Source organism: Acetobacteraceae bacterium, assembly GCA_004843165.1.
Classification (GTDB): Bacteria; Pseudomonadota; Alphaproteobacteria; order Acetobacterales; family Acetobacteraceae.
The window spans coordinates 1187231-1244901 of record CP039459.1 but is presented as its reverse complement, the minus strand read 5'-3'; the positions used below and the strand labels follow the sequence as shown (position 1 = coordinate 1244901).

At 43.7% G+C, this 57671-nt stretch carries 53 protein-coding genes and 1 tRNA gene (1 of these 54 cut by a window edge); 17 read left to right on the top strand and 37 right to left on the bottom strand.

The window, feature by feature from the left end:
• Window positions 1-102 carry the final stretch of a hypothetical protein gene (locus FAI41_06095; GenBank protein ID QCE33204.1) on the top strand. 405 nt of this gene lie to the left of the window's left edge, so the window shows 102 of its 507 coding nt (coding positions 406-507); its start codon lies off the left edge, out of view; the stop codon is at window positions 100-102.
• A 53-nt stretch (window positions 103-155) separates the two neighbouring features.
• Here the strand turns inward: FAI41_06095 and FAI41_06090 are convergent, their stop codons facing one another.
• On the bottom strand, window positions 156-869 hold the full coding sequence (locus FAI41_06090; protein QCE33203.1) for a DUF4232 domain-containing protein: 714 nt from the start codon (window positions 867-869) through the stop codon (window positions 156-158).
• 212 nt (window positions 870-1081) lie between these two features.
• Here FAI41_06090 and FAI41_06085 point away from each other — a divergent pair, with 212 nt between their 5' ends.
• Window positions 1082-2461 carry a homoserine dehydrogenase gene (locus tag FAI41_06085; GenBank protein ID QCE33202.1) on the top strand — a complete coding sequence of 460 codons (1380 nt, stop codon included), beginning with the start codon at window positions 1082-1084 and terminating at the stop codon, window positions 2459-2461.
• Here the strand turns inward: FAI41_06085 and FAI41_06080 are convergent.
• From FAI41_06080 to FAI41_06065, 4 genes are read right to left on the bottom strand one after another with little or no spacing between them, the layout of a single operon-like run.
• Entirely contained in the window at window positions 2458-3864 is a 1407-nt protein-coding gene (locus FAI41_06080) for a threonine synthase (protein QCE33201.1), read from the bottom strand. The two genes, FAI41_06085 and FAI41_06080, sit on opposite strands and share 4 nt — an antisense overlap.
• Window positions 3865-3869: 5 nt before the next feature.
• Window positions 3870-4868 carry a homoserine kinase gene (locus FAI41_06075; protein QCE33200.1) on the bottom strand — a complete coding sequence of 333 codons (999 nt, stop codon included), beginning with the start codon at window positions 4866-4868 and terminating at the stop codon, window positions 3870-3872.
• An 8-nt stretch (window positions 4869-4876) separates the two neighbouring features.
• Window positions 4877-5683: a hypothetical protein gene (locus FAI41_06070; protein ID QCE33199.1), complete on the bottom strand. Its 807-nt coding sequence runs from the start codon at window positions 5681-5683 to the stop codon at window positions 4877-4879.
• A 5-nt stretch (window positions 5684-5688) separates the two neighbouring features.
• Entirely contained in the window at window positions 5689-6945 is a 1257-nt protein-coding gene (locus FAI41_06065; GenBank protein ID QCE33198.1) for an MFS transporter, read from the bottom strand.
• Window positions 6946-7138: 193 nt separating this feature from the next.
• Here FAI41_06065 and FAI41_06060 point away from each other — a divergent pair, with 193 nt between their 5' ends.
• The gene (locus tag FAI41_06060; protein QCE33197.1) at window positions 7139-8563 is read left to right on the top strand and encodes a dipeptidase; all 1425 of its coding nucleotides are present in this window, start codon (window positions 7139-7141) and stop codon (window positions 8561-8563) included.
• 72 nt (window positions 8564-8635) lie between these two features.
• On the opposite strand, the gene FAI41_06055 is transcribed toward FAI41_06060, so the two are convergent.
• Window positions 8636-9556 carry a type 1 glutamine amidotransferase domain-containing protein gene (locus FAI41_06055; protein ID QCE33196.1) on the bottom strand — a complete coding sequence of 307 codons (921 nt, stop codon included), beginning with the start codon at window positions 9554-9556 and terminating at the stop codon, window positions 8636-8638.
• Between the two features lie 8 nt (window positions 9557-9564).
• Entirely contained in the window at window positions 9565-10512 is a 948-nt protein-coding gene (locus FAI41_06050) for a type 1 glutamine amidotransferase domain-containing protein (GenBank protein QCE33195.1), read from the bottom strand.
• A gap of 179 nt (window positions 10513-10691) precedes the next feature.
• Here FAI41_06050 and FAI41_06045 point away from each other — a divergent pair, with 179 nt between their 5' ends.
• A complete protein-coding gene (locus FAI41_06045) occupies window positions 10692-11126 on the top strand; it encodes a hypothetical protein (GenBank protein ID QCE33194.1) in 435 nt (144 codons plus the stop codon).
• A gap of 103 nt (window positions 11127-11229) precedes the next feature.
• Here FAI41_06045 and FAI41_06040 read toward each other — a convergent pair whose 3' ends face one another.
• Complete coding sequence (locus tag FAI41_06040) at window positions 11230-11466, bottom strand: hypothetical protein (GenBank protein QCE33193.1); 237 nt, start codon at window positions 11464-11466, stop codon at window positions 11230-11232.
• Window positions 11467-11631: 165 nt separating this feature from the next.
• Here FAI41_06040 and FAI41_06035 point away from each other — a divergent pair, with 165 nt between their 5' ends.
• Entirely contained in the window at window positions 11632-12471 is an 840-nt protein-coding gene (locus FAI41_06035; protein ID QCE33192.1) for a sel1 repeat family protein, read from the top strand.
• Window positions 12472-12571: 100 nt separating this feature from the next.
• On the opposite strand, the gene FAI41_06030 is transcribed toward FAI41_06035, so the two are convergent.
• From FAI41_06030 to FAI41_06015, 4 genes are all read right to left on the bottom strand, one after another.
• On the bottom strand, window positions 12572-13066 hold the full coding sequence (locus FAI41_06030; GenBank protein QCE33191.1) for a hypothetical protein: 495 nt from the start codon (window positions 13064-13066) through the stop codon (window positions 12572-12574).
• A 97-nt stretch (window positions 13067-13163) separates the two neighbouring features.
• On the bottom strand, window positions 13164-15926 hold the full coding sequence (locus FAI41_06025; protein QCE33190.1) for a TonB-dependent receptor: 2763 nt from the start codon (window positions 15924-15926) through the stop codon (window positions 13164-13166).
• Window positions 15927-16063: 137 nt separating this feature from the next.
• Window positions 16064-19045, bottom strand: coding sequence for a TonB-dependent receptor (locus FAI41_06020; GenBank protein QCE33189.1), 2982 nt, complete (start codon window positions 19043-19045; stop codon window positions 16064-16066).
• Window positions 19046-19539: 494 nt separating this feature from the next.
• Window positions 19540-22053, bottom strand: coding sequence for a TonB-dependent receptor (locus tag FAI41_06015; protein QCE33188.1), 2514 nt, complete (start codon window positions 22051-22053; stop codon window positions 19540-19542).
• A 463-nt stretch (window positions 22054-22516) separates the two neighbouring features.
• On the opposite strand from FAI41_06015, the gene FAI41_06010 reads away from it, so the two are divergent.
• Window positions 22517-23527, top strand: a complete 1011-nt coding sequence (locus tag FAI41_06010) for an alcohol dehydrogenase (GenBank protein QCE33187.1) — start codon at window positions 22517-22519, stop codon at window positions 23525-23527.
• 65 nt (window positions 23528-23592) lie between these two features.
• Here the strand turns inward: FAI41_06010 and FAI41_06005 are convergent, their stop codons facing one another.
• Window positions 23593-24204 (bottom strand): hypothetical protein, encoded by a 612-nt coding sequence (locus tag FAI41_06005; GenBank protein QCE33186.1) that lies wholly within the window; start codon window positions 24202-24204, stop codon window positions 23593-23595.
• A 186-nt stretch (window positions 24205-24390) separates the two neighbouring features.
• Between FAI41_06005 and FAI41_06000 the strand changes: the two genes are divergently transcribed.
• Complete coding sequence (locus FAI41_06000) at window positions 24391-25131, top strand: CDP-diacylglycerol diphosphatase (GenBank protein QCE33185.1); 741 nt, start codon at window positions 24391-24393, stop codon at window positions 25129-25131.
• On the opposite strand, the gene FAI41_05995 is transcribed toward FAI41_06000, so the two are convergent.
• The 8 genes from FAI41_05995 to FAI41_05960 all read right to left on the bottom strand — a co-directional run bounded on the left by FAI41_05995 (window position 25128) and on the right by FAI41_05960 (window position 30025).
• Window positions 25128-25892 (bottom strand): DUF421 domain-containing protein, encoded by a 765-nt coding sequence (locus tag FAI41_05995; GenBank protein QCE33184.1) that lies wholly within the window; start codon window positions 25890-25892, stop codon window positions 25128-25130. The genes FAI41_06000 and FAI41_05995 overlap by 4 nt on opposite strands.
• Before the next feature lie 178 nt (window positions 25893-26070).
• On the bottom strand, window positions 26071-26319 hold the full coding sequence (locus tag FAI41_05990; protein ID QCE33183.1) for a helix-turn-helix domain-containing protein: 249 nt from the start codon (window positions 26317-26319) through the stop codon (window positions 26071-26073).
• A gap of 357 nt (window positions 26320-26676) precedes the next feature.
• Window positions 26677-26752 (bottom strand) — tRNA-Phe (locus FAI41_05985).
• A 121-nt stretch (window positions 26753-26873) separates the two neighbouring features.
• Window positions 26874-27068 (bottom strand): DNA gyrase inhibitor YacG, encoded by a 195-nt coding sequence (yacG, locus tag FAI41_05980; protein ID QCE33182.1) that lies wholly within the window; start codon window positions 27066-27068, stop codon window positions 26874-26876.
• Window positions 27069-27370: 302 nt separating this feature from the next.
• On the bottom strand, window positions 27371-28276 hold the full coding sequence (locus tag FAI41_05975; GenBank protein ID QCE33181.1) for a hypothetical protein: 906 nt from the start codon (window positions 28274-28276) through the stop codon (window positions 27371-27373).
• A 67-nt stretch (window positions 28277-28343) separates the two neighbouring features.
• Window positions 28344-29003, bottom strand: a complete 660-nt coding sequence (gene maf, locus FAI41_05970) for a septum formation protein Maf (GenBank protein ID QCE33180.1) — start codon at window positions 29001-29003, stop codon at window positions 28344-28346.
• Between the two features lie 7 nt (window positions 29004-29010).
• Window positions 29011-29229: a translation initiation factor IF-1 gene (infA, locus tag FAI41_05965; protein QCE33179.1), complete on the bottom strand. Its 219-nt coding sequence runs from the start codon at window positions 29227-29229 to the stop codon at window positions 29011-29013.
• 118 nt (window positions 29230-29347) lie between these two features.
• Window positions 29348-30025 (bottom strand): DNA-3-methyladenine glycosylase 2 family protein, encoded by a 678-nt coding sequence (locus FAI41_05960; GenBank protein QCE33178.1) that lies wholly within the window; start codon window positions 30023-30025, stop codon window positions 29348-29350.
• A gap of 231 nt (window positions 30026-30256) precedes the next feature.
• On the opposite strand from FAI41_05960, the gene FAI41_05955 reads away from it, so the two are divergent.
• From FAI41_05955 to FAI41_05945, 3 genes are all read left to right on the top strand, one after another.
• Complete coding sequence (locus FAI41_05955) at window positions 30257-31432, top strand: energy transducer TonB (protein QCE33177.1); 1176 nt, start codon at window positions 30257-30259, stop codon at window positions 31430-31432.
• A 115-nt stretch (window positions 31433-31547) separates the two neighbouring features.
• On the top strand, window positions 31548-32717 hold the full coding sequence (locus tag FAI41_05950; GenBank protein QCE33176.1) for a phosphoserine transaminase: 1170 nt from the start codon (window positions 31548-31550) through the stop codon (window positions 32715-32717).
• Between the two features lie 45 nt (window positions 32718-32762).
• Entirely contained in the window at window positions 32763-34358 is a 1596-nt protein-coding gene (locus FAI41_05945) for a phosphoglycerate dehydrogenase (GenBank protein QCE33175.1), read from the top strand.
• Window positions 34359-34434: 76 nt separating this feature from the next.
• Here FAI41_05945 and FAI41_05940 read toward each other — a convergent pair whose 3' ends face one another.
• The 6 genes from FAI41_05940 to miaA all read right to left on the bottom strand — a co-directional run bounded on the left by FAI41_05940 (window position 34435) and on the right by miaA (window position 39536).
• Window positions 34435-35130, bottom strand: coding sequence for a hypothetical protein (locus tag FAI41_05940; GenBank protein QCE33174.1), 696 nt, complete (start codon window positions 35128-35130; stop codon window positions 34435-34437).
• Window positions 35131-35233: 103 nt separating this feature from the next.
• On the bottom strand, window positions 35234-36184 hold the full coding sequence (locus tag FAI41_05935) for an ROK family protein (GenBank protein QCE33173.1): 951 nt from the start codon (window positions 36182-36184) through the stop codon (window positions 35234-35236).
• A gap of 60 nt (window positions 36185-36244) precedes the next feature.
• On the bottom strand, window positions 36245-36583 hold the full coding sequence (locus FAI41_05930) for an antibiotic biosynthesis monooxygenase (GenBank protein ID QCE33172.1): 339 nt from the start codon (window positions 36581-36583) through the stop codon (window positions 36245-36247).
• Window positions 36570-37517 carry a 3-methyl-2-oxobutanoate hydroxymethyltransferase gene (panB, locus tag FAI41_05925; protein ID QCE33171.1) on the bottom strand — a complete coding sequence of 316 codons (948 nt, stop codon included), beginning with the start codon at window positions 37515-37517 and terminating at the stop codon, window positions 36570-36572. Before panB ends, FAI41_05930 begins: the two co-directional genes overlap by 14 nt.
• 14 nt (window positions 37518-37531) lie before the next feature.
• Window positions 37532-38536, bottom strand: a complete 1005-nt coding sequence (gene ilvC / locus FAI41_05920) for a ketol-acid reductoisomerase (GenBank protein ID QCE33170.1) — start codon at window positions 38534-38536, stop codon at window positions 37532-37534.
• Window positions 38537-38540: 4 nt separating this feature from the next.
• Window positions 38541-39536 carry a tRNA (adenosine(37)-N6)-dimethylallyltransferase MiaA gene (gene miaA / locus FAI41_05915; protein ID QCE33169.1) on the bottom strand — a complete coding sequence of 332 codons (996 nt, stop codon included), beginning with the start codon at window positions 39534-39536 and terminating at the stop codon, window positions 38541-38543.
• 142 nt (window positions 39537-39678) lie between these two features.
• Here miaA and serB point away from each other — a divergent pair, with 142 nt between their 5' ends.
• Genes serB through FAI41_05900 form a run of 3 tightly spaced genes read left to right on the top strand, consistent with a single transcriptional unit; the run spans window position 39679 to window position 41218 of the window.
• Window positions 39679-40557 (top strand): phosphoserine phosphatase SerB, encoded by an 879-nt coding sequence (serB, locus tag FAI41_05910; protein ID QCE33801.1) that lies wholly within the window; start codon window positions 39679-39681, stop codon window positions 40555-40557.
• Window positions 40558-40586: 29 nt separating this feature from the next.
• A complete protein-coding gene (locus FAI41_05905) occupies window positions 40587-40955 on the top strand; it encodes a hypothetical protein (GenBank protein ID QCE33168.1) in 369 nt (122 codons plus the stop codon).
• Window positions 40940-41218 (top strand): hypothetical protein, encoded by a 279-nt coding sequence (locus FAI41_05900; GenBank protein ID QCE33167.1) that lies wholly within the window; start codon window positions 40940-40942, stop codon window positions 41216-41218. Before FAI41_05905 ends, FAI41_05900 begins: the two co-directional genes overlap by 16 nt.
• 25 nt (window positions 41219-41243) lie before the next feature.
• Here the strand turns inward: FAI41_05900 and FAI41_05895 are convergent, their stop codons facing one another.
• On the bottom strand, window positions 41244-41792 hold the full coding sequence (locus tag FAI41_05895) for a DUF721 domain-containing protein (protein ID QCE33166.1): 549 nt from the start codon (window positions 41790-41792) through the stop codon (window positions 41244-41246).
• A gap of 70 nt (window positions 41793-41862) precedes the next feature.
• Between FAI41_05895 and mutY the strand changes: the two genes are divergently transcribed.
• Entirely contained in the window at window positions 41863-42951 is a 1089-nt protein-coding gene (gene mutY, locus FAI41_05890; protein QCE33165.1) for an A/G-specific adenine glycosylase, read from the top strand.
• On the opposite strand, the gene FAI41_05885 is transcribed toward mutY, so the two are convergent.
• From FAI41_05885 to FAI41_05845, 9 genes are all read right to left on the bottom strand, one after another.
• On the bottom strand, window positions 42929-43948 hold the full coding sequence (locus FAI41_05885) for a bile acid:sodium symporter (GenBank protein ID QCE33164.1): 1020 nt from the start codon (window positions 43946-43948) through the stop codon (window positions 42929-42931). The genes mutY and FAI41_05885 overlap by 23 nt on opposite strands.
• Before the next feature lie 32 nt (window positions 43949-43980).
• Window positions 43981-46794, bottom strand: coding sequence for a mechanosensitive ion channel (locus FAI41_05880; GenBank protein ID QCE33163.1), 2814 nt, complete (start codon window positions 46792-46794; stop codon window positions 43981-43983).
• Window positions 46795-46864: 70 nt separating this feature from the next.
• Complete coding sequence (locus FAI41_05875) at window positions 46865-48181, bottom strand: hypothetical protein (protein ID QCE33162.1); 1317 nt, start codon at window positions 48179-48181, stop codon at window positions 46865-46867.
• Between the two features lie 4 nt (window positions 48182-48185).
• Window positions 48186-48635 (bottom strand): biopolymer transporter ExbD, encoded by a 450-nt coding sequence (locus tag FAI41_05870; GenBank protein QCE33161.1) that lies wholly within the window; start codon window positions 48633-48635, stop codon window positions 48186-48188.
• Between the two features lie 13 nt (window positions 48636-48648).
• Window positions 48649-49074: a biopolymer transporter ExbD gene (locus FAI41_05865; protein ID QCE33160.1), complete on the bottom strand. Its 426-nt coding sequence runs from the start codon at window positions 49072-49074 to the stop codon at window positions 48649-48651.
• Window positions 49075-49112: 38 nt separating this feature from the next.
• Complete coding sequence (locus FAI41_05860) at window positions 49113-50117, bottom strand: MotA/TolQ/ExbB proton channel family protein (GenBank protein ID QCE33800.1); 1005 nt, start codon at window positions 50115-50117, stop codon at window positions 49113-49115.
• Window positions 50118-50342: 225 nt separating this feature from the next.
• Window positions 50343-51170: an energy transducer TonB gene (locus tag FAI41_05855; GenBank protein ID QCE33159.1), complete on the bottom strand. Its 828-nt coding sequence runs from the start codon at window positions 51168-51170 to the stop codon at window positions 50343-50345.
• Between the two features lie 97 nt (window positions 51171-51267).
• Window positions 51268-52378, bottom strand: a protein-coding gene (locus tag FAI41_05850) for a peptide chain release factor 2 (protein ID QCE33158.1) whose coding sequence is annotated in 2 segments (ribosomal slippage) — window positions 51268-52308 and window positions 52310-52378 — 1110 coding nt in all. Because the reading frame shifts where the segments join, the coding sequence is not laid out codon by codon here.
• Between the two features lie 94 nt (window positions 52379-52472).
• A complete protein-coding gene (locus FAI41_05845) occupies window positions 52473-55109 on the bottom strand; it encodes a PBP1A family penicillin-binding protein (GenBank protein ID QCE33157.1) in 2637 nt (878 codons plus the stop codon).
• 209 nt (window positions 55110-55318) lie between these two features.
• Here FAI41_05845 and FAI41_05840 point away from each other — a divergent pair, with 209 nt between their 5' ends.
• From FAI41_05840 to FAI41_05830, 3 genes are read left to right on the top strand one after another with little or no spacing between them, the layout of a single operon-like run.
• Window positions 55319-56059: a ribonuclease PH gene (locus FAI41_05840; protein QCE33156.1), complete on the top strand. Its 741-nt coding sequence runs from the start codon at window positions 55319-55321 to the stop codon at window positions 56057-56059.
• A gap of 33 nt (window positions 56060-56092) precedes the next feature.
• A complete protein-coding gene (rdgB, locus tag FAI41_05835; protein ID QCE33155.1) occupies window positions 56093-56722 on the top strand; it encodes an RdgB/HAM1 family non-canonical purine NTP pyrophosphatase in 630 nt (209 codons plus the stop codon).
• Window positions 56722-57396, top strand: a complete 675-nt coding sequence (locus FAI41_05830) for a hypothetical protein (GenBank protein QCE33154.1) — start codon at window positions 56722-56724, stop codon at window positions 57394-57396. The genes rdgB and FAI41_05830 overlap by 1 nt, the downstream gene beginning before the upstream one ends.
• Window positions 57397-57671 lie beyond the last annotated feature (275 nt).

The window sequence follows — 57671 nt, the reverse complement described above, 5'->3', positions numbered from 1 at the left end:
CCCAATATTGATCCCAATGCCGGTAATGGAGGCCTCTCTTCCGCCGCAGCACAGCCCGCAGCAGTAAGTGGCGTTGGAAGTGACCATCCGGGGATGAATTAACAAAAAAGGGCTGCCAAACGGTAGCCCTCTCATGTCCGTAATTTCCTGATCTCTTAGCTGTTAAGATTTGTATTTTTGGCTGGATGGGCGGGCGCCTTTTTCTCTTTTACGACATGCAGATAACCTGTTTCGTAAACAGCACCTTTGACCTTATCACCGCAAATGCGCATTTCAAACGGTACACGCACCTCTTCCCCTTGAATCTTTACCGCCATAAAATACGGCTTATAGCAAATATTTTTGTCAAAAACCTTGCAAGAGACCCAGCGTAAATTTGTTTTTGCTTTTACACCATGCTGTAAAACGACAGGAGCAATCACAGGACCTGGATGGAAGCCCTTTATATTTTGAACCGTAATCGGCAGATGTTTTTTACGATGGCTTAAAAAACTCATCTCCGGGCGAGCTGGAACAGAACAGGTTTTGCTTCCGACATTCATCAGCGTTAATTCAGCGCCATCATGGGACATCCCCGAAAATTCACCATCTCCATGATTAAGCTCAACATTAAGCACCTCAGCCTTACAAGGTGCTATGCGGAAAGCCGAGGTGACTGGAGCCTTAGACGCTTTGTCACCTTTCCATTCCTTTTCAAGCTTTGTCTCTGCGGATTCTAATTTTTGTTGTGCCGCTTGAAGATCTTGTTTGGCATCTGTTGTCAAAACATTTGCATTTGCAACAAAAGGGGACAGGCTAGAGACCAGACCGATCCCCACGCCTGCAAGAATGAAAAAGCCCCGTTTTTTGGACATATTTCTCAACTCCATAGATATTTCAGTCTTTTAAGACTTCAGTGAGTTTTTATTGTTAAAGATTTAAATATAAAGCAACAAGAATAATGTAATTATTAAGTTTTAACTTGTATCTTTATTGCCGCATTTATTTGAACATTTATATATCTTCTTTCTCTTTACCCTTTTGCCTTTATCCGCTTTACTCAGAAAATAAAATACATTTTAAATTAACAGGTGTTATATTCATGTCCTTTTTTCCCAATTCTTCTGCCCTATCCTCATCACCACCTTTACGTCTTGGAATTGCTGGATTAGGCACTGTTGGGACAGGTATGCTCCGCCTGCTCTCTAAAAATGCTGACCTTATCAAAGAACGCACAGGACGTTCCGTTATCGTAACGGCTGTCAGCGCTAAAAATCCCAACAAAGATAGAGGAATTTCTCTTAAAAATCTCAAATGGTATCCAGAAGCCTCGGAACTTGCAGACGATCCTGATATTGATATCATCTTAGAATTAATCGGTGGCCGTGACGGGGTTGCATTGGAGCTTATCCGAAAGGCATTAAACAATAAAATACCTGTCATTACAGCCAATAAGGCCCTCATTGCCTGCCACGCCCAAGAACTTTTTACGCTTTCTGGTCAAACAGGCACCCCCATCCTTTACGAAGCAGCCGTTGCCGGTGCCATTCCAGCTATTCATCTTCTCAGAGATGCCGCGGCCGGGGATGAAATTTTACAAATAGGTGGCATTTTAAACGGTACGTGCAATTATATTCTAACCGAAATGGAAAAAACAGGACGTACTTTTGAAGATGTCCTAAAAGAAGCGCAGGCAAAAGGCTATGCTGAAGCAGATCCCGCAACAGATATTGAAGGGATTGATGCCGGCCATAAATTAGCCATTTTAGCAGGGATTGCTTTTCATCCGATTGAATTTTCTTCTCTTTCTCTTACGGGAATTTCTGAAATAAAGGCAGAGGATCTTCTTTTTGCTAAAAAATTAGGTTACAAAATCCGCCTTCTTGGATTGGCCAGCAATGACAAAAATCAAGGCCAGTTACAAGCCTGGATTCAGCCTTGCCTCATCCCGAACGAAGCCCCTCTTGCACAAATAGAAGGTCCCGGTAATGCCGTGATCCTCAAAGGAAAATTCTCCGGGCCACTCATGATCACGGGTGCTGGTGCCGGCGGGGATGCAACAGCCTCTGCTGTTGCAGCTGATCTCATGAATCTCCTGCAATTATGGCCCGCTCTGCTCACAGAAAGAGAAAATATTGCACAAGATCCTCATCATTTTCACCGTCTTCTTCCCTTTTGGGGTCGTCAAAATCTGAGAAAGCTTCCGCCTGTCAAAAGTATTGAAGCGGCTTCAAGCTGTTTTTATCTGCGCTGTATCGTCACCGAAGGACTTGGTGTGATGGCAACGATTGCCAGTATTTTAAGAGATCATCAAATTTCTTTAAATCAAGTCCTTCAAGAAGGCACCACAAGTGACGGTCGTGTCTATATTGCTCTCATTACGCATGAGACTTCTACCCAACAAATTAAAAAGGCCGCCACAGAAATCCATCGCCTTGATTATATTTCCGTAGCACCTTTGGTGATGAAAGTAGAAAACTAAAACGAGAAGTTTTTAATCTCCTGCCGGATAATTTCAAAATCCGGTGGGAGAATTTTAAAGAACTCCTTTTTTTCCTCCAAACCGACCAGTTGATCCGGCAAAATAGCGCTTTGACGACAGGCTTTTGCCATTGTTTGAGGAAATTTGGCAGGATGCGCTGTTGCGGCACAGATCATTGCCTCGCCTAAAGATTGATATTTTTCACCGGCACTTAGCGCAATAACACTATGCGGGTCTGCCAAATAATGGCTTTCAGCATCATATTTCCGAATAGCCTCAAGCGTCTGAAAATCTGACAATGCCAAAGCCTCAAAATCCTTCCGAATAAAGGCAAAAGCTTGCGGTGGTAATATCATAGAACCTGTTTCTTGGAATGTTTCCATCAGTTTCCGACAATTTTCAGGGTCTTCTTCTAAAGATTCAAATAGAAGACGCTCAAAATTCGAAGAATATTGAATATCCATAGAAGGTGAATAGCTGGGAGAAACAGAATGAACCTTCATTTCCCCTGTCTGAATAAAACGGGTCAAAATATCATTCTGATTGGAGCCAATCACCAGCTTGCTTACCTCAAGCCCCATTTTCTTTGCGACCCAAGCGGCAAAAACATTTCCAAAATTACCTGTTGGCACAGAAAAAGAGACCCTGCGTTCTGGTGCCCCTAAAACAAGCGCTGCTCGAATAAAATACGCTGTTTGGATAGCGATCCTCGCCCAGTTAATAGAATTAACCGCAGAAAGGGCTGTTTCCTCTCGAAATTTCTGATCTTTGAGAAGTTTTTTGACAATATCTTGGCAAATATCAAAATTACCCGGCACCGCAATATTTAAAATATTCTCCGCCGACACTGTTGTCATCTGACGGCGTTGAATATCAGAAGTACGATGATGTGGGTGCAAAACAACAAGCTTAATCCGAGGACGGTTTTGAAAAGCTGCAATCGCAGCAGAACCCGTATCCCCCGAAGTCGCCGCAATCAAAGTAATGTGCTGCTGCTTTTTTTCCAAAACATACGCAAATAATTCTCCCAAGAGCTGCATGGCCATATCTTTAAAAGCCAATGTTGGGCCATGAAAAAGCTCTAAAGAAAATAATGCAGGCTTAACCTCAACCAGCGGCGCTACGGCTTTATGCCGAAACAAACTTGAAGCGCCATAAGCCCGCTCACACATTTGCTCCAGCGCTTGGGGTTCAATCGCAGAACCTGCAAAAAGTTGCATCACCTTCGCACATAATTTCGGAAAAGAATAAGTCCGCCATTGTTGAAAATCTGCCTTCGAAATTTCAGGCCATTTAACCGGCAAATATAAGCCACCGTCAGGTGCCAGCCCTTTGAGAAGAATATCTGAAAAATCTAATGATTTTTCTGGTGAAACCGGACCTCTTGTCGATCTATATCGCATTATCATTAAGACCTAAAAAACATTTCGAAAGGATTATTTTGAGAGAAAAACAAGCGTCTTTTTTCATAAGCAAAAGGATCTTTTGGCTTTACCAAAGCCTCTGTAGGCGTATTGATCCAATCATAAAACCGTGTAAGCAAAAACCGCATTGCTGCTCCCTGACAGAAAAGGGGAAGCACTTTTTTTTCTTCTTCTCTTAAAAGCCGTTCTGACTGATACCCTTTGAGCAAGGCTTCTGCCAAAGCCGGCTGAAAAATAGGATTTTCATCTGCACCAAAACACCAAGCATTTAATAAAATTGCTAAATCCCAAAGTAAAAAATCTGTGCAGGCAAAATAAAAATCAATAATACCTGAAATTTTAACAGAGTCCGTTTCTGCCAAAAACAAAACATTATCAGGAAATAAATCCGCATGAATCTGCCCACGTGGCAGAAGATTTTCCACCGGCCAGTCCCTCAGAATTTCTGTTAGCGCCTTCTCTGTCCGCTGATAAAGAGAGAAAAGCGTTCCCTCTTTTTTCTTTAAGGTTTGAGAAATTTCTTTTAAGAGTTTGTGCCAAGTATGAGAGCCTAGGGGATTAGAACGCTCTTCTTTGATCTGCTGGCCAAGCAGATGAAACTTCCCCATTTCTCTTCCTAAGATTTCGCAAATTTCAGGTGTAATCGGTGTCGGATTATTCTGTCCCTCCAAAAACTTTGAAATCAAAGCAGGACGCTCCTGTAAGCTTCCGATTAATCTTCCTTGCTGAGAGGCGATAATCTTTGGAACAGGGAAATTATTTTTCCAAAGATAATTCACTAACCCTGCGAGCCACGGCAAGTCTTTTGGATCTGTCCGTGATTCAACCAATGTTAAAATAAAACGTCCTTGGGTTGTATTAAGAAAAAAATTGCTGTTTTCAACACCCTCTGAAATAGGCTCAAGAGAACAGACATCACCCAGTGCATAATTTTTTAAAAAATCTGCCGCCTGCTGTGACGTCACAGATGTATAAACAGCCATATCAATACCTATTTCTGCCAAAAGAGAAGTTTATCAAAAAGAGATTTCTTTTGATGCTGGTTCGCAGGATAATCCGGCGCCAAGGCAGAATCTAGCCAATGTTGGTTCACAAAATACTCGACAATAATCGGTGTCACCTCATGAACTGTTTTATCTACATCTGGCATTCTGCTTGCGAAACCCCCTTGAGATAAAGGATTCCATTTAGAAGCAACAGCAATTCCAGGTTTCCAACCATCTACCTTCACATCAAATTTTAAACATTCTTTTAGGGGCATTTGACGCTGATCTAAAAGCATCACTTCCGTTGAAAGCTGGTGCGTTCCAAGCGTCGCCGTCACATAACGGGGGTCCTTTTTTCCACTCTCCAAGCCTAAGAGATTCACTTTCAATGTCAAAAAAGACCTATTCGCATATAAAGAGGCATTCTTTTTAAAATCCTCTATTGCAAGCGTGTTAATGCCATTTTTACGAAGATTCTGTATCAAGACAGCCTGTAAATAATTCCGATTTGACTCTAAATAATCCACCAAAGAATCCTGCTTTTCCACGGCGATCTGCTGCTTTATTTGATCTAAATCCTGTGGCTGCGTGTGGGCTAGAGTCTCTTTTTGATGGCGTTCTTGTGTCTGCTGGACTTCAATGGGCGCAAAAATATTTTGAGAAACATCTACCAGTAAAAGCGTTTGCGCTGTGATAGGCTGTGTATCCTGCTGCATCCAAATATGACCATTCACAATCGAATGTGTCTGCCCAATACACCCCCCTAAAGTTGCGAGTGTAAAACATAACAAAATACGAAACTTACCATTCATAATATTCATCTTTGCCGTTTTAAAAGCATATCTTGATGACGTCCAATAAAGAAAAGCAAAAGGCCTCCCAAACCGCCCAATAATGACAATACAGATCCTGAAAAAAAGATCACTTTAAACCCACCCCAAATCGCCAAATAACCTAAAAGAACAATCCCAATCCCCCGCACCCCATCTCCCAAGGCATTGCAAACACCAATCAAAACACCTCGGCTGGCATCATCCCCTCTTGATAGGGTAATGAGAACAAAGGCTGGGAAAATAAAGGCAAAACCAAAACCACTTAAAAATAATCCGAAACCTGCAAGATAAAAATGAGGAAAAAACGCCACGAAACCCATCCCAATTGCCTCTAGAATCCCGGCAAAAAGCGCTGTTCTTGCCCCTCCCCAAAGATCGGGTAAGTGGCCAAGAAAACTCCGTGCGATCATTAAACCGAAACCAAATAGCGCAAAAGGCAACCATAAAGGGCTCCAGTTATTTTCTGCATAAAGCAACGCCCCATATGCAATTACCAAACCGTGACAAACAGCCCCTAAACCAAAACAAAATCCTGGGAACCAAGCCAAAGCTAAAGCCCCTTGTAAGGCTTTAAAATTCGACTCTTTCGGGACTGCCAAAACATCATCTGATATTTTTTTCTCAGAACGTTCTTTTAGCGCAGATTCCTTTAAACACCATGCCACAATAGAAACCGATAAAGCGGCAATGACGATCCCTGTCATAATCATACCTGATTGCTGAAAAAGATATGTCCCAAGCGGCGCACCTAAAATAAGTCCCCCAAAAACACACATACCGATCCAAGCAATGGCAGAACCAGCCCCCTGAGATTTTTTACCATTTTGCAGGCGTTCATTTTCCTTTTTTTCTGCCTGAACAAGCGAGACGGCACAAGTCATCGCCCCCGTGACGAAAACACTCTGAGAAATGCCTAAAAGCGCACTCCCCATTAAAAGCAAACTGGCAGACAAAAATGGCGCAAGAACATAAAATCCTGCGCCCGTATAAAACATCCCTGCCCCTACAGCGCTCAATGCACCCAGTGCCATTGCAAAATAAGGCCCTTTAACATCGGAAATCCGCCCAGAAGGAAAACGGAAAAGCATCGCTGTAATAAACTGAATACCTGTTATGATACCAACAACAGCATCACCATAATGGAGGTTATCTACGACAAAAAGCGGAATAACCGGCACCCCCATTCCTAAGAAAGTACATTCTGCTAAAGCCGCAAGCATAATGGCCAAAAGAGCTTTCATAATTCAACTTATCTTTGGAGAGGGATGGGAAAAGAATTTAAAATTATCATGATTGAAGGCATATTATTATCATATCTCCCACAAGGGAAAACAGGCATTCCTAAATAATCCCTGTCTTTTAGACTCTTTCTTTTGCAATCAGTTTATAACCCGATGATGCCCCTTAAAGGCATACAATCCTAAGGAAATCTTTATGAGCGACCAAGAACTTCAAGCGGCGCTACAAGAAGCCGACAAAAACTTTCCCAAATCCTTAGAGAAACTCTCTGAATTTGTCCGTATTCCGAGCATCTCCACAAAAGAAGAGCATCGAGAAGACTGTAAAAAAGCGGCCAACTGGCTAGCAGAAGAGCTTCGCTCTCTTGGACTTGAAACCAATCTTTATCCCGGAAAATGGGGAGATCCCGGGCATGATCTTGTTCTCGGCAAGATTGATCCCCATAAAACGGCCAACCCAAAGGGGCCAACCCTTCTTTTTTATGGACATTATGATGTCCAGCCGGTTGATCCTATTGAACTCTGGGAAAGCGATCCCTTTAAACCGACAAAAAGAATGCGTGAAGATGGTCAAGAGGCGCTTTATGGACGTGGAGCTTCTGATGATAAAGGGCAATTACTCACCTTTGTAGAAGCCTGCCATGCTTGGATCAAAGCAAATGGCAAATTGCCTCTGCCCATCAAATTTCTTTCCGAAGGGGAAGAAGAGGTTGGCGGTGAAAATCTGCCTTTTTTCATCGATGCGCATAAAGAAGACCTCAAAGCCGACCTCGTTTTGGTCTGCGATACGATGATGCCACACAAAGATCTTCCAGCCATCACAGCCTCCCTCAGAGGGCTTGTTGGGGAAGAAGTCATTATCCATTGCGCAAACCAAGATCTTCATTCCGGCATGTTCGGCAATGCCGCTGCCAATCCTATCCATATTCTGACAAAAGCCTTAGCGGCCTTACGGGATGACACAGGCCGCATCACGCTAAAAGGATTTTATGATAATGTTCGTCTCCCTTCCGAAGCAGAAAAGAAAGAATGGAACAGTAGCTTAAAAAGTGAAAATGAGATTTTGGAAAAAGTTGGACTTTCTGAACCAGCCGGTGAAAAAGGTTTTAGCTGTATCGAGCAGCTTTGGGCACGTCCAACCTGCGAAATCAACGGGATTTTTGGCGGATATACAGATCCAGGTTTTAAAACCGTCATTCCGGCAAACGCGACTGCAAGAATCTCCTTTAGAACTGTTCCCGGACAAAATCCGAAACAAATTAGAGAAACTTTTCGTCAACATATTCAAGACCATCTTCCTAAAGATGCGAGGGCTGAGTTTCATCCGCATGGCGCTTCTCCAGGATGGGAGTTTCCAAAAAATACGCCTCTCCTACAAATTGCTTTAAAAGCGCTTAGGGATGAATGGGAAAATAAAGCGATTGCGATTGGTTGCGGTGCCTCCATTCCTATTGCGGAAGAGGTAGAGCATAAATTAGGTTTACCGGCACTTTTGGTCGGTTTTGCACTTTCAGAAGACCGCATTCACTCGCCCAATGAATCGTATGCTATTGAATCCTATCGCAAAGGTATTCGGGCTTGGATTAGAATTTTAGAGGCTTTCTCTCAATCAAAAACATAATCTCTCAAAAAGGGGCGCTAGAAGCGCCCCTTTCCTTTTGAAACACATAACATCTCTTTTAAAAATTTAAGCTCATTTTGAAACTAAAATCTCTACAAGCTTTTTGGCAAGTAACGATGAGGATTGCGGATTTTGACCACTTAAAATAACCCCACCATCTGCTGTCACATCGTCAACGACAAAAGCTTCCCAGTTTGGTTTACGCTGATAATGTGCCCCTGACTCTTTGAGCATATCCTCTGTTAAAAAAGGTAAAACACCCTTTAAATGCAATTTTTCCATGAGTTGATTTTGGGGGAGTTTTGCTAAGCTGTAAGTGTGTCCATTACCCAGTTTTTGTAAAAACAAAGGAACCCAATAATATTTTCTTGCTAAGGCTGCCCCAGCCTCCTCACTATCTGAAAAGCTCGTAATTTTACGACCATTTACCAAAAAATCCCCCCGAATATCTTTGACATTTTTCAAAACGGAAGGGGAATGACAAAGAACGGCCACAGGTTTTTTTGCCTTCGCAAAATCCTCAATTAAACGGATAGAATCTTGATTATCCGCTAAATCATAAAGCGGCCCATGTCCACCGGGATAAAAAACGGCATCATAATCTTCTGGATGCACAGAAGTCAGAACCAGCGTTTTTGACAAGGCCTCTTGCGCCTGCTGGTCATGTTTAAACATTTTGGTATATTTGCTTTGTGCAGCCGATTTCAAACTTATAGGATCGACCGGCGGTTTTCCGCCCAAAGGAGAAGCTAAAGTAATATTGGCGCCTGCCTCTGAGAGAATTTCATAGGGAGCCGCCAACTCCTCTAACCAATATCCTGTTTTGTTATGACTATCGCCGAGCTGATCGTGCGAAGTAATAACAAAAAGAACATTCTTATTTTCCAGACGGTCAATATTGCCAAGCGCCCCCGCAAATGCCCATGCTGGTAGCAAACTAGCCGCTACAAAAAGAGAAAAAAAGCCTTGCCTGATACGTTTTTTTAAAAACATTTTCTTTCCTATTGCGTCACTTTTATCTGTTGCAAAACTTCCGCTAATTTCTCAGCAATCTCCTTAGCAGAATAAGGATTCTGCCCTGTAATTAAAAAGCCGTTATCCCCCGTCACATCTGTCACCGTGAAAGAGGCCATATTTGGCTTGGCCTGATAATTTGCCCCCTCAGATTTAAGCATATTTTCAACTAAAAAAGGAATTTTATCTGTTAGATCCATTTTTTGCAGAAATTCCTTCTCTGGTAATTTTTCACGCTTATACGTCAAATCATTACCAATTGCCTCCATCCCAGGCGGAATAAGCCAAACATAAGGACGCAGCATAGCCCCGCCAGCCTCTTCACTGTTACGCAAGGCCGTCACATTTAGTCCCCTGACAATTTCCTGCCCAGCGGCATTTTTCACATTTTTCAAAACCGCTGGTGCTTGGCAAAGAAACGCCATCGGCTTATGTGCCCGTGAAAAGGATTCAATCAAATCAATCGAGGTCTTATTCTCAACCAAATCCATAAAAATCCCAAAACCCGCCGGATAATAAAGGGCATCATAATCCTCTGCCTTTACCTGAGAAAGCGGAATGGTCTTAGCCAGTTTTTTTTGTGCTGTATCATCTTTTTTAAACGCTTTGATATAATCACTGAGAAAACGCTTTCTCAAACTAAAATCATCCACTGGTGGCAAACCGCCTTTTGGGGAAGCCAACGTAATCTCCGCGCCAGCCTTTGATAAAATTTCATAAGGGGCTGCCAGCTCTTCCATCCAGTAGCCGGATTTCATTTTACTGGTACCTAATTTATCTGCCGAAGTAATCACAAAAAGAATTTTTTTGCCCTGCAGATTAAAAGAAGGCGACAATTGTTTTGCATTATTTTCTTGAGAAGCATATGCCGCCTGCACTGAACATACAGGTGAAAGCGCAGAAGCAAAGCCTAAGAGACATAAAAAAATTTTCACTAAAATTTTATTCCTTTATTATTCAAAAAGAAGCATGCTTCTCAATCCTCTCTTTTCAAAAGGATTTTTACAAAAATACCCTATCTCTAGCTGTTTTCAGCCTTTTAAAATTAGGGTAGCATCCCACTTGATTTGTTCTGAACCTCTTTTCCCGATTTTTTTCTCTCTGGTTTTCTATCATGTCTAGCATTTTTACAAGCATTGCAAAAACAGCTACTTTTTTGAGTCTGTCTTTTTTTCTCACCACCATACCCCATAAAAGCATTGCACAAACCTATATCAATGAGGATTCAAGCACGGCAGACATGGAAGATGATGCCGCAGGAAAGGAACAGCAAGCCTTTCGCAATGAGCATTATAATGATCTCATCGCCAATATGGAGATCAGCACACAAGCGCTTGAACAGGCGCAGCAAATAGGAGAAACTGGCGAGGCGCTTCGGGATAAGAAAAAAGAAGTCAAAAAATATCTGAAACTTATTAAAAAACAAATTGACGAAATTTCAGAGCTTAGTGATCAAAGCGAACGTGTCGAAAATGAACTGCAACAAATGCGTCAAGCCAAAGCAGAAGGCGAGGCCGTTCTCGAAAATCGTGATTTAGACGATTATTAAAAATTCACCTCGCTTCCCAGCATTGTCATTGTGGAATTAGCAAAACCATATCGCTTATCTGTAACTTGTGCATAAAGAAGAGAGTTGGATTTAATGTCCGAACTTATTTGAAAATCCCCTCCTCACCCTTCAAGGTAATTCCGCCTGATTGAGGAGATTCAAGAGGATCGTTTAATGCCTGCGCTCGAAGCGGCCTTTCTGTCACCAGATCACAGGAAAACATCACTAAACAAAGAAGCCGCCTCTTATAAAAGAGGGTAAAAGAAGTAAAATAAAAATAAGCAGCCACAACATAAGCAACAGTTTTAGAAGAATCAGATTTTAACTGAGAAACTGTCATCGAAACATATCCTCCTAGGCTTTAAAGTGCTTATTTTGAGAAAGATAAACTCTATTGAATTTAAAAGACTTCTAAAGCCTCTCTATGTAAAATCTGCGCCTTTCATTGACAATGCCATTCTTTTCCTGCTCGACTTACGAAAAGACACCAACAACAGAGGCATGAATGAAATTTCTACTTTCCCTGCTTCTTCTGCTCATAACTGCAAATGCACTGGCAGAACCAGTCTCTCCTAACATTCTAACCTCCTTAGAAGCAAAGGCGCATGGAGGAGACCCTCATGCCCAATTTCAGTTAGGGCAGATTTACTACGATGGGATTGATGTGCCTTGTAATTTTAAAAAAGCGCTTTATTTTTTCCAAAAAGCAGCCCTTCAAGGCGATGATGAGGCCCTTCATATGCTTGGTGATATGTATGCTTTTGGTCTCGGCACACCAAAAAATCTTGCCTTAGCTTTTAAATATCAGATTGAGGCCGCCGACAAAGGCAATGAAGAAGGGCAATATGCAGCAGCCATCAGCTATTATTTCGGCAGAGGCACCCGACAAAATTATCCTATGGCAAAAAAATATTTTGAACTGGCAGCGGCACAAGACAATGCACGGGCACAATTTAATTTAGGCATGATGTATTATGACGGGATCGGCGTTGCCAAAAATTTTTCCAAAGCACGGGAATATTTTCAGAAAGCCGCTGCTCAAAATTACGGTAAAGCCTCTTTTCGCCTTGGTGAAATCTATTATTACGGTGACGGCGTTCGCCGTGACCTCATCAAAGCACATGATTATTGGGGGCAGGCAGGAAATGCCGGCTATGCAAAAGCCTTACTCTATCTTGGCTTTAGTGCCTATTTCGGCAAAGGCGTCACACCTGACAGCGATCAGGCGGCACTCTATTTTAACAAGGCCTGCAAAGCCGATGTGGCAGAAGCCTGCGATGCCCTAACGACCTTAAAAAACGGCAATATGCTTTCCCTCCCAAAAGAGATGGCAGAGGCAGGCTGAGCAGATGCCAATGGCATTCCTATAATAACTCAGTCTCACTTTTTAAAATTTTTTAAACAAAATCATATTCTCATTAAAATGATTTTTAAAAGTATGAATCCTAATTGCCGGCAACATTTTCAGGAATAATCGGAGGCGGCCCATCTAAAGGAATGCCATCCATTGTAAAACCAAGCTGATCTTCCCTAAACCCGCGCATCCGCAACTGTCCATCCGTATAAGAAGCACCCGGTGTGGAATCCGCCAAAACCTGCAATGGATCAGTCCCCTCTACAAAATGACTTATATCTGCTTTGCCAATGACATTTTGCGCATTATGGGACAGCCCTTCCACCTCAATCTGCTCAGAAGATGCAGATGTGTCAGATAAGGGCCTTTGTCCCTTTGGTTGAGGATTTTGTTTTTGAGGTAGATTCGAAAAGTTTGAAGGGGTTTGCTTCTGTTTTACACCTGATCCGAAAAATTTTTGATAGGTTGGACTATCCTTAAAATCTGCATCCTCTGCCCAAACCCTACACATGGAGAAAGGCGCAAGTATCATCCCGATAAGACAGAGGCCAAGAGTGCCTCTAAATGAAAGCGTTAAATGCACCATTTTTACCCCCCTTCATCTTTTCTCCTCTCATTTTCTGCTTTCGGCAATATCCTATAAAATCCTTTCCAGCGCTTTTTCTTTTAAAAAATATGAAAATTTAAAAAGCGAAATTCACAGTACCGAAAAAAGAACGAGGCGCTGCCCAAGTCAAATTCGGCGTTCCGGCATTATTGCCTGCTCCTTGGGCCGTCAGGTTCGTTTCCCCACCGGCGGCGACATAATGTTGACCAAAAAGATTGGTAATCCCAAAACTCAGCTTTAGATTATCTTCTTTCCCCCTTCTGCCAAGCAGATAAAATCCCGTAAATTCAGAACTCCAATAAGCAGGGATTTTAAAATCCCCTGTATAAGTCACGTTCCGTTTACTGTTATAATTAACATTTAAATCCCAACCCAAACGCCCATTCACATAATGAAGATTGGTTTTATACATATATCTTGGATAAAAAACCTGCTGAACACCCCGAATGGAAACAGCCCCTTCTGCTGTCGGAATGCCCCCATTTTCATAGACATCATGACTATAGGAAAAACTATTCATGAAGTTAAACTGCCCTAAAGCAGCTGGAAAATGGAAGAGATTGGAAAGATGAGCAACCCCAATTAAATCCACACCATCCATTTTTTCTCCACCTAAATTCGCTAAGGTAGAGGAAATATTGGTACTCACTGAAGACCCTGTCGTAATGGTGCCTAAGCGCCCAATATAATCGGTATGATAATAATCAATCCCAAGACTAAAAGGCTTGCCATTATAACGATAGCCAACGACATAATTCCATGTACGCTCCGGACGAAGCGACTTTTTTTCGATATTGAACGCTTCCTGCGCACTTCCCAAAGAGCCACTATTCCCAAGCTCACTGGACCACGCCTCACCGCCCGGCTCAAAAGGACGCATATTTTCCGCAACATCAAAATAAAATTCATGCCCCGGCTTAAAATGCCAGTCATAGTTAAAGTGCGGTAAAAACGCATTGGATGAAGTCAACCGCCCATACACCGGCCGAAAAGCATTTTCTTCATTACCCCATGCGGCCAAACTTTCATCAGACGCTCTATACGTCGTCCCCCCATTGGTCGTTTGCACTAAAGACTTAAACCCATAGGTAAAAGTCATGTTGCGAGCCGGTTTAAAGGCATTTTCGATATAAAACTGAAAAGTATTTGTCGTAAAACGGGTTTGATCTGCCGTAAAACTTCCTGAATTCGTGAGGTTAAACACATTATTCACAGGATCATTTACACCATAGGCTGAAAGAAGATCTGGCTGATGCCATCTGTTATTTTCATACCAAATGCCTGTTTTCAAATGATTACGATGGCCTAAATCAAACTCAAAATTATGGGTAAGACCGACACGATAACCTTTAAAATGCTGATTTTGACCAGCCATATCCGCTGCAATGCCGCCTTTCTGATGAGGTGTTTGCAACGTCGGATTAGCCTGCCCTATCCAATAATCCGTTGCCTGCCCATAAACGATAGAGCTTGATTTGACCTTAGGGCTAATTTGAAAATCCCCTCTAAGGGCCTCCAAATAAACCCGTGTCACCGCACTATTTTGATAAGAGAGATTGCAGGCATCCTCCTGACTTACCCCGGACGGCAGGCCATTTAAATCACCGCTTTTACAGGCACTCGCCCAGTGCTTGGCCTTATTATAATCGGGGTAAAAATTTGAATCCCCATAACCTAAAGAGCCCAGCATATGTCCTGTATTTTGCGGTGCATTATATTGAGGCGAATCTTCCCAAAGGGAGGTTAAAGAGAGTTTCCCAAAATTAGAAATTGGCTGAATTGCCTTGAAATTAACCACCTCCTGACGTTGAAATCCTCGCCCTTCACCGCCCCATCTTTGGGCGATGCCATTGCTCCATAAATCCGAAGAATTCCGTAAAAAAGAAGCTTGGAATTTTGTCCCCGTATGATTTAAACGTCCTGAATCCCAACGCCCGAAAGTACGATAGCCTTTAAAACTGCCAAATTCCTGACCAATACTGACATGAAATTTATCAGACGGATCTAAACTCGTATAAGTCAAGGAACCGCCTAATGTTTGGGACGAAGGCATATCCAGTGCCCCTGCCCCCTGACTGGCAGATACGGAGGCTAGGTTTTCTTGAATAACAACCTGCGTAACCGCCGCACCCGGAGCAGCAAATGTCTGATCCCCCATCGGTATCCCGTCAAAACTTGCCCCCAACTGATCCTGATCATAGCCCCTAAGATAGAAACTATTGCTTTGCGCATCTGTGCCTAAAGCACTGCCAGAGGAGAAGCTGGCTCCCGGTGTCGAAAGTGCAAGCGCTTCAAGCGCATTGGTACCAGCGACAAAATGAGAAAGCGTTTCACGTCCAATCGTTTCCTGTGCATTATGCGACCCTATAGAATGGGGCGGATGATAATGTCCTGAAACACCAAAATGCTCTGCTTGCGGTGAGATCAGATGTTTTCTCTTGATTTTTTGACGCTGAATTTTTTGAGAAGAGCCTGAATCAAAGAAATGCTGATATGTTGAACTTTGGGAAGGATCAAAAGATTTCCTTACAGACGGTAAAGGGAGAGAGATTTCCGCCTTTGTTCCCCATTTTTTCACTTCCACAAGAGATGCCGCCTGCACGATCGGCACAGAAGAAAGTAAAGAGGCTGAAAGTGCCATTGACACAACCCATTGCGAACGGTCTAAAGACAGCGTGAAAAAATGCCTGCCTTCCGAACATTGCGGACGTAGCGCATAATAAATCGAAGCGTGATTTTGAGGATTCAACCAACGGCTTAACTGCCTTGCTGCCGTTCGACAACAGGCGGAAAATATCAGCTTGGAATTATCACCATGATCATGGCAATGATGGGTCATCGTAAAAAATCCATTCTTATCTCATTTCTGGTTTCGTAGGCTTTCAAATAAACACCCTTCAAAACCAATATTCACAAAAGTAAAAAACGGCTTGGAGATGAACCCAAACCGTTTTTCTTTTCACGCCTTAAAAATTTTTAGAAACCAATATTCACAGAACCAAAAAATTCCCTAGGAGCCGCCCATGTTAAGGTTGGCGACAATCCATCTGGCCCGGCACTCCCATTCAAAGGAATAGAAGCATATCCCGGTACCGTATAATGTTGGCCAAAAAGATTAGAAACGCCAAAGGTTAATTTGGCACGGCTTTCCTTTCCACGTGGCCCGAGCATCAAATAGCCCGTAAATTGAGATGCCCAATAGCCTGGATTTTTAACATCTCCAGAATAGGTAATATTTGTCTGGCTGTTATAATTAACGTTCAAATTCCATCCGAGACGTCCATTGGTGTAATTCACATTGGTTTTATACATATATCTTGGATACAAAACCTGCTGCTGGCCTTTAATTGCTGAGAGGGCAGGATTGTTCGGCTCATAAACCGCATGGTTGTAAGAAAAACTATTTGTAAAATCCAATTGTCCCAAAGAATCAGGCACACGGAACAGACGGGATAAATGTGCTGTACCGCCAATATCCGCCCCGTCCATTTTTTCATTCCCTAAACTCTGGTAACTTACCGAGGCGGTCGAAGCACCTGCAATGGTTGCCGACTGCGAGATCGTCCCCAAGCGTCCAATATAATCCGTGTGATAGTAATCAATGCCAAGATTAAAAAGTTTGCCACCTGCATAACGGTAACCCACCACATAATTCCAAGTGCGTTCCCCCCTTAAATTCTTTTTTTCCTGATTAAAGGCTGCCTGCGCACTATTAAGATCTTTGCCATTCCCAAGCCCTGTCGTCCAAGCGCCCGTGCCAATCGGCTCCATATTTTCCGCCACATCAAAATAAAATTCATGTTTTGGCAGAAATTTCCAATCATAGTTAAAATGCGGCAAAAACGCATTGGAAGAGGTCAACCGTCCATAGGAAGGCCGGTAAGCATAGCTTGCTGGCCCTTCTGCTCCCCATGCACGAATGTCATTGTCACTGGCACGGCTGTTCATACCACCATTGGTACTTTGCACCAAAGACTTAAACCCGTAAGTAAATTTCATATTTTTGGCCATCTGAAATCCGTCCTCAATATAAAATTGGAACGTATTGGTGGTAAATGTTTGATGGAAGGCCTCAAAACCATCTTTATTTTGCAAATTAAAATCGTTGGGAATGGCATAACCTGAACCGTCAAACGCACCGCCACCACCGAACCCATAGAAAAGAGTCGGCTGATTATAACGGTTATTTTCATACCAAACACCCGTTTTCAAAGCATTGCGATGCCCCAGCTGAAAGTCGAAATTTTGCGTCACACCAAGACGCCGTCCTTTTAAATGCTGATCTGATTCATTCATATACGGATTCCCCCCGGCCGCTGTTCCCGGACCGACATATCCGCCTGTATCGCCAGTTCCGACGCTCGCCGGTGAAACAAACCCCGGATTCACACCCCCCATCCGGTTATCTGCCACCTGTCCATAAACAAGCGTACTGGTTTTGATAACAGGACTGATTTGAAAATCCCCCCGTAAAGATTCCAAATAATTACGCTGAACCTGTGATCCTTGATAAGCAAGATTCGAGGCATCGCAAGCACTGGCACCGCCATAGGCTGAGCTCGGTGTGAATCCTTCTCCTTTTGAAGGATCGCATCCCCCTCCATAAGCCCCCCACCGATTCGCCGCACCATAATTGGGATAAAGGTTGGAAATCCCATAACCCAGATCTTTTTTCATCCCCGGATTCACCTGCGCCTGATTATATTGAGGGGAATCTACCCAGAGAGATTGAACCGTTATTTTTCCAAAATCGGAAACAGGCTGAACAAATTTAAAATTAACATTTTCCTCACGCTGGAATCCTCTGCCCTGCGTGCCCCAAGGCTGATTATAATAATTTGTCCATAAATTTTGCGCATTTCTTAAAAAAGAAACCGTAAATTTTGTCCCCGTTGGATTTAATTTTCCTGAATCTAAACGGCCAAAAGTACGGTAGCCGCTGAAACTGGAAAATTGCTGACTAATTTTAACACCAAACTTATCGGAAGGGTCTAAAGTCGTGTAGGTAACGGTTCCCCCCAACGTTGTGGAAGAAGGCGTATCAAGCCCCCCTGCCCCTTGAGAAGCCGCAACTCCCGCAATATTTTCCTGAATCAAAATCTGGCTGACATCTGCCCCGGAAGATCCGCCAAAAGCCTGATTCCCCATCGGGATTCCGTCCATGGTAAAACCAAGCTGGCTTTTATCATAACCCCGCAGATAAAAAGAGTTTGCAGTCGGATCTAAACCGCTTGCATCAGAGGAGGAAAAATTTGCACCGGGTGTGGAAGCTGCCAAAGCCTGCAGGGCATTTGTTCCCTCAACGAAATGTTCCAAAGTCTTACGGCCGATAATCGTCTCTGCATTATGAGATTCCTCAAAATTATTCTCCTCATGGTGACGCCGGTGCCCGGAAACACCAAAATGCTCTGGATGCGCTAAAGGCCCGCCTCGCCGTATCCTTCTTTTCTGTCTTGGAGAGCGATCCCCAACGGGAAGGAAATATTTTTGATAAGTCGGCCCATTCCGAGGATCATCTGGATCTATCACGAGCGTAGATGATAAAGGAGTGGCATTTGCACCAAAATAACGCTTATAGCTTGTGCCTTGCGTTAAATCATTTTCGCCCCCAGAAACCGTTTCGGAAGAAGTCTTTGAAGTTTCCGCTCTCATATCTTCAATATGATTATGTTCCGCTTCTGTCTCGGGATTTCCGGCGGCCGTTACCGCATTGATGCTCCCGGCAGGGGCAGGAGCCGTTTCCTTTTGCCCCGTTGCTGCCCCCGAAAAACTCGCAATCGCATCCGAGCTAATCCCATCAGCGCCCGGCGCTTGAATGGAATTACTTACATCCTGTGCCCTTGCTTCCTTTTCCAAAAAGAAAAAACTGCAAGAGACAACAAAGGAAGTCACCAATCTATTTTGTCTGCTTAATCTGACCCTAGCAACCTGTACCATTTTCATTATAGAACCCAGCATCAAGATTCTATTATGCAGCGTTTTAAAGACAAAGCACGCCTGCAAACAGAATCACAAAAATCTGTAACGTCCTAAAAACCTGATTCAATTTTACAAAAGGAAAATAGCTCGTGAAGCCTATTTCTATTCGTTAATTTTTTAAAAATACCCTGTCAAAAAATGAAAGAATCTTATTAAAAATCAGAATTTTAGACGTTACGCCAAACGCTTCAAAGACCGTTTATATTGGCCTTGATGGTGACAACCTCGTGAATGACGCACGAGGACGGCGGCGGCTGTTACGACTGTGATAATGGATGATGCTGCTGGGAGCATGTTCGCTGTGTTTATGGCGTTCTGTGTCATAAAATATCCTATCACTTAAATTCGTAAAATTTATTCAACTCTTAAAACGCTATCACTCAATTTTTAAGATAGCAAGCATCCATTTCTGTGAAAAAGAATCCCTTTCACTCAAAAAAATACCCTGTATTTCTAGGTCTCAAGAAATATCCCTAAAAAACAACGGATACGGTACCGAAGAATTCCCGTGGCGCTGCCCAGTAAAGATTATTATTGCCGCCATTATCATTATCAGGCGTCCCCTGAAGGCTTGTCTGGCCAGAAATACCGCCAACGTAATGCTGACCAAAAAGATTGGTAACGCCAAAATCTAATTTAAAATTACCCTCTTTGCCTTTTCTCCCAAGCAAATAGGAGGCCGTAAGTTCCGAAGTCCAATATCCCGGAACCTTGACATCCCCTGTATACGTCACATTACGGGCGCTATTATAATTAACGTTTAAATCAAATCCTAAACGCCCATTATTATAATGGACATTGGTTTTATACATATATCTTGGGTAATAAACCTGCTGCACTCCCTTAATGGAGACCGGGCCATTGGCTGTCGGCACGGCACTATTTTCATAAACGGCATGGTCATAGCTAAAACTGTTCGTAAAATCGAGCTTGCCCATATAATCTGGAAAACGTAGCACATGATCGAGATGGGCAATCCCAACCAGATCCATCCCATCCATTTTTTCGCCACCAAGATCCGCCAGATATTGAGACACCCCGACATTCACCGAAGAGCCCGTCGTAACCTGCCCTAAACGACCGATATAGTCGGTATGATAATAATCAATCCCAAAATCCAACGATTTGCCTTTATAACGATAACCCACAACATAGTTCCAGCTGCGCTCTGGACGCAGGTTTTTTTTCTCCTCATTAAACTGCGCCTGTCCGCTTGCAAGAGAAGAGCTGTTGCCAAGCCCGTAACTCCATGCGGTATTTCCCGGATCAATCGGACGCATATTTTCGGCCACATCAAAATAAAACTCATGCTGTGGCAAAAACTTCCAGTCATAATTAAAATGCGGCAAAAACGCATTGGAGCCTGTCAAACGCCCATAAGCAGGCCGCAAAGAGTTTGGCCCCAGCCCCCAGCTGCTGAGCACTTCACTTGGCGCACGGTAAGTCATACCGCCATTGGTGCTCTGCACTAAGGATTTAAACCCATAGGTAAAAGTCATATTCTTTGCCATTTGAAATCCGTCCTCAACATAAAATTGGAACGTATTGGTCGTAAACTGGGTACTCATGGCTGTGACTTCGCCTGAATTGCTCAGGTTAAAGACATTATTAATTGGCTGATTTGGGCCAAATGGTCCAAAAAAAGACGGATCATGGTAACGGTTATTCTCATACCAAATCCCCGTTTTTAGATGATTGCGATGTCCTAGCTGTACGTCAAAATTCTGTGTTACCCCAAGGCGGCGTCCCTTAAAATGATCGTCCAGATCCGCCATATCCACGGGGTATCCGGGACCATTACCGGGGGTTGAAAAGCCTGAATTGGTGCTGCCCGTCCAATTATCCGTAACCTGTCCATAGACAAGAGAGCTGGACTTGACCGCCGGACTAATTTGAAATTCAGCCTTTAACCCCTCCAAATAAACCCGCTCAAGCTGACTGCTTTGATAGCTTAAATTACAGGCATCCTGTGCGGTTACTCCCGGTGGTAATCCTGCCGTAGAACCTGAGTGACAATTCGCAGCCCATTTCTTTGCCTGACCGTAATCTGGATAAAAATTATGATCGCCGTACCCCAATGAGCCCAGCATGTGCTTGGTATTGCCAGGCAAATTATATTGAGGCGAATCTGACCAGTCGGAAGTCAGCGTGATTTTTCCAAAATTGGAAATCGGTTGAACCAATTTAAAATTCATTGCCTCTTCCCGCTGGAAACCACCCCCCGTCCACATATTGCTTTGATTGCGCAAAAAGGAGGCCATGAATTTCGTCCCTGTCGGATTTAAGCGCCCTGAATTTAAACGTCCAAAAGTACGATACCCACTGAAACTCCCAAATTCCTGCCCAATATCCACACCGAATTTTTCAGAAGGGTCCAAAGTTGTATAGGTCAGCGTACCGCCCAAAGTCGTTGAGGCAGGAACATCCACACCGCCGGCTCCCTGTGAGGCTGACAAAGAATGGATATTTTCCTGAATCAATAATTCACTCACATTTGCACCATCCGCACTTCCAAATCCTTGATTCCCCATCGGAATGCCATCCATCGTGACACCAAGCTGGCTAATATCAAATCCACGGAGATAAAAAGTACTGGTTTTCGCATTCGTCCCCATTGGGTCTGAAGCAGAAAAACTTGCACCCGGTGTCGAATAAGCTAAGGCCGCCTGTGCATTTGTTCCTGCAATAAATTCCCCAAGGGTTTTTCGGCCAATAACGGCCTCTGCATTATGAGGATCTTCGGGATCTACAGGCTGACGGCGGCGATGACCCGCCACCCCAAAATGCTCCGCAACAGGGGTAAGTGATTTGGCGTGCTTTGCCCTTGCACGTTTTTCTGAAGAATGTTCTGCAAAAAAACGCTGATAGGTTGGACTTTGTTTGAGGTCAATTTCCTCCCCCAAAGCCATCCTATCCAAAGAAAAAGAACAGCCTAGTCCTAAAAAAAAACCTAAATAAAGATATCGTTTACGAAAAAAGAAGAACATTTAAAAGAAAACCCGGCATCCAAAATTCCAAACGCCAATCTGTTTTCTTTCAACAGACCTAAAAAAAAGGCATCCAGAATAAAATTCCCTGTAACGCCTAAAAAATCTTAGAAAGATCCTCTCCCATTATTTTAAGGAGAATTTTCTCAAACGTTACGCAATAAATTTTACGAACGCCAACGCCAAGCACCCATGATTTCATCCTCAAAGACGAAATATGCTCTTAATAAATCCATATTTATATGGATTGGGTGCGACATAAATGAAAATTCCTGAAAATCTATATATTTTTCTAAATAAACTCCTTGGAATCTAGCAGAGAAAATAAAAAAGGCAATCCTCTTTTTTACCCTCCCCTCGCCTTAGAGATGCTCTATGGGCATTTCTAAAAACCTGATACGCTTTTAAAAAGAATTTCAGTTGTTCTCAGCTGATTCCTTCCCTTCAAATAAGGAAATCCGATATGCATGCTATCCTTCCTGAAAAAATGAAGGCCGCCCGTTTTAATCATTACGGCGCCCCCCAGAAAGTTTTAAAGATCAAAGAAATCTCCATCCCTGAGATCAAAGCAGACGAAGTTCTCGTTAAAACCATTTTATCCCCTATTCACACGCATAATTGCATGCTGGTCAGCGGCACTTATGGCGATAAACCAACGCTCCCTGCCGGTGCCGGCAGTGAAGCTGTAGGAACCATTGTGAAAATTGGTGCAAATGTCTCTGATCTCGAAATCGGGGATAAGGTTGCCTATGGTGCCTGTACAGAAACTTGGGCGGAATATTTCACCGCCCCTGCGGAAATGGCTTGGAAAGTACCCGAGGGCATGAAAGACGAGCTTGCAGCTCAAATTTCGGAAATGCCGCTTTCTGCTTGGCTCTTATGCGATTTTCTAGAGAAAAAAATCCCCCTTTCCAAAAATCAATGGCTTGTCCAAGATGCTGCTGGCGGAACGGTTGGGAAAATGCTCGCCACATTGGGAGAGGAAAAAGGCTTTAAAATTCTCAGCCTCCTTCGGAATAAAGAGCAATGTAAAACACTCTCCGAAAAAGGCCAGCAAACAGTTTGCACCAAAGATTCTGATTGGATTGAGCAAGCCAAAAAAATCATGAATGGTGCAAATGCCGCTGCCGCTGTTGATGCTGTCGGCGGTGAGGCCGGGAAAGACTTGATTGACCTTCTCAATGAAAAAGGACAGCTTGTTTTATTTGGCAATTTAACCGGCAAGCCTTTGCCAATCGAAGCAGGCGCTTTTATCTTTTCCCATCGGATAATACGGGGCTTTTGGGCAACCCCTCTTAAAAAAGCACTTAAAGGTGAAAAACGTGCAGCCGTTTTTGCTGATCTTGCAGCCCATATCCAAGATGGGCGGTTTGAATTGCCTGTCGGCGGCGTTTATCCGCTTGATGAGATTCAAGAAGCCCTCCATGCCAACCAGTCTTCCGGGCATGAAGGCAAAATCCTTTTAAAAATGTAACCAAAAAGAAACCTGCCTCTCGTAAAAAGAGGCAGGCTTTCAAACATCCATTCTAAGCGTAAAACTTATGACCCGATGCAGGATTGGAAAGAATCAACAACTTTGGAAATACCATTTGTTTGAATCTGTAGAACCTGAGGTGCACCGACTTGTGTAGGCGCTGCCTGATTTTGGAAAGTGCTGGCCTGTGGTGCAGAGAAATTATAGGTGATTTTACCGTCCTGATTTTGGTTTAATGCTGTCAGAAGCTTATTAAGATCATCCTGTGTAATCGGTGTCCCCATTGCAACCGGTGCAAGCGGTGTCATATTCCATTGCGCTTTATAAGAGCCGATTTCAATATTGGCCTTCACCCCTTCATTCTGTACCAATTTCCAAACGGAATCCGCACTGACGATCCGATATTGTCCATGCTGAGCCTGAATGACCAAAGGCTGTGCGCCTTGGCCCGGTTGCGGGCTGTGAACATCCATCACCAAAGCACAGGCACCAATTTGCTGCTCTTCTTGCTGAGCAATATCAGCCTCTGTCATTTTTTTAGAAATCCATGCCACCGTATCAGAAACCTTGACGGCCTTTTCAGAGGTGGACATATCCATCTCATCCGCATGGGCAAAATTGACACTCATAACAGGCGCAACAGCTAAAAGCCCTGCGATTAAAAATGTTTTTTTCATCTTTTCTCGTTCCTTAAACTTTAACCTCAGGGCAAATTCGCCCAATTTAAATTTTACACGTTAAAACGCTCTTTTACCCTTATCGTATCCTGTCTGTGAAAACAAAATTTTTCTAGCCCCTTTCTTTAAAAAGAAAAACAGACAAAACTCTGCCTTTAAACCTCAACAAAAAGGGCCACCTTGACCATGTTCTCAAAACAGATCCGATTATTTTTTAAAAAACCGATCTTCTGCTTTCTTGCGCTCATGGCACTGCTTCTTTGTCTTGTTATTTATTTCCATCAAACGGCGCATAATCCCAGTGCGCTCTGGCATATTGTTGCCCATCGCTGCGCCAAAAATCCTGAACATAAGCCCTGCCTCGCTTATAACCGGCAACAAGATTATGCCCTTCTCAAAGATATTGCAGGGAAAGCGCAAGTGCTCCTCATCCCACTTCAGCGCCTACATGGTGTCGAAAGCCCCGCCTTAGGCGATCCGCAAACGCCAAACTATTTGCAATCGGCATGGGAGGCTCGCAATATTCTTTCAAAAATCACGCAACATCCCATCTCAGATGAGGACGTTTCCCTTTCAATTAATTCCCAATTTGCTCGTTCTCAAAATCAGCTACATATTCATATTAGCTGTCTGAAAAAATCCGTTGCCCATCAAATTCATGATCTTGATCCAGAACATTTACCGGAAAGCATTATTTTAAAAGGTAATCCGTATCACATTCATCTCACTGACACGCTTCAAGAGTCCCCTTTTCTCACTTTAAATAAGGAAAAGCATTTTGATCCGGATAAAATGAAAAAAGAGACTATGGTCGTCACCGCAGCTCCTGGAAAACGCTTTTACATCCTTACCAGCGAAGTCAATTTTCTACATTTCAACTGGGGATCTGGCGAAATGCTCCAAGAGCATAATTGTGAAAAGGATTAATCCTTTTCATTTTCCATAAAAGAGACTTGTGAACTAGCAGCTTTTGGGAAGACATGGCCATCTAAACAAATATAACGGAAACCGTTATGCGCATATTCCGCAAGGAAAATATCCTTTTCATGCGCAATCCCATATTTTTTCATGTCTGCTAAAAGCTCCTCTTCCGTTTTTTCAAGATTTTCCAAAGATTCTTTGCGAATAGAGCCTTGATAAATCACTGTGACAGCCGGAATTTCCGCTTTGTTCTTGGTCACTGTAAGCGCCCCATTAGGTTCCAACTGGGCATAAGCAACCTCATTAAAACAAAAAATTCCCTGTAAATTTAACTGAGAGGTCACATTTAACACGTCAACCTTACTCGCACGGGATAAAAGCGGCTTCATCAAAAATTTTCCATCCCGAATAACCGGAATAGGATTTCCGACCGTCACACGATGGAAAAAATCAATATGAAGATAGAGATAATTTAAAATACCCAGCACCAAAACACTTAGCACCAGCGCCACCAAATAAGTCATAAAGGTAATGCTGGGCGAAAAGAGCGCACAGCCAATCACACCACCGATGATAAAATTGCCAATCAGATCAATCGCATTCATCTGGGCAAACTGGGTTCTGCCGGTAAAACGTAAATAGGCAATCACAACGGCAAAGCCCGTTAAAATCTCCCATAGCATGGAGAGGTAAAAAGAAAGATTTGTTTTCGAAAGGGTAAAATAGACATCCAGACCATGTAAAACATTATCGAGTAAATGAGACATGATTTTCCCTTATCTTTCTGCCTGCGCATAAGGCAGGAGGGTTTTTATATTTGATTTTAATTAGGACTGAAAAAGTCGGAAATAGCCCGGCTTGCTACGGCTGGAAGTTTATTGGCTTATATCTCTTTCTGTCAATTATTCAAAGGATTTCCCCCTTTATTTTCGGCACAAGGGAAATCTATTTCAGCCCCTTTCGTCTGGTAGGAGGATTCAAAAATACCCCTCTTTGAAAGATATGCTTCTTTTTCTGCAACTCAAAGAATTTTTCGAAACCGAGCATCGCCAAACGGGTTGGATAAACCCGCCCCTCTTCGACAGATTGGAGATAGGATTTCTCCAGATCCAAAGCCTTAGCCACATCCACACGTGACAAACCGCTCTTTTTCCGCCACCCCGTCAAACGCTCCCCAAACCCTGCATCCCCCATGTTAATCCTTCCACATCTTGGGATTGACGTTCAAAATCAAATAAAAAACGACATCCCACAAGCAAAACAATTTTCTAGAAAATTCTCTACCCTTAAAATGATTTCATCAAACATCATATATAGAAAACTGTTCTATCTTCCTTAGCCACTCAAGAACCTGTTGACGAGTTTTTATCTGCGACATACTCAAGAGATGATATGTAACACATGGGAAAAAGGGCAAAAAGGAAACATACTCGTGAAATTATTTTATGCTTTAAAACAGCATTGCTTTTGCAAGCATAAACAAAAAAAAACCAGCAGAAGAAAACAATGTTCTTTTGCTGGGCTAATTCTTAAATATTTCTAAAGGAAAAGTGGTGCCCGAGGGCGGAATCGAACCACCGACACAGCGATTTTCAGTCGCTTGCTCTACCGACTGAGCTACTCGGGCAAAATCTTTTTATCCCTTGTCTCGATAAAAAGAAGCATATCCACTGGGGCTAAGGTTTAGCCTAGTGTTTGGCCTTAGGCAACCCCTTTTTAAGAGATTCTTTATTTTTCTTAAATTTTTCCTATTTCTCTTCTTCCTGACGGCGCAAAAGTTCTCTTTCTGTTAGCGCTACCGCCTCTGCGAAATCTTCCTCTCGTTGGGAAGCCACACGATAATCCCCATTAAACCAGCGGCCTAAATCAATCTGTTTGCACCGGGCAGAGCAAAAAGGGCGTGACGCATGTTCTGTTGGTTTGTTGCAAAGAGGACAGGCCATTTTCTTTCCTTTTTAAATATTTTTTCAATCATTTCTGATAAGGTTTTTTATTATACTTTAAGCGTTGTGGCTGTGTCATAACAAAAACTCGGACAGAGAAACGCTGTAAGGGCAAATTTGACGTAAAAAATTCTCATCACTATGCCCTTCAACTAAAATCTCTTTTATCTTTTCTTTTTTTTGTAAAAGAATTTCTGACGGTCTTATCTTGCCCCTCACTTCAAAAACAGAACTTGTTTTCAAATTATCATAAAAATAAAAAGGCAGAAATATTTATACGGGTAAGGCGTTTCCCCTTTGTTTTATACGCCTTGTTCTTCTAAAGACTGCAACGCTTCAAAAAGTGATTTACGCTCTCGTTTTACGCTTAACTCAATCATGCCGGAGGGCGTAGCGCCCAACACATTTAAAGATTTTAAGGAAAATGTTTGTTTTGCATATTCCTGAATAAATTTTGTCAGTGCAAAACGTTTTTTAAGCGGCAATCCTGCAGGATCAATTAAAATAACGCCACCTAAATGCCTTAATTCGATTTCACGAAGGAGTTTTTCAATCGCGCGGCGGTTCTCTTCAAACCCTGCCCCTTGCGGCGCATCCAAATCAATCGCTGTTAAAGCCTCCGTCACGCAAAGATGCGCTTCGATCCCATGAGATAAGTCAAAATGTGGATCACCTAAAGCTTCGAACGCTTCTTTAAGGCCGGCATCAAAAGCATTATAATCAATTTGAAAACGTGAACGGATTTCTTTTGGGAAATAAAGGGCTATTTCAGGATGTGGAGAGCGTATTTCCGCCCTTGGAAATTCCTCTGCCCAAATTTGCAAAAGGGATTTTCCCCTTTTTAAAAGGAAAGGTTTTTTCTCATTCTTAATTTTATCAGGAATTTTGAGATCAGGCAGCGCCTTTAAGCGTAATCCTTTGCCATGCTGTGCCTCTCTGGTAATAGAGGCCGCCAGAAAATCCCCCTCTTGAAAGGAATAATTCTTGCGATAGGGTAAAAAACCCTCAACATTCTTTTCCAGCAAAACAAAAGCGCCGGAAAGGCCTGGAACAGATTTTAAAATCTTTACCCAATGAATATCGCCGAGCTGACCAGATTCTTCTGGATGATAAATACCGGATCGGCAGATGTCGCCTTCCCCGTTCACAAGTGCCGCATAGACCTGCCCCTTATAGGCAAGAAGCTCTATGACATCATCAGAAGACATCTCATTCCTCTCTTTTTAACCGTGGGATGAAATGGGAAAAGAGCTGTTCTATACAGCTCTTACACACTCAAATCGGCCAATAAGTATCACCGGAAGCTCTCTTTTTCCCTCGAAGACCAGCCTGCCCCCGAAAAAGCTGCGCTGTTTCGAACAAAGGCAAGCCAATCACGGCCGAGGAGCTACCGGAAATCGAACGGATATAAGCGGCTGCCTGCCCCTGAAGGGCATAACCGCCAGCCTTATCTTGCCATTCTCCGCCTTGAATCAAAGCATCCATCTGATCTTTGGAAAGGCGTGCAAAGGTCACACTTGTTTCCACCACACGAACAGCTTTTGTTCCTTGAGGATAATGTACCGTTGGAAGAAGGCAGATAGCAGTATAAACCCGATGTTTTCGGCCGGAAAGCAAGGTAAAAAATTTCCGTGCTTCTACCGCATCTTTAGGCTTTCCAAGGATACGTCTGCCCACAGCAACAACCGAATCTGCCCCCAAAATCAGTGCTGATTCCTGCATTCTCTGAGCAACATAAGCCGCCTTTTCCTCTGCCATGCGCTCTGCAAACAAGCGTGGGGTCTCCCGATTACGGGGGATTTCCTCAATCTTTGCTGGGCAGATTTCATCCGGAATCAGATTAATAGAGGACAGCAGCTCCTGCCGGCGAGGCGAAGCTGAGGCCAAAACAAAGCGGGGAGAAGGCAAAACGGCATCCCCTGATAAATGAGACATATATTTCTTATTTAAAGCGGAAGGTAATCCGGCCTTTTGTGAGATCATAAGGGGTCATTTCGACATTCACCCGATCTCCCGCAAGAACACGAATACGGTTTTTTCTCATTTTTCCGCTCGTATGGGCAAGAATAGTATGTTCATTGTCCAACAAAACCCGAAACATTGCGTTAGGCAATAATTCTTGAACCGTTCCACTGAATTCAATCAGATCTTCTTTAGGCATGCAGCGCTTTCTTTTTAGTTGCTTAATAGAATTTATAAAAATGGTCTTACGATGAATAAGCCCCTTATCGCTCTTTCATAAAGAGAAAGAGACCCTTAATTATGAACCTGTATCAAAATTACGTCAAATCACGGCGTTTTTGAATAAATTCCTTCACGCTCCAGCAATATCCTGTCAGCAGAGAACGGTAAGGTGAAAATCTCTCTCCTGCTTTGGCCAGCGCCTTTGGAGAGGGCTGTTTTTCAAGCTGATAGATTAGACGATACCCTTCCCGAACGCCATAATCTCCAACGGCAAAAATATCAGGATGATTGAGGGCAAAAATCATCACCATATCGGCGCTCCAATCCCCAATACCTGGAATATCTGTAAGTCTTTGACACAAACCTTCGGAATCCATTGCCAATGCCTCTTGCGACGTTGGGAGTTTCTTTTGTTCCGCCTCTTCTGCAATCGCTCTTAAATAACGAATTTTTTGCCGGCTTAGCCCGCACGCTTTTAGCGTTTCATCCCTTATGGTTAAAAAGTGATGCGGCAAGGGTAGATGATTATTTTCAATCTTTTGCAATTTTTGCAAAATAGCTTTTGCGCTTCCTGTTGAAAGTTGCTGAGAAACAACGGCACGCATAAGCGCAAAATAAATCACAAGAGATTCCTCTGCACTCGCCTGTTCTGACATATAATTTTGAAAAGGCCAGTGAGGGAGTTTCACCTGTTCCAGCCAAAACTTAAACGCAGGTTCTTTCCGAAGAGTTTCCTCCGCCTGTTTCCATAAAATTTCGTGACTTTTTTGCAAAAGAAGATTGTGTCCCTGCTATTTTTTTGAGCTATCCTTTCTTTTAACAGATTTTTTCTGCTAGTTTCCTATTCCTAAGCTTAATTTTCTTTGATTTAACCCCAAAGTTTTCCCATATCTCTTTTTCATCCTTCCTCTTCAAGCGCCAGTGATGCGCGACATGTTCGCTTCAGTAGTTCTGAAGATGCAACGCCTAAAGGCAAACTCCGCCCTTTAGGCCGAAGGGAGGCTTTGCGCCCAAATTATGGGGAAGAGAATTTTCAAACCGAGAAAAATTTCCGAGCGATTCCAGCTCAAAGTCATTCTCGTCTTTCTCCACATTCTGCAAAATTTTTAAAGAATATTTCCGAAGAAATTTCGCATTTACCACGCTACCCTGCAAATTTTTCATCTAAAATTCATGCCTCTTTTCGACCTGATGGCATCGTTGCTTCGGCTTTAGAGCAAAATTCTGCCACTCCAAAAAATACCCGCTACAGCTTTCCGCCCGCTGTTCGCAACCGCCTCACTCCCAAAAATATTTGGGTGGATACAGGGATTCTTGGTGGTGTTGCGGCCTCCCTCTTCACACATAGCGCTATTTTTGCTCTTCTTTTCGTCAATTTTGCGCATAAGTCGATGGGGGGAGATCAGCAAGCGGATGCGCCGCAAATGGAAATGATTTTTGCACCACCTGCGATGAATTCTGTTAAAGGGGAGCGTGTAAAAGAACAAGGTGGTGGCAGTACGCCACCGCCACCGACAGCGGCACCTCAGCCCAATCCAACACCTGCCAAAACGCCTGTTGCCCCACCTGTTCCCCCTGAAAATCTTTCAGAGACCGGCGAAATTGCCGCACAGAATCCAAAAGAAAAACCTGAGGCAAAAAAACCAAGTCCAACGAAGACAGAGGCGCAAGCCAATGCAAATGCCTCTAAAATCAGCACCTCCAAAAGCGCCAATAACCCCTTTGCCCATTTAACCGACATCAGCTTTGACGGTGATCCTAACGATATGCGCCATAAAAAAGGCCAAAAAGGCGGCAATAAAGGGGCGATTGATATGGGCGTCATGGGCCCGCTGAGTGTCAATGGTAAAATCAATGCCCCTTATTCCAGCAGCAGTACGATCAAAGGTGTCAGTTCTGATTACGGCGCCGAGCTGGATGCGTGGATTCGTAACCATATTTTCTATCCTGACGATGCCGTCCGCCAAGAACTTGAAGGGGCTACCTCTGTACATGTCCGTCTGGATCGTAAAGGGCATGTTCAGCAAGTTTTTGTTAAAGGCCCCTCTGGCGTTGCCTCTTTGGATGTTGCGACCGTAAGTATTTTCCAAGGGCAGAAACTCCCCGATGTCCCCGAAGATATGAAAGGCGATCATTTCGATATTGATGTTCAAGTCAATTATCTTTTGATCCGCCACTAATTCCTTTTTTCAAAAAATTAAAAAATATCCTTGACCCTTTTTTCAAAAAAGGCGGATAAAGGGGGCAGGACACTCTACCCTAACGTAGAGCGCATATCTGTAAGGATAGGTAAAAATGAAAAAGATTACGATGCCCGAATTGCGTCCTGGCAACCCATGCTACTCGTCTGGTCCCTGCGCAAAGCGCCCTAACTGGTCTCTTGAAGCCCTTAAAGACACCCCTTTTGGCCGCTCTCATCGTGCCAAAATTGGCAAGGCAAAGCTTAAAGAAGCGATTGACCTCACAAAAGAAATTCTCAAAATTCCCCAAGATTATCGGGTTGCCATTGTGCCTGCCTCTGATACAGGTGCGGTGGAAATGTCCCTTTGGTCGCTCTTAGGCGAACGTGGGGTAGATATTTTAGCTTGGGAAAGCTTTGGTGCTGGCTGGGTTACAGATGTTGTCAAACAGTTAAAGCTTTCTGATGTACGCCGTTTCGAGGCAGATTATGGCCATCTTCCAGATCTCACCGAACTCAATTTTAACCGGGATGTCGTCTTTACATGGAATGGCACGACATCGGGTGTACGTTTACCAAATGCGGATTTCATTCCAACAGATCGAAAAGGCCTGACCATTTGTGATGCAACCTCTGCGGCTTTTGCTGTGGATCTTGATTTTACAAAACTTGATGTCACAACTTTCTCTTGGCAAAAAGTCCTCGGTGGCGAGGGGGCTCATGGTATGCTCGTCCTTTCTCCCCGTGCGGTGGAACGACTGGAAAGCTATGTACCGGCTTGGCCGCTTCCAAAGATTTTTCGCATGACCAAAGGCGGAAAATTGATTGAAGGGCTTTTTGAAGGCGCAACTATTAACACGCCTTCTATGCTCTGTGTCGAAGATTATCTTGATGCCCTTAAATGGGGTAAAAAACTTGGTGGTTTAGAGGCGCTTATCCAGCGGGCGAATAAAAATGCTGAAATCATTCATCATTTTGTTGCTGAAAATGACTGGATTGCCAATTTAGCTATTGATCCCAAAACCCAATCCAATACTTCCGTTTGCCTGAAAATTGTTGATCCTGAGATCACCAAGCTTACGCCAAAAGAACAGGCAGATTTTGCCAAGCGCATTGCAGCCCTTCTCGAAAAGGAAAAAATTGCTTTTGACATTGGTGCCTATCGGGATGCACCTGCGGGACTTCGAATTTGGACGGGTGCAACGATTGAAACTTCTGACCTTAAAGCATTAATGCCTTGGCTCTCTTGGGCATACGAAACGCAAAAAGCAGCCCTTTCCGCCTAAATTTAAAAATATTCTTCCTTCTTTTACATGAAAGGTTTCCTTTTTATGGCACCTCGTGTTCTCGTTTCCGACAAACTTTCGGAAACCGCTATCCAAATTTTCCGTGATCGTGGCATCGAGGTTGATTTTCAGCCTGATCTCGGAAAAGACAAAGAAAAACTGGCTGAAATCATTGGCCAATATGATGGGCTTGCCATCCGCTCCGCCACAAAGGTAACAGCCAAACTTTTAGAAAAGGCTAAAAAACTAAAAGTGATTGGACGTGCCGGAATCGGTGTGGATAATGTCGATATTCCAGCAGCGTCTAAAAAGGGTATTATTGTGATGAATACACCTTTTGGCAATGCGATCACAACGGCGGAACATGCCATTGCACTCATGTTTGCTGTGGCTCGTCAAATCCCAGAAGCCAACACCTCCACCCATGCTGGAAAATGGGAAAAATCCCGTTTTATGGGCGTTGAGATCACCGGGAAAACCCTTGGTGTGATTGGGGCAGGTAATATTGGCTCCATCGTTTGTGCACGGGCTTTGGGACTCAAAATGCATGTTTTAGCGTATGACCCCTTCCTCTCTGCGGAACGTGCCAAAGAAATTGGTGTCACCAAAGTGGATCTGGAGACGCTTTTGGCAAAGGCTGATTTCATTACGCTTCATGTGCCAAAAACAGAAAAAACAAAAAATATTCTTAACAAAGCAAATATTGCCAAAACAAAAAAAGGGGTTCGTCTTATCAATTGCGCCAGAGGCGGATTGGTTGATGAGGTAGCCCTCGCAGAAGCGCTCAAATCAGCTCATGTCGCCGGAGCTGCCTTTGACGTGTTCGAAACGGAACCTGCCAAAGAAAGTCCACTTTTCGGTTTACCGAATGTTGTTTGCACTCCGCATCTTGGTGCCTCCACCAATGAGGCGCAAGAAAATGTTGCCCTTCAAGTGGCGGAGCAGATTTCGGATTATCTCATCCGTGGTGCTGTCACAAATGCCCTGAATATGCCTGCCATTACTGCTGACGAAGCACCACGCCTCAAACCGCTGATCCGTTTGGCAGATGTTCTCGGCTCCTTTATCGGTCAAATGCAGGAAAGTGCGGCCAAAGAAATAGAAATTCTCTATGACGGCGCCCCTGCTGGAATGAATACAAAAGCCTTAACCAGTGCTTTGCTTGCAGGATTTTTACGCGCCCATGCAACCGATATAAATATGGTGTCTGCCCCAACCTTAATTAAGGAAAAAGGCATTCTTCTTTCCGAAGTTACACGGGATAAAAGCGGTGTTTATGACGGGTTTATTAAGCTCACCGTTAAGACCGAAACAGGCACTTTATCGGTTGCCGGAACGGTTTTCTCTGACCTCAAACCTCGCCTGATTCAAATTCAGGGAATCAATATGGATACGGAAGTAAACCCTTACATGGTCTATCTTGCCAATAAGGATATTCCTGGCATTATCGGCTCTGTCGGAGCAACATTAGGGGAAGCTGAAATCAATATTGCAAGCTTCCAACTTGGACGGAAAAAAGAAGAAGGCAAAGCGATTGCGCTGATTTCTGTCGATGCAAAAATTGACTCAAAAATCCTCAAGAAAATCTTAAAAAATCCAAGTGTCCACGAGGCAAGGTCTTTAAGTTTCAATATTGAGTAAATCACCTAAAGCAAACCCCCTACTTTTTAGTGGGGGTTTTTATATTTCTCTATAAAATCCCGATAAAAAGACAAAATTATCGTAAAAAATGGTAACAATGCTCTTCTAAATAAATTTTTTGTTTTTCATTTAGGCGATGACGTAAAAGCGTTCCTTCTCTTGGCAACATTTTACGATCTTCCCTCTCTAATTGCCGCGCTAAAAGCAATTCACCAGCAGAGGTAAAAGAAATCAAATATGAATCAAAAAGCGCATCAATATCGGCCCGTAGTAAAAGTCCATTATCTGGATCTAGGCGATAAGAGGCTTTTTCACGCCACGGAATAATATGAGAGGCTCTAAGCGCTTGGCGCTGTTTAAATCCTGTCAATGCACAGCTTCCATGCCAAAATTCATCTAGTTTTTTCCGAAATAAATACTGCCCTAAACGAACCTTTACCAAACGCTCTTTTTCCGTTTTAGGTAAAAAATCATTATCTAAAAGAAGCTGTATATTCTGATCCTCTGCATTAAAGAGGAAAGGATCTGTTTGTGGTTTAAGGGCTAAATAACGTGCCTTATCCACACGCCTTAAACGGGTAGGCGCATTTTTAACTGTTGTTGAAAGAATACGAGAAACTGTCTGGCTAGGTGTATTACCGCCAAATTCACATAAATCTTTATCTGTCAAAATTGCTAAAATTTCATGTCTTGTAAGCGCCAAACCCGTGCTTTCCAAAACCCAGAGAACGGCTTCTGCCTGTGTTAATTTCTTAAACGCTAATGCAGACATAAATTGCTTTCAACAAATCAAAAAATCCCCGCCTTTGGCGAGGATTTTCAGGAAATATTTCAAATTTTCTTAAAATAAGTATCCCACAGGCTTATGGCTTATCTCAAGCGCCTGTTTCTTGCACATCCCAAAGCCATGCGGCTCCACGGACACCAGAACTATCACCATGCTGATTCATAACGATAGGAGTCTCGCAAGGGAAACCGCCTGTAATATGTTCTGCAAGCTTTCCGCTAACTTTTTCACACAGATTAGGCAAATTTGTCACCCCGCCACCAAGCACAATGACATCAGGATCAAGAAAATCAATCACACGGGCGCAAGCACGTGCCATACGGTCAACAAAAAGGGCGACCGCCTTTTCTGCTTTTGCATCACCAGCTTCCAATGCCTCGGCAATACCTTTTGCAGAATGGTGCCCTTCACCAAGCCAATCTGTCGCCAACGCCTCCCCGCAAAGATAACGCTCCTGACAGCCTATCTGACCGCAGAAACAAGGACGCAAAGGCAGGTCTGTGTCTTTTACCCACGGCAATGGCGTATGCCCCCACTCCCCTGCAAGACGATGCAGACCTGAAAGTAAACGGCCATTGGCAACAATTCCAGCGCCCATCCCCGTACCAAAAATCGTACCAAAAACAACAGATTTTCCCATACCTGCGCCATCAACAGCTTCAGAAAGCGCAAAACAATTTGCGTCATTTTCCATACGAATTGGACGGCCTAAGGCAAGCTCAATATCCTTGTCAAAAGCTTTGCCATTTAACCAAGTCGCATTGCAATGATCCAAAAGACCTGTTTGCGGAACGATTGAACCCGGACAGCCAATCCCAAGCGTTGAGCTGGCCTGCCCTGCAGCAACACGGCTACCAGGGATACAATTTAACTTCGCCTCTGCATCCAACACAATATCACGAACGGCAAGAACGGTTTTTTCATATTCCCCATGCGGTGTTGGAACACGTTGTTTAAGGACTTCTTTCCCCTCACGATCAATAGCGACAATTTCAATTTTTGTTCCGCCGAGATCAATCCCAAGTCGATAATCTGCCATCTCTTATGCCTTCTATTAAAAAGCTGACTAAAAATATATTCTTTTTAAGCTACTCTCAGCTCAAGGCATAGTTGAAAAAGGTGTTGTCTGAATAACATCCAGTACACCGGAAAGTTTCTTTAAAGTCTCCCCAAGCTTTTTAAAATGCGCCGTTGCAAGATGCGCTTTAAATCCTGCCTCATTTTCCCAAATTTCGCTGAGGACAAAACGTCCGACCTTTTGGACATCTGCTCCGACTTCATAACGCAAGCAGGCCGCTTCTTTTTGGGAGAGATCGGCGCAATCCCTCAAAACAGGCTCAAGACTTGCAAACATTTTCGGCTCAACCGTAATCGTTGCTGTAATAAATATTTTTGTCTCTGACATTGATAAACTCTCTCTCGATTTAAGCTGTTTCATCTTGTGCTAACATCTCTTGCTTTAAAGCTGCCATCAGCTCCGGAGAAGCGGCAACACTCTGTGCTTCTGTTGGGAAAAACCCACTTTTCACTTCGGCAGCATAATCACTCAATGCCTTTGTTATAATCGGTGCAAGATCTGCAAAACGACGTGCATGACGTGGAATTTTTCCAGCACAGAATCCGAGAAGATCATGCCAGACCTGTACTTGGCCTGAACAATATTTTCCAGCACCAATCCCTATCGTCATAATATCTACCGATTTAGTAATAATTTTTGCCACTTCTGTCGGAATGCATTCGAGCAATAAACCAAAAGCACCTGCCTCTTCAAAAGCCATTGCCTCTTCTAAGAGACGTTGTGTCCCTTCGATATTTTTTCCCTGAATTCGGAGCCCCATTTGCAACTGGGATTGCGGACGCAGGCCAATATGCGCCATCACAGGAATCCCACGAACCGTTAGCGCATTTACCAAAGGAAGAATTTCAAGGCTTCCCTCAATTTTAAGCGCCTGTGCGCCACCTTCTTGAATCAGACGGACGGCATTTTTGATACCCTCCTCTAAAGTTGCGTAAGAAAAAAAAGGCATATCGGCAATGACAAAAGCACGTCCACAGCCACGCACAACCATTTTGGTATGGTAAATCATCTCCTCCATCGTCACGGGAATCGTGCTGTCATTCCCCTGAATCACCATGCCTAAAGAATCCCCCACCAACAACATGGGAATATCTGCCTGATTTGCCATAATGGCTGACGGATAATCATAGGCCGTAATCATTGGCAGATGCTCACCAGAGCGACGCATTTTTTCAAGGGATGCTAAAGTCCGGCGGCGTTTAGGCACTGCCACGGGAGCGGCATTTTGTTGGAGGGATGTTTTTTGAAATCCGTTACTTGGATGTCCGTATGGGGAAGCCGACTGATCAACCATGTGGACGGTACTCCTTATTTACTTTTTGAATCTTCTTTAAACAGCCAGTTTCGTAAGCGCTGGCCCGTTCGGCTCATTGTTTCTTTTTCTGCTTTTGCCTCTTGTTCCTGCATCACAGGATAGGCGTCTTCTTTTTCTTTCTTAAACTGCTTGGCGAATTCTCCGGACTTTATCTCTGCCATCAGCGCTGACATAACCTGCTTTATATCAGAATTTTGATAAGCTGCCTCTCCTATATATCCACCATAAGAAGCTGTTTTAGAAATAAGCTTATTTGCCCCCTCTAGGCCCTTGGCATAAATCAAATCTGCGATAATTTTAAGAGAATGCGCCGATTCCAGATAGGCCATCTCTGGAGAAATACCGTTTTCGACCATCACCTCAAACCCTGCCCGTAATAAAGCAGCGGCACCACCGCAGAGAATGGCCTGCTCTCCGAAGAGGTTACTTTCTGTTTCCTGAGAAAAATCTGTTTCGAGCATCCCAATACGGGCACAGCCAATCAAAGCAGACCAGCTCAACGCATCTGCCAAAGATTTTATCTGGTCGCCCTGCGGCCAAACCGCAATCCGTGCCATCAATCCTGAATGATTTTGATATTTTTCACGCAATAAATAGCCAGGCCCCTTTGGGGCGACTAAAAAAGACGTCAAATCTTCTCTTAATGTCATTTCACCAAAATGCAGGGCAAAACCATGTGCAAAACCAATGGAGGCTTGAAGAGGAAGATATTTCTCCAAAATAGCCTCATAAAGCTCTGCATGGGTTTCATCCGGTGTGAGAATAATTGCAATATCTGCAATTTTTGCCCCTTCAATAAGAGAGAGCACTTCAAAACCATCTGCCATCGCCTTTACACGTGATTTTGAAGAGAGCGGCAAAGCAATCTTTATAAATTTTGCCCCACTATCACGTGCATTCAAAGCCTGTGCCCGCCCCTGACTGCCATAACCGAATAAAATAATCTGCTGATTCAATAATCGTGTAGGATCAGAATCTTTTTCTGAAAAGATTTTCATCTTTTTAAAACCCTTTTCTTTTCAAAAAATCCATTGCGATTACTCTAGCTTTTTCTAGGTCCATCTCATCTTCCTGAGGTTCGAATGTGATAGGATTTTTAAAGATAATCCCCTCTCCCTCAGCCCCTAAAGCATGATGCCGAAACCATGTATCTTGACGTTTTGCATAAGAACGCATCGCAGAAATAGCCAAAGAGGCAGCTTCCTCTAAATCGACTTCTCCTGCTTGGCAACGTTTTAACTCAGGAACACCATGCGCACGCATGAGCGGTAAAGTGTCACTTAATCCTCTTTCTAAAAATCTTTCGACTTCTTCCCATGCCCCTGCCTGAAGCATTTTTTTAAAACGTCTTTCCAAACGGCTTCTTAAAAATTCTCTTTCCGGCGCAAAGTGGAAAAAATTAAAGTCGCACGTTGCCCCTGCAATCTGCGAACGAGATTGCCAATAAGAAAGAGGTTTTCCTGTCCCCCTTAAAACGGACAAAGCACGGCAAATTCTTTGCTGATCTTGGGGCTTGAGTTTTGCGGCCGTGATCGGGTCCTCCTCCTTAAGCTGGGCTAAACAGGCTTCCCCGCCTTTTTCTGCCAACAGATTTTCCACCTCTTTCCGAATCGAATCATTAACAGGCGGAATATCGGCAATACCGTGAATCAACGCATTGATATACATTCCTGTCCCGCCGCAAAAAATTGGAATAAGATTTTCCTGCCGACAGTAAGTGAGCATTTTCATGGCTTCGGGCAGCCACCATCCAACAGAGCCTCGCTCTGCGCCATCCAAAACACCATAGAGAAAATGGGGAACTTTTTTCTCATCCGCTTCAGAAGGACGTGCGGTTAAAATGCGTAAATCCTTATAGCACTGCATGGCGTCTGCATTAATCACAACGCCATTAATTTCCTCTGCTAAAGCGATCGCTAAGGCAGATTTTCCTGAACAGGTAGGCCCTGCGACAATTAAAGCCCTTTGTCGTAGAAATGATGTTTTATCCTCTGCCATCTTTAGGCGCTTACCTTTCTTTATCCTGTTCTTTTCTTTAAACTAACAATGTGCCGCATATTTTTGTTTTAGGCATCTCTTTTACTATTTTACTTTATTGAAGGGAAATATATTGTCTAATCCTTCAGCCCCACGTTCCTTTATGCTGACAATCGTTGCCAATCGTGAAGAAGGCAACCTCTCACAAGAAGCGATCGATACGGCACGCCATCTCGTCCAAGGCGAAGAACCGCTTATTCTTTCTGAAAACGAGGCTGTTGATATTCCCTGCTGCCTCCCTGCAGAAAATGCGGTTTCCCCTCAGACCATTCGGGCAACTTTAGCACAGTTTCGGGTTGATGCGCTGCTCACCCGTAAACGTGGCCGCCGTAAAGCTATCTTAACCTGCGATATGGACAGTACAGTCTTGGAGGGCGAAACCCCCGATGCGATTATCAAATTGCGCGGGAGAACCGATGAGCTGCAAGAAATTATTGCAGATGCACGTGCAAAAGGTGAAACCTTTGCAGAAACAATGCGTCGCCGTATTCCACTCATGGCAGGTACCACAGAAAAAGAGCTTCAATCTATTCTGGACGGCTTAAAACGTACCCCGCACATTAAAGAGCTTGTCCGTACGATGAAGGCGCATGGTGCCGTGACGGCATTGATTTCAGGTGGTTTTGACTGGTTTACCAATCGTGTTGCCAAAGAAATCGGTTTCGATCACGCTTTTGCCAATAAACTTCAATGGGAAAATGGTAAACTCTCAGGCTCTCTTTTTGAACCTGTGCTCGGCCCGGAAGACAAGGTCAAAGCCCTGTTGCAACTTTGTGAAGAACGTGGAGTTCAAACCTCTGCAGCACTCTCTGCTGGTGATGGCAGCAATGATATTCCAATGCTTTCCACAGCAGGACTTGGTGTGGCATGGTATGCTGATCCAAAAGTAAAAGCGTTAATTCCAACGCAGATTAATTTTACCAGTATGCGGACATTACTCTTCGCACAGGGCTATTCTGCTTCTGACTTTATCTCTGAATAAAATAAACGCAAATATACAAAGTGAATGACATGAATTTAAAAGAAAACTTTACACATGTCTGGAAAAATAACCTTTGGGAATCATCTGAAAGTCGTTCTGGGCCAGGCTCAGAACGAGGATCTCGGATTGTTCAAGAGGCTTTAAAATTATTTGACCAGATTATTCCACAATTTAATATCTGCAGTATCAATGATATTCCATGCGGCGATTTTAACTGGTTTGAAATCGTTTTGGAAAAATACCCTCAGATCAAATATCATGGCTTTGATATTGTTGCTGAGGCTATACAAGCCCATAATGAGAATTTTTCACAATATCGATTTACAGAATTTAATGCTGTATTGACATTGCATCACAAGCAGATCTCATTTTCTGCAAAGAAATGCTCTGCCATTTAAATGATTTTGATGTCGCTCGCACCCTTTTGAATTTTAAACTTTCTAATAGCCGTTACCTCGTTGTCTCAACAAAAGATGGGCATACAAATAACCGTTCAAAAGTGATGACACATGGCCGTTACGAACCCCTTCTCCTCACAGAAGAGCCTTTTCGCTTTCCTGCGCCAGAAATTCGCTCTTTGTTCTATGATTTTTATCTCCTTGATAAGATCCCGCTTGAAGCCTTCACAGACCTTCTAAGACGTACAAATATCAACCGCTAGCAACATAAGAGGGGATTTTTCCCCCTTATAATTTTGAAATAAATTTCTGAAAAATGGCTTTAAGAGATTCACTTTCAATTTTATCCAGTTCTTCAGATAAAAGGGCTTTTTTATTGTTTTCAATCTTTTTCAAAAACGGTTTAGAAGTACTTGAAAGTCCAAAATTTTGGGGCACTGATGTTCTTACATCCTGCAATATTTTAATCCGAGTAAGGGCCTGATCCCCATAAAGACCGCAGGTTTCATTTAAACGTTTTAAAAGCTGAGGGATTAAATATTGCAGTTCCATCGCTGCAGGCCCTTGGCACTTTACCGTTAAAACATTCTGGTGAAGTTTAGAAGGCTGGGTTGTCTTAGCCAAAGCGGCACCGACAAAATTTTCCCATTCCATAGAAAGGCGCACAAAAAGAGGCGATTTTTTCCGTAAAGCCACCTGACTGATTTGAGAAGCAACGAGACCAATGTCCCAAAGCTTTTCACGTCGTCTTGCGCCAATATATTTAAACCGCCCCTCTCTCTCTTCATAAGGACGAAATTCGCCTATTTTCTTTTTTATTTTTACCTGCTTGGCCATATTGTCCTAAAACAGCTGAAATTACCTATCACTTTTATACCCCTTTAACCCTGCTTCTTCTATCTGCTTTATGTCTCATCCCTCCCCTTCTTTTATTCCTGATGCCCATTTACTCTTGGAATGGTATGACCAAAATGGCCGAACTCTGCCATGGCGTGCTGAAAAATCAGCAAAAACAGACCCTTACCATGTCTGGCTCAGTGAAATTATGCTCCAGCAAACAGGTGTCAAAACCGTTATTGATTATTATCATAAATTCCTGACGAAATGGCCAAATATTAAAGCTTTCTCCCAAGCTTCTGAAGAAGAGGTTATGAAAGAATGGGCGGGACTTGGCTATTATGCGAGAGCACGAAATCTTTTAAAATGTGCCCATAAAATTATAGAACTTGGCGGTGCTTTTCCCACCTCTCCACAGGAACTTAAAAAACTCCCCGGTATTGGGCCTTATACGGCCAATGCGATTGCCTCTATGGCCTTTAACCAGCCTTATGTTGCCATTGACGGCAATGTGGAACGGGTTGCTGCGAGAATTTTTGCCCTTGCAGACCCTCTCCCTGCTTCCAGACCTACTCTTCATAAACTTGCTGAAACGTTAAACCACTCCCCGGCGGCACAAAATCGCCCCAGTGACTTTATGCAAGCCCTCTTTGACCTTGGATCGCTTATCTGTACGCCACGTTCTCCAGCATGTTTAAGCTGTCCTTGGCTGAAAACATGCCAGGCCTTTAAAACAAATCAAGCTGCTGAATTGCCAAAACGCTCCCCTAAGGCCAAAAATCCAACAAAATATGGCGCCGTCTTTATTCTTGAAAACGCAGCCGGAGAAATTTGGCTCCAAAAAAGACCGCCCAAAGGCCTTCTGGGGAGTACAATGGAAATGCCCGGAACAGACTGGAATTTAGAAAGAGAAGAAGAAACAGAACTTATGAAACAGGCTCCGATACCGGGGCATTGGCAAAAAGCCGAAGAGGTAAAACATATTTTTACCCATTTTACCCTTTTTCTAACCCCCTATTTCCTGCCGCCACTTACACAAAAGATTTCCTATAAAAAAGGAGGCTGGGCTAATCCGGAGGAGGCAGCGCTTTCAACCTTGATGAAAAAAGCCTACCAAAATTTTCTTCGCAAAAAATCTACTTCTCAAGAGGCAGATTAGGGCGTTTTGTATATTTTTTAGCCAAAAGTGCGCAAAGAAAAATCTGAAATTGATGATAAAAAAGCAAGGGAATAGACATGATCCCTGCCTGTGCACCAAAAAGCGCATTTGCCATTGGTATACCAGAGCTTAAAGCCTTTTTGGAGCCGCAAAACTGAATCGCAATCGCATTGCTAAAATCCATCCCTTTCATACGCCATGCTAAAAAGAAAGTCAGACTCAGCATCCCGCCTAAGAGGAGGAATAGAATCCCCACCATTGAAGCGAACTCAAAGCCTGAAAGCTGATGCCACACACCCCCTAAAACTGCCATGCTAAAGGCTGTATAAATCATCAGTGCGATCGAGCCTCTTTCACAAAAAGAAAGTAATTTTTTATGCTTTCTCAAACTTTTTCCAATAAAGCCACCAGCAATCTGCCCACACATAAAAGGCAAGAAAAGCTCCCATGAAAAACGAATAACCGCATGGATAAATTGTGGGCCGAAAAGATCTGGTGAAGCTCCCTGAATCCCTAATTTTGGCAGAACAACAATCCCCACCAAAATCGGGGTCACAATAATCCCAATAAGGTTAGAAAGACTGGCAGCGCAGATCGCTGCGGCAACATTGCCACGCGCCATGGAGGTGAGAGCGATAGAGGATTGAACGGTTGAAGGCAAACAACACAAAAACAAAATACCGCCCCATAAAGCCTTGCCTGCCAAACCATTTACGGAGGCCGAAAAAAATAAATGATACAGCGCATCGCCCATCAGCGGGAAAAGGAGATAACTTGAAAGCAGCACAAGCAGTTGAAGACGCCAATTTTGAATACTTTCTTTTAGAACCTGCCACTCCAAGCGTGCGCCTTGGAGAAAAAACATTCCCATAACTAAAAGAGACGTCAAAATCTCGAAAAAGGATAGAAACTGATGCGAACAGGGCGCAAAACAGGCCGCAGAAACCGCAATCAAAATCATTAATAAAAAAGGATCTATCCTTAAACGATTCAACATGACATTTTTCCCTCAGCTTCTTTAAAAAATTATCAGGCTTTAAAAGGCTGAGACCTCGCATCCTCTGACTTTAGAAAAGCTTCTAAGGAAGGAAAATCAACCGTTCGCATCGGGAAAGGCATCTTGATGCCACGTTTTTCAAATGCCTCACAAATACGGCGATTAAACTCATATGTCACTGGCCAACGTCCTGCTGGTGTAACCGGAAGCGTTGCCTTAATACAGAGCGTAGATTCATTGAAATGATCTAATCCCCAGAAATCCAGCGCATCAATAATATAATCTGCATATTTAGGATCATTATTGAGACTTTCTGTAATCTCCAGATAAACCTGATGCACATCCTCAACCTTGGTATCATAAGCGACATTGGCTTCAATCACGACCCGACAAAAACCACGGCTGTAATTTGTAATTTCATTGAGTGAACTAAAGGGGAAAATGTTGAGCGATCCATTTCCCGAACGCACATGCACCGTTCTCAAAGAGAGCTTTTCAACACGGCCATAAGTCTTGTTCAGCGTTACCGCATCACCAACACTCAAAGCATTTTCCAAAAGCAGAAAAACACCGCTGATAAAATCATGGACGAGTTTCTGAGAGCCAAAACCAATGGCCACCCCAAAAATAGATGCACTTGCCAAGAGAGGGGCAATATTAACCCCAAGCTCAGACAAAATAGTCATCCCAATTGTAGCAATCAAAACAATCAATAAGATAATTTTCAGTAAAGGCTGTAATGTCCGAATACGGGCAGCACGCTGTTTTTCTCCGGAATCCGTTGCCAATAATTTCTTACTTTGCCGATCAAAAAAGATATTTGCCCCCTCCCAAATAAAAACACCGACGGCCAAAGAAACCAAAATTGCGCTACCAGAAGAAAGAATATGCCTACCCAAAGCATTCGAGGCAAAAATATGGCTTGCAGGCACACCCCATGCCATCGCAATAAAAATAAACATTACGACAAGGACAATCGTTCCCAGCATTTTTTGGAGTGCCGGATAATAGCGCAAAAAACGTTCTTGCATTTCAGCGCTTAAATTATCCTCTTTTCTTATCCAAAGATCTCCGATGTCGAGAAAATATTGGATTAAAAGCCATAGCAAACGTGCAGCAATCAGTGCCACGCAGGTCTTGATAAAGACCCAGAAAATAAGCTGATAACCATCTCGCATATTCATCGCCCACACCCACCAAAGGGCGATGTCAAAGAAAAGTGCAACAATCCACCAAAGCTGACGAACCAAATTTGAAATCGTTGCCAATTTTGGCGTCCGATTGGCGACCATGAGGCAAGAACGGGCGACATAAGGTCTTGCCCCTAAAATCATTCTTGCAAGCATCAAATTCGCAAACAACCCAACCAATTTCCCGATTGCCGAAGAGACACTTCCGGGTAACGTGCAGGCCTGAAAAATAATGATAATGGTCAAACTCCAAGCAACAAATCCCGAAATACGACGTAACCATTTAAAAAGAAATTTTGCGGCCTGATCGGAAATAGCCGCAATCCGAAGCCAAGCATCCGCAGGATTAAAAAGGACACGCAAAACAGCAACCCACAAGGTCTGCACCACATTCGCAAACCATGTGACACTCCAGACGGCCTCCATTGTCCTTGCATCTGGTGTCGGATCTAGAATTTGAATAAGCAGTGCCAAAAACGGAAACATTGCAATCCCGAAAAGATCCAATGAAAAGCCAGCTAAGGCGTAAGGTGTCCGCCGCCAACGGCTAAATAAATTAGCCTTTTGATTATTTTGACGGACATCATCATATTTTTTCTGCGCTTGCTGAGCCGCCTCTTTCGCATGACGGCACTCATCTTCTATTTTTTGATATGTCTCTTCTAACTGTTTAATTTTGGCCTCTGCCTCCAGAACGGCCTTATGTACCTTTGTGGGCTTTTCTTGATGAAAATCTTTCTGCGAATTTTCAGAAGAAAGGGAGGCTTTATTGTCTGTCCCAACGTCTTTCGTATCTGTCAAATTTAAAATGGGAGCTTTAACCGCCGGAGAATCTGAAAGCGCCATTGTCTGTGCCACAATGGCCTGATTTTCAACCTCTTCCAAAGCCTGTCTTGCCGCCAAATTTTCTGCATGGGCTAAAGTCTCTTGGGGATTTTGCTCTGTCTGCGAAAGTTGCTCCTGCCGAAGTGTCTCCTCCTTCAGAGCATTCTCCATCTCACGCTTTGTTTTCGCTAAAACTTCCTCAAGATGCGCTGCCTCCGCAAGATCATCATCGGCTTCTTGTTTGGCCAAATCGAGCGTTTGCTGTGCTTCTTCAGCTCTTAAAGCAAGATCTTTCGCCTTTTCTTTAATTTTACCCCGAACACCTCGAAATAAATAAGAAAGCAAATAAGAAAGTCCCCAGCCCCCAAGACCAACGACGGCAACACGAAGACAAATCCTAACAATCTCACTCTGCAATGCAGGATCATTCCAGACCTGCAAAAGCCACGGCAGTAAGGCTTTAAAATTAGCAATCCCGGCAATAAAAGCGTGGAAAGCCTCCGATACTTTGTGCAGCAAATCTCTGCCGGTTTGTAAAACACTCTCTAAAATGGAATGTGGCATATCAACCAGATTGGTAGACTGCACTTTTTCAAGTGATTTTAAAGTGGCAACAAGTTTATCCCGTTGCTCAGGATCATTTAAAATCGAAATGAGATCTTTTGCCTCTGTTGCATCCAAAACAGGCTGTGACGTTTTCGTTGCTAAAGGTGGCGATGCCTTTGCCTCATCTGCATAGGCTGACGAAACCAACCCTCCCCCGATAGAGAGAATGGAAATCAGGCAATAAACAGCAATCTGAAAAAAGAAAATACGTCTTAGTCTTAGCATGAGCAAAAGAGCAACTCGCAAAATAGCATTAAAAAATGCTCAAAAGCCGTCACTATACGTCTTTTTGTGCTTATTTTCTACCCTGGCTCTGAAGCTCTTTCACCCATAATTGCCCTAAAGCATGCGCAGGACCATTGCCGGAAATATTTTCAAGATGACGAATTGCCGCACTTTTTTGTCCGACATCCAACTCCGCCATGGCATATTCCAGCTCTGCAATCTCAGGATAATTAGGATGGTTCTCCATCCCTTCCCGCATGACAGAAAGTCCTGCTGCCGCATGCCCTTCTAAAGCAAGCTCATAGCCTGCACTGAGAAGCGCGCCTGCCGAAGAGGATTTTCTAGCTTGAACAATAGCCTGATTAAGACCACGATGCGCTTTATAGGCCTGTTGCTGGATAAAGGTTTTAAAACGTTGTTCTTCTTCGCTTTGCTGGAGTGTGCCCTGCCCTAGAATTTTTTTATCATACCCGATTTGCAGAAACTTCACAGCAAGAGAAGGAACCTCCATCTGAACGGCACGCTCTGCCATGTCCTGAAATTCTTTCGGTTCCAGCTTTCCAGCGCCAGTCGCCAGTCTTAAACGCATCACATTAAAGCGTAAGCGCTGTGGCATTTTGGTATCTGACATAAACTCATGCAACAGAAATTCCCAATAGCGAGGATTAGGATAAGTCTCTGCTAAAACTGTATAAGTCTCACGCTCTTCTTCTGCTTTACCAAGATTGCCATAAGCCACAGCGAGCATTTGAAGGCTCGCCTCACTCACCGGTTTTTTATATTTCTGAGATAAGACTGAAAGGGATTTGCTCGCTCTAACTGTCTCAGCCCAATTTTGAGCAACATAGGGACATTGAACCGCCAAAGAAGCCATTACAGGATCATAAGATTCATGCTCTAAATAATTCAAAGCCGTTTTTTCACATTTTTGATAATCCTGTGCCCGATAAGCCAAGGCCGCAATCGCAGACAGCATCCGTTTTTTTTCATCTGGCTGGGTTTGTGGATTTCCCAAAAGAGAATCATAGGCGCTCAAAGCGCACCCTATCTCCTCTTTTTGCGTACAGGCGGCAGCCCGTATCCGCTGAATCATATAATTATCAAAGGCATTGGTATTTGGCATCTTTGAGGCCTTGGTAACCTCATCTAAGGCCAATGTCGCATTTTTCTCTTCCAAGGCTGCTTGCGCCGCCTCAAGCACCTTACCAACTTCTGGCGTTAGCGCTGGCTGTTCATCCTCTGCCTCTTCTTCCTCTGCCGTCTCTGCATACGCTACATAAGGATGTGAAACATATAAGAGCGTTGAACTTAAAATGCCGAATGCATAACAAAGACGTCTAAAACCGGCAAAAGGAGAACGGGAAAGGAAAGAGGAAGTTTTCTGCATTACTTTATTGCTTTTCCATTGCTTGATCGAGACCGCTAATGCCTAAACGCTTAATCCCCAAACGCTGGCAATCTGCCAAAACATGCGCAACGGTTTTATAGCTAGAAAGACGATTGGGTTCGATATTTACCTGTTTTTTAGGATCAGCATCGGCGACAAGGTCACGAATTTTTTCATCTAACTCTGCCTCGCTCCCCAATGCTGTTCCATCCCAGCTAATGACATTATCATAGTTAATGCCGATCGTGATGGTTTTAAAGGTCTCATTGGGTGGCGGGTCTCCTTGCGGCAAATCAATCGCCACAGATTGTGTCTGTAATGGAACCGTAATAATCAACATAATTAACAGCACCAACATCACATCAATCAGAGGCGTTGTATTCGGTTCAACAATGCCCTCATCATCCTCTTGATTGCTGCCTAATTTTATTTTCCCTTTAATCGGCAAACTCATTTATGACAGCTCCTTAACCTTTATGAGGTTCCTGCGTAATGAAATCGACATGCGAAATCCCTGCTTCCTGACAAGCAGATACCAGCTTGCCAACCTCAAGATATTTTGTTTTTTCATCTGCACGGATTTGAACCTGAGGCTGTTTTTTTTGCTTTGCGAATTTCACAAGCTTATCCACCAGCTCCTCCTGACTTCGTACCCGTGTTGTTGCGATATAGGGATTACCCTTTTTATCTACGGAAAGAACAATATTATTCTGCGCTGTCACCGTTTGCTCATTTACAGCTACCGGCAAATTCACTTCAATATTACGCGTTGAAACAGGAATTGTAATCAAGAAGACAATCAACAACACCAACATAATATCAACAAGCGGCGTGGTGTTGATGTTTGACATCACCGCGCCATCTTCATCATCCGATCCAACATTCATTCCCATAAGAATAAACTCCTATCTCAAGCGCAACTCAGACGCCACTATTCATCTGTCGTGATAATATCTGAAGGTCTTGTAATGCTTTTACTATTTGCCTCTTGGAAGGCCGCAATCTGATTCAAAGCAGTATCATGCGGTTTACCACCAATCAAAACAGAAAGAATATCTGCCGCAAAATCATTAATTCTTTCCATTGCGGCTTTGTTACGGCGAACCAGCAAGTTATACCCCAAAACCGCCGGAACCGCTGTTGCAAGACCAATGGCTGTCATAATCAAAGACTCACCGACTGGCCCAGCCACTTTATCCAAAGAAGCCTGACCTGAAATACCAATCGCCGTCAACGCATGGTAAATCCCCCAAACCGTACCGAACAATCCAACAAATGGCGAAGTCGAACCCACTGTTCCAAGGAAGGCCAAGCCCCCTTGCAAACGAGAGTTAATCGCATCAACCGCACGGGAAATAGACATTGAAATCCAAGACTGCAAATCAATCGCATCCCGCAAAGAACCTGCTGCATGTCCGTCCGCAGAAACCAGCGCAGAATCAGCGATATAACGGAAAGGAGAAGCCTGTGAGAGACTTTCAGCCGCCTCTTTCACAGAATCACTATTCCAGAAATCAATCCCAACCTCACGGGCCGTAAAGAACAAACGCTGCTGTTCAATAAATTTCATCACGATGATAATCCAGCTACCGATAGACATAATCAGCATCATAATAAGCACAGTACGTGCGACCATATCGCCTTTGGACCACAAGGCCCCTAAACCATAGGGATTACCCTGCGATTTTGCAGCCTCACTTGGCTTTAATTTTGGTGGCTCTGCTTCCTCTTCATCCTCTGATGTATGTTTTTTCTTTTTTAGTTCTTCAGGAATAACAGGTGGCGGCGGCGCTTTGTCCGTTGTTAAAAGGGACTCAGTTGAATTTTCTGCAACAGGCGCTGCTGGGGCAGGGGTTGGATCTGTATAGGCAACAGGAGCTGCCTTTTCAGGATTTTGTGCATTTGCCGCAGAATAATCTGCGACATCCTGTGCCATCGCATTATTAAAGAGTGTGCCTGTTCCAATGGCGCTTGCAAAAACAAAACTTGAGAGCAAGAGCGCTAGGCCAACCTTTCGAGAACGTCCCTGTACAGGGCCAGAAATATGAGACAAAGCGGTCGAATGATTCAGAGATGACATTTTCTTTTCCTGTATTCTATCCAAAATTTATAATATTCTTTTGCAGGGCGTAAATTTTTACATTAGGTGAAAAAATCATTCTCAATCTCCCAACGTAAAATCAATGGTGAGCATATGGCCGTGCTCTGTAACAGGCTGGCCGTTTTCAACGCTTGGCTCATATCTCGCACGTGCCAAGAAATCCATTGCGCTGGCAACAAAATCAGATCCCCCTGTATGGGAAACAATTTTACAATTTGCCGTATGACCTGAAGGTAAAATATCGCAGGCCGCTACAACTTTACCCTCACGGTTATCATCCTCCGCATTTGGGGGATATTCAGGACGTGCCCCGTTAATTGGTACAGCGCCAGCACTGTGATTTTTCTCAGAATCATCATTTGCCGCATCCGCATCATCGTCATCAACTTGCTGAGAAACTGTTGTTGGTGCTTTGGTGAGTTTTCTCTTTACCACCTTTTTCTTAATTTTCTTTGGCTTTTCAGGCTGTTTTACTGGCTTGATATGCGTCACTTTTTCCTTAAGCGCATTTTTCAAAGGCGGTACCACAACTTTGGGCGGCGGAATATAAGGTAAAGGCGGGATGACAACATCCGGCGGTGTCGGGGGTGGTGGCCTTTTCTTTGCTGGTGGCATTTGCGTCGGCACAATACTCGTTTTAATCGGCACACGCGGTGGCTCTGCCTTTCCCCTTGAGGGGAAATTGACAATACCAAAAACAACGGCAACCACGAGCAAGGATAAAATAAGAGATGTGATTAAATCCCGCCGGCGGTTGCGGTCGATATGCGTTAATGGCAAACAAAAGGCACTTGAGTTACCATGACCTGGAAAACTACACTCCCACCAGACGAGTAAATGCGTCCGCATTAATTTAAAAGTATTTTTAAAAAATGATTCTTTAGTCACCAGAGGCCAATTCCTACTCTCCGATTTTTTGAGCTACGACTCCGATGCTAGAATAAATATTTCTTTATAAAAACCCTAAAAAAAAATTAAAAAGAGATTATTTTTCCTCAGTACCCATTTTAGCTGCCAAAGCTGCGGCCATAAAATCGTTGAGATCACCATCCAAAACGGCGTCTGGATTGGTTTTTTCAACTCCGGTTCTGACGTCCTTTACCATTTGATAAGGTGCGAGCACATAAGAGCGTATCTGATGTCCCCAGCCAATATCCGTTTTCCCAGCTTCTGTTTCTGCTGCTGCTGCCTCACGCTTTTGCAATTCTGCCTCGTACATGCGGGCACGCAACATTTCCATAGCCGTTGCTCTATTACGATGCTGAGAACGGTCTGTCTGACAAGCCACCACAATACCTGTTGGCTCATGGGTGATACGAATAGCTGAATCCGTTTTATTAATATGCTGCCCTCCTGCCCCGGAAGCACGGAATGTATCCACACGCAAATCGGAATCAAGAATTTCAATCTCAATAGAATCATCCACAACAGGATAAACCCAAACAGAAGAAAAAGACGTATGACGACGAGAGGCTGAGTCGAAAGGTGAAATTCGCACCAATCGGTGGACGCCAGACTCTGTTTTTAACCAGCCATAAGCATTTAAGCCCTCAAAGCGCAAGGTAACAGATTTAATCCCTGCCTGTTCCCCTGCTGAACTTTCCAAAACAGTGAGCTTATAACCATTGGCCTCTCCCCAACGTGTATACATACGCATGATCATCTGAGCCCAGTCCTGCGCTTCTGTTCCGCCAGCACCTGCATTGATTTCAATATAACAATCATTCGCATCTGCTTCGCCTGAAAGCAGACTCTCAATTTCTGCACGACCTGAACGTTCTTTAATAGCGGCGAGGGTTTTGAGCGCTTCCTCCAGCACCTCTTGGTCCTCTTCAGCCTCAGCCATCTCGACGAGTTCAATCTGGTCTTTTAAGCCCTGTTCCATTTCCAGAACGGCTTTAACCTTATTATCCAAAAGAGTGCGCTCCTTCATTAAGCTCTCAGCTTTGGAAGGGTCTTGCCATAAATCAGGATCTTCTGCCTGATGATTGAGCTCCGCTAAGCGGTCTTGAGCTTCATCCCAGTTAAAGATGCCTCCTCAGCAGTGCCAATGACTGCTGAATCTGGCGCGCATAAAATTCACTTTCTGCGGACATTTAAAAACTTTCTCTCTATTTTAAAATTTCTTTAGTATCTTCAACTATAAAGATTCCGGCAGGACAAGAAAATCCCCTTCCTGCACGGATATCTTTAATATAAGCCCCCAAAACCAATATCCCCAGAGCTTTCCTGCTTGGGCTGTGTGACGGCATTGGGCGTACTTCCTGATGACAGAGTTGCAGAATCTTTCACGGGATTTCCAGACGAATTGGTCTCTGCCTGCACAGGCGGAGCACCTGTATTTGAAGACGTTGATGCACTGGCCTTTCCCCCTGCACCTGGAAGACTTTCAATGAGTGAAGCGCCTGTATCGCCTTCACCCAACGCCATATCATTGCCCTCACCATGTAAAACAACAGAGACACCCGGCGACTGATTCTTTTTAAAGGCATCAACAGCCTCAAGCAGACCTGTATTATATTTTGCAAGCTGTAGACCTTCCGGCTGAGGAAAATCCAAATTGCCACGCAAAGGCAAAGCTTTGCGCATGATTTCATTCCAAATAGGCCCGGCAACACGGCCGCCGGTTTCATTTTCACCTAAAGAGCGTGGCGTATCATACCCTACCCAAACGACCGTCACGAGATCGGGTGAAAAACCTGCGAACCAGCCATCACGCCAATCTTGAGATGTCCCTGTTTTTCCTGAAATTTTATAAGCGGAAAGTCCTGGCTTCCCACGGAAACCTGTTCCACGTGCGATCACATCCTGCATCATAATTTGCATTTGATATGCACTCTGTGGGGAGGCTACCACAACACGATTATCCCTGAAAACAGGCGGCTTTTCAGGAGACCCCTCTTCGGAAATACTCACTGCGGGATCAATAAAACGATCCAGCAGCTCTCCATCGGGAGATTGAACATAATCAATGAAGCTCGGCTGAACAGCATGACCGCCATTTGCTAAAGAAGCATAAGCAGCGGCCTCTTGCAGAACGGTTGTTTCTGTCGTGCCCAGAGCTGCCGAAAGATATGGCGGCAAATTAGGACTTAAGCCTGAACGGCTGGCTATTTCAATAATAGACTCCAATCCAACATGATTGGCGACACGAATAGTCACAAGATTGCGACTTTCACGCAACGCATCATGGAGAGAAAGTGCGCCCCAATTGTCTTTCTCATAATTCTGAGGATGCCAGTCCCCTTGCTCAAAAGGCGTATCTTCAAAACGCTGACTTGGCGAAATATCTTTTTCCATCGCCGCCAAATAAACAAAAGGCTTAAAGGAAGAGCCCGGCTGTCTTTTTGCCTGCAAAGCACGGTCAAACTGACTTTGTTCGAAAGACCATCCACCACTCAAAGCCAGAACACGGCCTGTTCTTGCATCCATGACGACAGCTGCCCCCTGTACAGAAGGAATTTGGGCAATCCGCACAGGCCCCTTACTCCGTGGAATAATTAAAATAAGGTCTCCTGCTTTAAGCTTATCAGCACCACGTTTAAGATCATCGCCCATCAGCCATGCTTGTTTAAGCTGTGCGCCTTTTACAGACGGCTCCACCCATGCCACAATCGGGTCAGCACCTGCTAAACGCACGGCAACACGCCACGAATCAAGCGCACCGACAGGCGGATGCACATCCTTCAAGCTCTGTAATAAAAATTCATTATCCGCCTCTGTTTTCCCACGCAAAGCTTGAAGAGCATCCTCTTGCAAAGTCAACGTCCCAAAAGGCCCCGGCAAAGGCTCTTTACGGCGGGCATAATTTTCCAATCCATTGCGCAAGGCCATCGTTGTGGCTTTCTGGATTGCAGGATCAAGGCTCGTATGAATGTCTAAGCCCCCCTCCAATGCTTGCTTCTCCCCATAATGGTTAATGAGAACACGGCGTACCTCTTCAGAAAACCACTCCCCATCACGCATTGGCCCGGAACGAGAGGTTTTTACAGGATCAATCGGTTCTTTTCTGGCTTTGTCTGCTTCTTCCTCTGTTAAGGCACCTGTTTCAACCATTCGTCCAATCACCCAATTACGGCGATTCATCGCCCAATCAGGATGGAGAAATGGATTATAATTACTCGGAGATTTTGGTAACGAGCCTAAAAGAGCCGCTTGCGCTGGCGTTAGTTCATCTAGTGATTTATTAAAATAACTTTTTGCGGCGGCGACAACGCCGTAAGCTCCATCCCCAAGATAAATGCCGTTTAAATAAATCTCTAAAATACGATCTTTGGAAAGAACATGCTCCATACGGGTTGCGAGCATAGCCTCCTTGACCTTTCGAACGATACTCACCTCACTGTCGTGATTGAGCAGCATCCCTTTGGCAACCTGCTGGGTAATGGTCGAGGCTCCCAAAGGTCTTTTATGATGGCGGAAAAGAATATTGGTAACACTCGCCCTTGCAACGGCAATATAATCAACGCCTTTATGGCTGTAGAATTTCTGATCCTCTGCTGCAATAAAGGCATTTTTGACCAGATCCGGAATAGCATCCGCCGGAACATAAACACGCTTTTCCGCTGCCAACTCCGCCATAATCGTTGATTCATTCGAATAAACACGGCTCACAAGCGGCGGATGATAGGTTTTTAAGGTATCCACACTTGGAAGATGCGCTGTACAGCGTGCCCAGAACAGCCCCAAAGACACAATAAGAAGGGCAATAAGCATTAAAATTGCCCCCGAAACAATCCCGATTGCACGCCGCCAATTCCGGAAACGCTGCCTTGGGGGGGGATTATTTCCTTGTTTAGGCGAATGTTCTTCTAAAAAAGAAGGCAAGACGAAATTTCTCCAAATGGGACTTTAAAGGGGTAGCAACATAAAATGCTTTAAACTTTTCCTCCATAGCATAAATTATTTTTTTCATCCGCTCTATATCTTCTTAAAAAAAGAGAAGCTTCTGCTATAACAAAAGGCATAATGCATACAGTCTCATCAGCAGGCCTTTATTTATGCCTTTAAAATTTTCAATCCTATAAGGTTTTTTAATGACAGTAACTTCCAAAACCCACTCCGTCCGCCCTTCTGGCCGTCAACCCAATGAACTTCGTGCGCTTTCCATCGAAGTGGGACGTGCACGCCATGCCGAAGGATCGGTCTTAATCCGTGTCGGGGAAACCGAAGTTTTATGTGCCGCCTCCATTGAAAATAAAGTCCCGCCTTTTTTGCGCAATAAAGGCACTGGCTGGATTACCGCCGAATACGGCCTCTTGCCGCGCTCCACCCATTCAAGATGCCAGCGTGAAGCGGCCAAAGGGAAACAAAGCGGCCGCACACAAGAGATTCAGCGTCTCATCGGCCGTTCCCTCCGTGCCTGCATTAATCTGGAAAAGCTTGGTGAAAAAACCATCACCCTTGATTGCGATGTGATCAATGCCGATGGCGGCACACGTTGCGCCTCTATCACTGGGGCCTGGGCTGCTTTGGCAATTGCGCTGGAAAAACAAGGGCTTTCTGAAGCACTCTCTGGCCAAGTCGCAGCCCTTTCCTGTGGTGTCACAAAAACAGGTCTTGTGGCGGATTTAGATTATATTGAAGACAGCCATGCGGAAACGGATGGCAATTTTGTCCTTTCCAAAGATGGCGGCATTGTTGAAATCCAAACAACGGCAGAAAAAGACCCGCTTCCATACAATGATTTCATTCAATTGGTGGACATTGCCCGTGAAGGGGTCAAAGAATTATTCGCCCTTCAAGACGAAGCGCTCGAAAAAGCCCGCCAGAAATAAGTCTTCATTTAAAAATTAAGCCAGAGAAAAGCCATGACGGAAAGTAATGTTTTTGTAAAAACCGGTGATAAATTAGTCATTGCCACGCATAATAAAGGCAAGCTTTCTGAATTTCAGTCCGTCCTCGCGACGAAGGGCCTGACAGCGCTTTCTCTGGCTGATTTTACAATGGACAGCCCCGAAGAAACCGCAACAAATTTTGAGGGGAATGCGAAAATCAAGGCCTTAGCGGCGGCGAAAGCCACAGGCCTGCCAGCTTTGGCCGATGATTCCGGATTTTGTGTAGAAGCGTTAGACGGCCATCCTGGCCTTTTCAGCGCCCGCTTTATGAAAGAATGTGGTGGCGCAGAAGAATCTTTCAAAAAACTACATGAAGAGATTCAAAATTCTGCCCAAAAAGACAATAAAAAAGCCTATTTTATCGCGGCCCTCTGCCTTGCTTTTCCGGATGGCAGATCAAAATGTGTCATTGGCAAATGCGAAGGCACTTTTTCCTTTCCGCCAAAAGGGAATGAGGGGCACGGCTACGACCCTGTTTTCGTCCCAGAAAGCCACTCAGAAACCTTTGCCCAAATCGGCGAAGAAGAAAAAAACAAAATCTCCCACAGAGGCAAAGCCCTAGAGGCGTTTTTTAGGGAATGTGTGAGGGACAACAAATCGTGATGGAATATAAACAAGCTGATAAATTACTCATGCAAACACCTTTAAATACCGCCACACCACCTAAAAAATTCCTAGACCGAGCAAAAGAAGCTCGTGAACAACTAGTAACAATATTAAATCGACAACCCGACAGAGATCTACCTGCCCCTGCTTTTAGGTCGGATCAGGATAAGAAAGAAGAAATATTACGTGAGGAAAAGTACTCTCAAGATCTACAAGAAGTAAATGCAATCCACATCAACATTTATCATATTGCTGAAGGCATGAGGTATACCCATTTTAAGCCTATTCACAAGCTCCTTCAGAGACAGCCAGACCTTAAGAAAAGCCTCCCTCTTATGATTCAACAATTAGACGCTAATATTAAAATTCAAGAAGATATACAAAATATTAAACATGAAGAACAGGTACAACAAAACCCAACTCCCACAAAAGCTGGAAACACCTACATTAAAGCTGAAAATATAGGAGTAGTAGGGCAAATTGGAGATATTCATCAAGAAATATCTAATAGCTCACCAAATATTTGGGAAAAACTTCTTAGTTACTGGAGAGAAATTCCTTTTATTTATAAAGTTATCGTTGTAATAATACTCGCAATATGTATTATTTATTTAAATAAAAATGGTATTCCTAATTGGGTGTATGAATTAAAAAATTTATTATCACGATAATATCTAAATAATACATAGTTTTTAAAACGTATGTTATTCAATATTAAAAAAATCTCATTAAAAACTAAAACCTTAGGGAGAGCTTCTGTTTTTGTGTTAGAATGGGGGTAAGGCAGATCTTGTATCAAAAGATGCCTTAGAGACATTCCTTAGAGGATGTCTAAAGGAGTACAAAATGTATAAAAATACAGACGCTCGCTTAAAATTGCTCAAAGACGCTAAAAAAGTCCTTTCCCATCTTGAAAAAATGAACCTCGCAAATGCCGCGCTTCGGC

Bases quoted from the DNA above. Each gene is read 5' to 3' on its own strand.
- FAI41_06090 (QCE33203.1), bottom strand. From the start codon at position 869: ATGGAGTTGAGAAATATGTCCAAAAAACGGGGCTTTTTCATTCTTGCA.
- FAI41_06085 (QCE33202.1), top strand. From the start codon at position 1,082: ATGTCCTTTTTTCCCAATTCTTCTGCCCTATCCTCATCACCACCTTTA.
- FAI41_06080 (QCE33201.1), bottom strand. From the start codon at position 3,864: ATGCGATATAGATCGACAAGAGGTCCGGTTTCACCAGAAAAATCATTA.
- FAI41_06075 (QCE33200.1), bottom strand. From the start codon at position 4,868: ATGGCTGTTTATACATCTGTGACGTCACAGCAGGCGGCAGATTTTTTA.
- FAI41_06070 (QCE33199.1), bottom strand. From the start codon at position 5,683: ATGAATGGTAAGTTTCGTATTTTGTTATGTTTTACACTCGCAACTTTA.
- FAI41_06065 (QCE33198.1), bottom strand. From the start codon at position 6,945: ATGAAAGCTCTTTTGGCCATTATGCTTGCGGCTTTAGCAGAATGTACT.
- FAI41_06060 (QCE33197.1), top strand. From the start codon at position 7,139: ATGAGCGACCAAGAACTTCAAGCGGCGCTACAAGAAGCCGACAAAAAC.
- FAI41_06055 (QCE33196.1), bottom strand. From the start codon at position 9,556: ATGTTTTTAAAAAAACGTATCAGGCAAGGCTTTTTTTCTCTTTTTGTA.
- FAI41_06045 (QCE33194.1), top strand. From the start codon at position 10,692: ATGTCTAGCATTTTTACAAGCATTGCAAAAACAGCTACTTTTTTGAGT.
- FAI41_06040 (QCE33193.1), bottom strand. From the start codon at position 11,466: ATGACAGTTTCTCAGTTAAAATCTGATTCTTCTAAAACTGTTGCTTAT.
- FAI41_06035 (QCE33192.1), top strand. From the start codon at position 11,632: ATGAAATTTCTACTTTCCCTGCTTCTTCTGCTCATAACTGCAAATGCA.
- FAI41_06030 (QCE33191.1), bottom strand. From the start codon at position 13,066: ATGGTGCATTTAACGCTTTCATTTAGAGGCACTCTTGGCCTCTGTCTT.
- FAI41_06025 (QCE33190.1), bottom strand. From the start codon at position 15,926: ATGACCCATCATTGCCATGATCATGGTGATAATTCCAAGCTGATATTT.
- FAI41_06020 (QCE33189.1), bottom strand. From the start codon at position 19,045: ATGCTGGGTTCTATAATGAAAATGGTACAGGTTGCTAGGGTCAGATTA.
- FAI41_06015 (QCE33188.1), bottom strand. From the start codon at position 22,053: ATGTTCTTCTTTTTTCGTAAACGATATCTTTATTTAGGTTTTTTTTTA.
- FAI41_06010 (QCE33187.1), top strand. From the start codon at position 22,517: ATGCATGCTATCCTTCCTGAAAAAATGAAGGCCGCCCGTTTTAATCAT.
- FAI41_06005 (QCE33186.1), bottom strand. From the start codon at position 24,204: ATGAAAAAAACATTTTTAATCGCAGGGCTTTTAGCTGTTGCGCCTGTT.
- FAI41_06000 (QCE33185.1), top strand. From the start codon at position 24,391: ATGTTCTCAAAACAGATCCGATTATTTTTTAAAAAACCGATCTTCTGC.
- FAI41_05995 (QCE33184.1), bottom strand. From the start codon at position 25,892: ATGTCTCATTTACTCGATAATGTTTTACATGGTCTGGATGTCTATTTT.
- FAI41_05990 (QCE33183.1), bottom strand. From the start codon at position 26,319: ATGGGGGATGCAGGGTTTGGGGAGCGTTTGACGGGGTGGCGGAAAAAG.
- yacG (QCE33182.1), bottom strand. From the start codon at position 27,068: ATGGCCTGTCCTCTTTGCAACAAACCAACAGAACATGCGTCACGCCCT.
- FAI41_05975 (QCE33181.1), bottom strand. From the start codon at position 28,276: ATGTCTTCTGATGATGTCATAGAGCTTCTTGCCTATAAGGGGCAGGTC.
- maf (QCE33180.1), bottom strand. From the start codon at position 29,003: ATGTCTCATTTATCAGGGGATGCCGTTTTGCCTTCTCCCCGCTTTGTT.
- infA (QCE33179.1), bottom strand. From the start codon at position 29,229: ATGCCTAAAGAAGATCTGATTGAATTCAGTGGAACGGTTCAAGAATTA.
- FAI41_05950 (QCE33176.1), top strand. From the start codon at position 31,548: ATGAAAAAGATTACGATGCCCGAATTGCGTCCTGGCAACCCATGCTAC.
- FAI41_05945 (QCE33175.1), top strand. From the start codon at position 32,763: ATGGCACCTCGTGTTCTCGTTTCCGACAAACTTTCGGAAACCGCTATC.
- FAI41_05940 (QCE33174.1), bottom strand. From the start codon at position 35,130: ATGTCTGCATTAGCGTTTAAGAAATTAACACAGGCAGAAGCCGTTCTC.
- FAI41_05935 (QCE33173.1), bottom strand. From the start codon at position 36,184: ATGGCAGATTATCGACTTGGGATTGATCTCGGCGGAACAAAAATTGAA.
- FAI41_05930 (QCE33172.1), bottom strand. From the start codon at position 36,583: ATGAAACAGCTTAAATCGAGAGAGAGTTTATCAATGTCAGAGACAAAA.
- panB (QCE33171.1), bottom strand. From the start codon at position 37,517: ATGGTTGATCAGTCGGCTTCCCCATACGGACATCCAAGTAACGGATTT.
- ilvC (QCE33170.1), bottom strand. From the start codon at position 38,536: ATGAAAATCTTTTCAGAAAAAGATTCTGATCCTACACGATTATTGAAT.
- miaA (QCE33169.1), bottom strand. From the start codon at position 39,536: ATGGCAGAGGATAAAACATCATTTCTACGACAAAGGGCTTTAATTGTC.
- serB (QCE33801.1), top strand. From the start codon at position 39,679: ATGCTGACAATCGTTGCCAATCGTGAAGAAGGCAACCTCTCACAAGAA.
- FAI41_05905 (QCE33168.1), top strand. From the start codon at position 40,587: ATGAATTTAAAAGAAAACTTTACACATGTCTGGAAAAATAACCTTTGG.
- FAI41_05900 (QCE33167.1), top strand. From the start codon at position 40,940: ATGCTCTGCCATTTAAATGATTTTGATGTCGCTCGCACCCTTTTGAAT.
- FAI41_05895 (QCE33166.1), bottom strand. From the start codon at position 41,792: ATGGCCAAGCAGGTAAAAATAAAAAAGAAAATAGGCGAATTTCGTCCT.
- mutY (QCE33165.1), top strand. From the start codon at position 41,863: ATGTCTCATCCCTCCCCTTCTTTTATTCCTGATGCCCATTTACTCTTG.
- FAI41_05885 (QCE33164.1), bottom strand. From the start codon at position 43,948: ATGTTGAATCGTTTAAGGATAGATCCTTTTTTATTAATGATTTTGATT.
- FAI41_05880 (QCE33163.1), bottom strand. From the start codon at position 46,794: ATGCTAAGACTAAGACGTATTTTCTTTTTTCAGATTGCTGTTTATTGC.
- FAI41_05875 (QCE33162.1), bottom strand. From the start codon at position 48,181: ATGCAGAAAACTTCCTCTTTCCTTTCCCGTTCTCCTTTTGCCGGTTTT.
- FAI41_05870 (QCE33161.1), bottom strand. From the start codon at position 48,635: ATGAGTTTGCCGATTAAAGGGAAAATAAAATTAGGCAGCAATCAAGAG.
- FAI41_05865 (QCE33160.1), bottom strand. From the start codon at position 49,074: ATGGGAATGAATGTTGGATCGGATGATGAAGATGGCGCGGTGATGTCA.
- FAI41_05860 (QCE33800.1), bottom strand. From the start codon at position 50,117: ATGGCACAGGATGTCGCAGATTATTCTGCGGCAAATGCACAAAATCCT.
- FAI41_05840 (QCE33156.1), top strand. From the start codon at position 55,319: ATGACAGTAACTTCCAAAACCCACTCCGTCCGCCCTTCTGGCCGTCAA.
- rdgB (QCE33155.1), top strand. From the start codon at position 56,093: ATGACGGAAAGTAATGTTTTTGTAAAAACCGGTGATAAATTAGTCATT.
- FAI41_05830 (QCE33154.1), top strand. From the start codon at position 56,722: ATGGAATATAAACAAGCTGATAAATTACTCATGCAAACACCTTTAAAT.